Source organism: Paenirhodobacter sp. CAU 1674 (assembly GCF_029222945.1).
Lineage (GTDB): Bacteria > Pseudomonadota > Alphaproteobacteria > Rhodobacterales > Rhodobacteraceae > Rhodobacter.
Genome location: NZ_JARHUH010000005.1, coordinates 110032 through 163554, shown reverse-complemented (window position 1 = coordinate 163554; position 53523 = coordinate 110032). Strand labels below are relative to the sequence as shown.

At 65.2% G+C, this 53523-nt stretch carries 60 protein-coding genes, 2 tRNA genes, 1 other RNA gene and 1 riboswitch (2 of these 64 cut by a window edge); of the genes, 38 read left to right on the top strand and 25 right to left on the bottom strand.

Annotated elements, in window-relative coordinates:
• From P2G62_RS09025 to P2G62_RS08980, 10 genes are all read left to right on the top strand, one after another.
• Positions 1-368, top strand: partial view of a rhamnan synthesis F family protein gene (locus P2G62_RS09025; protein ID WP_275734558.1) — the 3' end only. It extends 730 nt beyond the left edge of the window; only the last 368 of its 1098 coding nucleotides appear in the window; its start codon lies off the left edge, out of view; its stop codon occupies positions 366-368.
• 121 nt (positions 369-489) lie between these two features.
• Positions 490-1251: an imidazole glycerol phosphate synthase subunit HisF gene (hisF, locus tag P2G62_RS09020; protein ID WP_275734557.1), complete on the top strand. Its 762-nt coding sequence runs from the start codon at positions 490-492 to the stop codon at positions 1249-1251.
• Positions 1248-1562, top strand: coding sequence for a phosphoribosyl-ATP diphosphatase (locus P2G62_RS09015; RefSeq protein WP_275734556.1), 315 nt, complete (start codon positions 1248-1250; stop codon positions 1560-1562). Before hisF ends, P2G62_RS09015 begins: the two co-directional genes overlap by 4 nt.
• A gap of 1 nt (position 1563) precedes the next feature.
• Positions 1564-1863: a DUF1330 domain-containing protein gene (locus P2G62_RS09010; protein WP_275734555.1), complete on the top strand. Its 300-nt coding sequence runs from the start codon at positions 1564-1566 to the stop codon at positions 1861-1863.
• Between the two features lie 58 nt (positions 1864-1921).
• Positions 1922-2365, top strand: a complete 444-nt coding sequence (locus P2G62_RS09005) for a TerB family tellurite resistance protein (protein WP_275734554.1) — start codon at positions 1922-1924, stop codon at positions 2363-2365.
• A gap of 136 nt (positions 2366-2501) precedes the next feature.
• The gene (locus P2G62_RS09000; protein WP_275734553.1) at positions 2502-3278 is read left to right on the top strand and encodes an amino acid ABC transporter ATP-binding protein; all 777 of its coding nucleotides are present in this window, start codon (positions 2502-2504) and stop codon (positions 3276-3278) included.
• A 44-nt stretch (positions 3279-3322) separates the two neighbouring features.
• A complete protein-coding gene (locus P2G62_RS08995; RefSeq protein WP_275734552.1) occupies positions 3323-4039 on the top strand; it encodes a transporter substrate-binding domain-containing protein in 717 nt (238 codons plus the stop codon).
• 36 nt (positions 4040-4075) lie between these two features.
• On the top strand, positions 4076-4969 hold the full coding sequence (locus tag P2G62_RS08990; protein ID WP_275734551.1) for an ABC transporter permease subunit: 894 nt from the start codon (positions 4076-4078) through the stop codon (positions 4967-4969).
• On the top strand, positions 4966-5793 hold the full coding sequence (locus P2G62_RS08985) for an ABC transporter permease subunit (protein ID WP_275734550.1): 828 nt from the start codon (positions 4966-4968) through the stop codon (positions 5791-5793). Before P2G62_RS08990 ends, P2G62_RS08985 begins: the two co-directional genes overlap by 4 nt.
• Before the next feature lie 3 nt (positions 5794-5796).
• Positions 5797-7128 (top strand): glutamine synthetase family protein, encoded by a 1332-nt coding sequence (locus P2G62_RS08980; protein ID WP_275734549.1) that lies wholly within the window; start codon positions 5797-5799, stop codon positions 7126-7128.
• Positions 7129-7168: 40 nt separating this feature from the next.
• On the opposite strand, the gene P2G62_RS08975 is transcribed toward P2G62_RS08980, so the two are convergent.
• Entirely contained in the window at positions 7169-7939 is a 771-nt protein-coding gene (locus P2G62_RS08975) for a ZIP family metal transporter (RefSeq protein WP_275734548.1), read from the bottom strand.
• 116 nt (positions 7940-8055) lie between these two features.
• On the opposite strand from P2G62_RS08975, the gene P2G62_RS08970 reads away from it, so the two are divergent.
• Entirely contained in the window at positions 8056-9219 is a 1164-nt protein-coding gene (locus P2G62_RS08970) for an alpha-hydroxy acid oxidase (RefSeq protein WP_275734547.1), read from the top strand.
• Positions 9220-9391: 172 nt separating this feature from the next.
• Positions 9392-10009, top strand: a complete 618-nt coding sequence (locus P2G62_RS08965; protein ID WP_275734546.1) for a 50S ribosomal protein L25/general stress protein Ctc — start codon at positions 9392-9394, stop codon at positions 10007-10009.
• A 73-nt stretch (positions 10010-10082) separates the two neighbouring features.
• On the opposite strand, the gene P2G62_RS08960 is transcribed toward P2G62_RS08965, so the two are convergent.
• Positions 10083-10922 (bottom strand): alpha/beta hydrolase, encoded by an 840-nt coding sequence (locus tag P2G62_RS08960; protein ID WP_275734545.1) that lies wholly within the window; start codon positions 10920-10922, stop codon positions 10083-10085.
• A 63-nt stretch (positions 10923-10985) separates the two neighbouring features.
• On the opposite strand from P2G62_RS08960, the gene P2G62_RS08955 reads away from it, so the two are divergent.
• Positions 10986-11579, top strand: a complete 594-nt coding sequence (locus tag P2G62_RS08955) for a hypothetical protein (RefSeq protein WP_275734544.1) — start codon at positions 10986-10988, stop codon at positions 11577-11579.
• A gap of 45 nt (positions 11580-11624) precedes the next feature.
• Here the strand turns inward: P2G62_RS08955 and P2G62_RS08950 are convergent, their stop codons facing one another.
• The 3 genes from P2G62_RS08950 to fabA are packed head-to-tail and all read right to left on the bottom strand — an operon-like array spanning position 11625 to position 14195.
• Entirely contained in the window at positions 11625-12413 is a 789-nt protein-coding gene (locus P2G62_RS08950) for an SDR family oxidoreductase (RefSeq protein ID WP_275734543.1), read from the bottom strand.
• Between the two features lie 18 nt (positions 12414-12431).
• Positions 12432-13661, bottom strand: coding sequence for a beta-ketoacyl-ACP synthase I (fabB, locus tag P2G62_RS08945; RefSeq protein ID WP_275734542.1), 1230 nt, complete (start codon positions 13659-13661; stop codon positions 12432-12434).
• A gap of 24 nt (positions 13662-13685) precedes the next feature.
• Positions 13686-14195 carry a bifunctional 3-hydroxydecanoyl-ACP dehydratase/trans-2-decenoyl-ACP isomerase gene (gene fabA / locus P2G62_RS08940; protein WP_275734541.1) on the bottom strand — a complete coding sequence of 170 codons (510 nt, stop codon included), beginning with the start codon at positions 14193-14195 and terminating at the stop codon, positions 13686-13688.
• Positions 14196-14379: 184 nt separating this feature from the next.
• On the opposite strand from fabA, the gene irrA reads away from it, so the two are divergent.
• The 11 genes from irrA (at position 14380) to P2G62_RS08885 (ending at position 22991) form a co-directional block, all read left to right on the top strand.
• Positions 14380-14796 (top strand): iron response transcriptional regulator IrrA, encoded by a 417-nt coding sequence (gene irrA, locus P2G62_RS08935; protein ID WP_275734540.1) that lies wholly within the window; start codon positions 14380-14382, stop codon positions 14794-14796.
• A gap of 243 nt (positions 14797-15039) precedes the next feature.
• Positions 15040-15933, top strand: coding sequence for a hypothetical protein (locus P2G62_RS08930; protein ID WP_275734539.1), 894 nt, complete (start codon positions 15040-15042; stop codon positions 15931-15933).
• 106 nt (positions 15934-16039) lie between these two features.
• A riboswitch (TPP riboswitch) is annotated at positions 16040-16144 on the top strand.
• 63 nt (positions 16145-16207) lie between these two features.
• Positions 16208-17011 carry a bifunctional hydroxymethylpyrimidine kinase/phosphomethylpyrimidine kinase gene (gene thiD / locus P2G62_RS08925; protein WP_275734538.1) on the top strand — a complete coding sequence of 268 codons (804 nt, stop codon included), beginning with the start codon at positions 16208-16210 and terminating at the stop codon, positions 17009-17011.
• Positions 17008-17991: an FAD-dependent oxidoreductase gene (locus tag P2G62_RS08920; protein ID WP_275734537.1), complete on the top strand. Its 984-nt coding sequence runs from the start codon at positions 17008-17010 to the stop codon at positions 17989-17991. The genes thiD and P2G62_RS08920 overlap by 4 nt, the downstream gene beginning before the upstream one ends.
• Positions 17988-18182, top strand: a complete 195-nt coding sequence (thiS, locus tag P2G62_RS08915; RefSeq protein ID WP_275734536.1) for a sulfur carrier protein ThiS — start codon at positions 17988-17990, stop codon at positions 18180-18182. The genes P2G62_RS08920 and thiS overlap by 4 nt, the downstream gene beginning before the upstream one ends.
• Positions 18183-18185: 3 nt before the next feature.
• Positions 18186-18950, top strand: a complete 765-nt coding sequence (locus P2G62_RS08910; RefSeq protein ID WP_275734535.1) for a thiazole synthase — start codon at positions 18186-18188, stop codon at positions 18948-18950.
• The gene (locus P2G62_RS08905; protein WP_275734534.1) at positions 18947-19543 is read left to right on the top strand and encodes a thiamine phosphate synthase; all 597 of its coding nucleotides are present in this window, start codon (positions 18947-18949) and stop codon (positions 19541-19543) included. The genes P2G62_RS08910 and P2G62_RS08905 overlap by 4 nt, the downstream gene beginning before the upstream one ends.
• Positions 19540-20532 carry a HesA/MoeB/ThiF family protein gene (locus P2G62_RS08900; RefSeq protein ID WP_275734533.1) on the top strand — a complete coding sequence of 331 codons (993 nt, stop codon included), beginning with the start codon at positions 19540-19542 and terminating at the stop codon, positions 20530-20532. The genes P2G62_RS08905 and P2G62_RS08900 overlap by 4 nt, the downstream gene beginning before the upstream one ends.
• Positions 20529-21503 carry an ABC transporter substrate-binding protein gene (locus P2G62_RS08895; protein ID WP_275734532.1) on the top strand — a complete coding sequence of 325 codons (975 nt, stop codon included), beginning with the start codon at positions 20529-20531 and terminating at the stop codon, positions 21501-21503. Before P2G62_RS08900 ends, P2G62_RS08895 begins: the two co-directional genes overlap by 4 nt.
• Before the next feature lie 43 nt (positions 21504-21546).
• The gene (locus P2G62_RS08890) at positions 21547-22251 is read left to right on the top strand and encodes an ATP-binding cassette domain-containing protein (RefSeq protein ID WP_275734531.1); all 705 of its coding nucleotides are present in this window, start codon (positions 21547-21549) and stop codon (positions 22249-22251) included.
• Positions 22248-22991, top strand: a complete 744-nt coding sequence (locus P2G62_RS08885; RefSeq protein ID WP_275734530.1) for an ABC transporter permease — start codon at positions 22248-22250, stop codon at positions 22989-22991. The genes P2G62_RS08890 and P2G62_RS08885 overlap by 4 nt, the downstream gene beginning before the upstream one ends.
• Before the next feature lie 35 nt (positions 22992-23026).
• Here the strand turns inward: P2G62_RS08885 and P2G62_RS08880 are convergent, their stop codons facing one another.
• The 3 genes from P2G62_RS08880 to P2G62_RS08870 form a co-directional block, all read right to left on the bottom strand.
• On the bottom strand, positions 23027-24406 hold the full coding sequence (locus tag P2G62_RS08880; RefSeq protein WP_275734529.1) for a HAMP domain-containing sensor histidine kinase: 1380 nt from the start codon (positions 24404-24406) through the stop codon (positions 23027-23029).
• A gap of 444 nt (positions 24407-24850) precedes the next feature.
• A complete protein-coding gene (gene katG, locus P2G62_RS08875) occupies positions 24851-27025 on the bottom strand; it encodes a catalase/peroxidase HPI (protein WP_275734528.1) in 2175 nt (724 codons plus the stop codon).
• A 389-nt stretch (positions 27026-27414) separates the two neighbouring features.
• The gene (locus P2G62_RS08870) at positions 27415-29679 is read right to left on the bottom strand and encodes an adenosylcobalamin-dependent ribonucleoside-diphosphate reductase (RefSeq protein ID WP_275734527.1); all 2265 of its coding nucleotides are present in this window, start codon (positions 29677-29679) and stop codon (positions 27415-27417) included.
• A 209-nt stretch (positions 29680-29888) separates the two neighbouring features.
• On the opposite strand from P2G62_RS08870, the gene P2G62_RS08865 reads away from it, so the two are divergent.
• A complete protein-coding gene (locus tag P2G62_RS08865; protein ID WP_275734526.1) occupies positions 29889-30302 on the top strand; it encodes a DUF1489 domain-containing protein in 414 nt (137 codons plus the stop codon).
• A gap of 112 nt (positions 30303-30414) precedes the next feature.
• Here P2G62_RS08865 and P2G62_RS08860 read toward each other — a convergent pair whose 3' ends face one another.
• The gene (locus P2G62_RS08860; protein WP_275734525.1) at positions 30415-31212 is read right to left on the bottom strand and encodes an SseB family protein; all 798 of its coding nucleotides are present in this window, start codon (positions 31210-31212) and stop codon (positions 30415-30417) included.
• Positions 31209-31808: a uracil-DNA glycosylase family protein gene (locus tag P2G62_RS08855; protein ID WP_275734524.1), complete on the bottom strand. Its 600-nt coding sequence runs from the start codon at positions 31806-31808 to the stop codon at positions 31209-31211. The genes P2G62_RS08860 and P2G62_RS08855 overlap by 4 nt, the downstream gene beginning before the upstream one ends.
• A gap of 150 nt (positions 31809-31958) precedes the next feature.
• Between P2G62_RS08855 and P2G62_RS08850 the strand changes: the two genes are divergently transcribed.
• Genes P2G62_RS08850 through kdsA form a run of 3 tightly spaced genes read left to right on the top strand, consistent with a single transcriptional unit; the run spans position 31959 to position 35179 of the window.
• Positions 31959-32612 carry an ATP-binding cassette domain-containing protein gene (locus P2G62_RS08850; RefSeq protein WP_275734523.1) on the top strand — a complete coding sequence of 218 codons (654 nt, stop codon included), beginning with the start codon at positions 31959-31961 and terminating at the stop codon, positions 32610-32612.
• Entirely contained in the window at positions 32596-34332 is a 1737-nt protein-coding gene (locus P2G62_RS08845) for a capsule biosynthesis protein (protein WP_275734522.1), read from the top strand. Before P2G62_RS08850 ends, P2G62_RS08845 begins: the two co-directional genes overlap by 17 nt.
• Positions 34333-34345: 13 nt before the next feature.
• Positions 34346-35179, top strand: a complete 834-nt coding sequence (gene kdsA, locus P2G62_RS08840; protein ID WP_275734521.1) for a 3-deoxy-8-phosphooctulonate synthase — start codon at positions 34346-34348, stop codon at positions 35177-35179.
• A gap of 200 nt (positions 35180-35379) precedes the next feature.
• Here the strand turns inward: kdsA and P2G62_RS08835 are convergent, their stop codons facing one another.
• Positions 35380-36567, bottom strand: coding sequence for an aminoacetone oxidase family FAD-binding enzyme (locus P2G62_RS08835; RefSeq protein ID WP_275734520.1), 1188 nt, complete (start codon positions 36565-36567; stop codon positions 35380-35382).
• A gap of 99 nt (positions 36568-36666) precedes the next feature.
• Between P2G62_RS08835 and P2G62_RS08830 the strand changes: the two genes are divergently transcribed.
• The 4 genes from P2G62_RS08830 to ilvD all read left to right on the top strand — a co-directional run bounded on the left by P2G62_RS08830 (position 36667) and on the right by ilvD (position 40707).
• A tRNA-Gln gene (locus tag P2G62_RS08830) sits at positions 36667-36741 on the top strand.
• A 490-nt stretch (positions 36742-37231) separates the two neighbouring features.
• Positions 37232-37930, top strand: coding sequence for a sugar transferase (locus P2G62_RS08825; protein WP_275734519.1), 699 nt, complete (start codon positions 37232-37234; stop codon positions 37928-37930).
• A gap of 317 nt (positions 37931-38247) precedes the next feature.
• Complete coding sequence (locus P2G62_RS08820) at positions 38248-38709, top strand: hypothetical protein (RefSeq protein WP_275734518.1); 462 nt, start codon at positions 38248-38250, stop codon at positions 38707-38709.
• Between the two features lie 159 nt (positions 38710-38868).
• Positions 38869-40707, top strand: coding sequence for a dihydroxy-acid dehydratase (gene ilvD, locus P2G62_RS08815; protein WP_275734517.1), 1839 nt, complete (start codon positions 38869-38871; stop codon positions 40705-40707).
• A gap of 99 nt (positions 40708-40806) precedes the next feature.
• Here the strand turns inward: ilvD and P2G62_RS08810 are convergent, their stop codons facing one another.
• The 4 genes from P2G62_RS08810 to P2G62_RS08795 all read right to left on the bottom strand — a co-directional run bounded on the left by P2G62_RS08810 (position 40807) and on the right by P2G62_RS08795 (position 43866).
• On the bottom strand, positions 40807-41202 hold the full coding sequence (locus tag P2G62_RS08810; RefSeq protein ID WP_275734516.1) for a VOC family protein: 396 nt from the start codon (positions 41200-41202) through the stop codon (positions 40807-40809).
• A gap of 121 nt (positions 41203-41323) precedes the next feature.
• Entirely contained in the window at positions 41324-41953 is a 630-nt protein-coding gene (locus P2G62_RS08805) for a 3-oxoacid CoA-transferase subunit B (RefSeq protein WP_275734515.1), read from the bottom strand.
• Complete coding sequence (locus tag P2G62_RS08800; RefSeq protein WP_275733600.1) at positions 41953-42648, bottom strand: CoA transferase subunit A; 696 nt, start codon at positions 42646-42648, stop codon at positions 41953-41955. Before P2G62_RS08800 ends, P2G62_RS08805 begins: the two co-directional genes overlap by 1 nt.
• 51 nt (positions 42649-42699) lie before the next feature.
• A complete protein-coding gene (locus tag P2G62_RS08795; RefSeq protein WP_275734514.1) occupies positions 42700-43866 on the bottom strand; it encodes a thiolase domain-containing protein in 1167 nt (388 codons plus the stop codon).
• Between the two features lie 127 nt (positions 43867-43993).
• On the opposite strand from P2G62_RS08795, the gene P2G62_RS08790 reads away from it, so the two are divergent.
• Positions 43994-44548 (top strand): LuxR C-terminal-related transcriptional regulator, encoded by a 555-nt coding sequence (locus P2G62_RS08790; RefSeq protein ID WP_275734513.1) that lies wholly within the window; start codon positions 43994-43996, stop codon positions 44546-44548.
• Positions 44549-44586: 38 nt separating this feature from the next.
• Here the strand turns inward: P2G62_RS08790 and P2G62_RS08785 are convergent, their stop codons facing one another.
• Positions 44587-45474 (bottom strand): LysR family transcriptional regulator, encoded by an 888-nt coding sequence (locus P2G62_RS08785; RefSeq protein ID WP_275734512.1) that lies wholly within the window; start codon positions 45472-45474, stop codon positions 44587-44589.
• A 113-nt stretch (positions 45475-45587) separates the two neighbouring features.
• Here P2G62_RS08785 and P2G62_RS08780 point away from each other — a divergent pair, with 113 nt between their 5' ends.
• Positions 45588-45983: a cupin domain-containing protein gene (locus tag P2G62_RS08780; RefSeq protein ID WP_275734511.1), complete on the top strand. Its 396-nt coding sequence runs from the start codon at positions 45588-45590 to the stop codon at positions 45981-45983.
• 115 nt (positions 45984-46098) lie between these two features.
• Complete coding sequence (locus P2G62_RS08775) at positions 46099-46839, top strand: SDR family oxidoreductase (protein WP_275734510.1); 741 nt, start codon at positions 46099-46101, stop codon at positions 46837-46839.
• A 69-nt stretch (positions 46840-46908) separates the two neighbouring features.
• Here the strand turns inward: P2G62_RS08775 and P2G62_RS08770 are convergent, their stop codons facing one another.
• Both P2G62_RS08770 and P2G62_RS08765 read right to left on the bottom strand, forming a co-directional pair.
• Positions 46909-48069, bottom strand: a complete 1161-nt coding sequence (locus P2G62_RS08770; protein ID WP_275734509.1) for an MFS transporter — start codon at positions 48067-48069, stop codon at positions 46909-46911.
• Between the two features lie 9 nt (positions 48070-48078).
• Positions 48079-48618: a GNAT family N-acetyltransferase gene (locus tag P2G62_RS08765; RefSeq protein ID WP_275734508.1), complete on the bottom strand. Its 540-nt coding sequence runs from the start codon at positions 48616-48618 to the stop codon at positions 48079-48081.
• Between the two features lie 89 nt (positions 48619-48707).
• On the opposite strand from P2G62_RS08765, the gene P2G62_RS08760 reads away from it, so the two are divergent.
• Positions 48708-49595 (top strand): LysR family transcriptional regulator, encoded by an 888-nt coding sequence (locus P2G62_RS08760; RefSeq protein ID WP_275734507.1) that lies wholly within the window; start codon positions 48708-48710, stop codon positions 49593-49595.
• A 184-nt stretch (positions 49596-49779) separates the two neighbouring features.
• Here P2G62_RS08760 and P2G62_RS08755 read toward each other — a convergent pair.
• Positions 49780-49856: transfer RNA gene (locus P2G62_RS08755), tRNA-His, on the bottom strand.
• Positions 49857-50022: 166 nt separating this feature from the next.
• Between P2G62_RS08755 and P2G62_RS08750 the strand changes: the two genes are divergently transcribed.
• Positions 50023-50244, top strand: coding sequence for a DUF6324 family protein (locus P2G62_RS08750; RefSeq protein ID WP_275734506.1), 222 nt, complete (start codon positions 50023-50025; stop codon positions 50242-50244).
• Here P2G62_RS08750 and P2G62_RS08745 read toward each other — a convergent pair.
• Entirely contained in the window at positions 50241-50717 is a 477-nt protein-coding gene (locus tag P2G62_RS08745; RefSeq protein ID WP_275734505.1) for an MmcB family DNA repair protein, read from the bottom strand. The genes P2G62_RS08750 and P2G62_RS08745 overlap by 4 nt on opposite strands.
• Positions 50718-50754: 37 nt before the next feature.
• Positions 50755-51135, bottom strand: a complete 381-nt coding sequence (locus P2G62_RS08740; RefSeq protein ID WP_275734504.1) for a diacylglycerol kinase — start codon at positions 51133-51135, stop codon at positions 50755-50757.
• Between the two features lie 130 nt (positions 51136-51265).
• On the opposite strand from P2G62_RS08740, the gene ssrS reads away from it, so the two are divergent.
• Positions 51266-51423, top strand: a non-coding RNA gene (gene ssrS / locus P2G62_RS08735) — 6S RNA.
• 71 nt (positions 51424-51494) lie between these two features.
• On the opposite strand, the gene P2G62_RS08730 is transcribed toward ssrS, so the two are convergent.
• The 4 genes from P2G62_RS08730 to ribB all read right to left on the bottom strand — a co-directional run.
• A complete protein-coding gene (locus P2G62_RS08730; RefSeq protein ID WP_275734503.1) occupies positions 51495-51833 on the bottom strand; it encodes a hypothetical protein in 339 nt (112 codons plus the stop codon).
• Between the two features lie 107 nt (positions 51834-51940).
• Complete coding sequence (gene nusB, locus P2G62_RS08725; protein WP_275734502.1) at positions 51941-52450, bottom strand: transcription antitermination factor NusB; 510 nt, start codon at positions 52448-52450, stop codon at positions 51941-51943.
• Positions 52447-52998, bottom strand: coding sequence for a 6,7-dimethyl-8-ribityllumazine synthase (locus P2G62_RS08720; protein WP_275734501.1), 552 nt, complete (start codon positions 52996-52998; stop codon positions 52447-52449). Before P2G62_RS08720 ends, nusB begins: the two co-directional genes overlap by 4 nt.
• 1 nt (position 52999) lies before the next feature.
• Positions 53000-53523, bottom strand: partial view of a 3,4-dihydroxy-2-butanone-4-phosphate synthase gene (ribB, locus tag P2G62_RS08715; RefSeq protein ID WP_275734500.1) — the 3' end only. It continues 610 nt past the right edge of the window; only the last 524 of its 1134 coding nucleotides appear in the window; the start codon falls outside the window, past its right edge; its stop codon occupies positions 53000-53002.

The window sequence follows — 53523 nt, the reverse complement described above, 5'->3', positions numbered from 1 at the left end:
CGCGCCACCTGTTCCTGACCGAAATGGCGGCCCTGCCCACCCCCGAACTGCGCAAGGTGTTGCTCTACGCCGCCTATGACTCCCCGCAGCATCAGGCCCGGGGCACCGCCCTGCTGGAGACCCCCGACCACCCGGACTGGCGCGCCGCCGCGCTGCGCCATATCCGCCGCGTCGTGACGACCGCCCCCTTCTACGCCAGCTTTCCCTATGGCAGCGAAACCACGCTGCGCCTGGGCTTCCTCAAACGGCCCTCGAAGCCGATCTATCGCGCCACGCTGCAGGCCTATCTGCGGGCCGTCGACGCGGGCGATCTGCCCGCCCCCGCGCCCGCGATCCGCGCCGAGATCGAGGCCGCACTGGGCACATGACCGCCCGGCCCTGTGCTTCTTTCTGGCTTCAATATCCCGGGGGCGCGGGGGCTGGCCCCCGCTCTGCGCTTTCCATCCCGCGCCCCGGGCGTTATGACTGCGCCAAAGGAGCCCGCTGCCCATGCTGAAAACCCGGATCATCCCCTGCCTCGACGTGGCCGATGGCCGCGTGGTGAAAGGCGTGAACTTCGTCAACCTGATCGACGCGGGCGACCCGGTCGAGGCCGCCAAGGCCTATGACGCGGCGGGCGCGGACGAGTTGTGTTTCCTCGACATCCACGCCACCCATGAAAACCGCGGCACGATGTTCGATCTGGTCACCCGCACCGCCGAGCAGTGCTTCATGCCGCTGACCGTGGGCGGCGGCGTGCGCAGCCACGAAGACGTGCGCAAGCTGCTGCTGGCCGGCGCCGACAAGGTCAGCTTCAACTCTGCCGCCGTGGCCAACCCCGATGTCGTGGCCGAGGCCGCCGACCGTTTCGGCAGCCAGTGCATCGTGGTGGCGATCGACGCGAAGACGGTCGAACCCGGCCGCTGGGAAATCTTCACCCATGGCGGGCGCAAATCGACCGGCATCGACGCGGTGGAATTTGCCCGCACCGTCGCCGCCAAGGGCGCGGGAGAGATCCTGCTGACCTCGATGGACCGCGACGGCACCCGCGCGGGGTTCAACCTGCCGCTGACCCGCGCGATTTCCGATGCGGTCAGCATCCCGGTCATCGCCTCGGGCGGGGTCGGCACGCTCGACCACCTGGTCGAGGGCGTCACCCTCGGCGGCGCCAGCGCGGTTCTGGCCGCCTCGATCTTCCATTTCGGCGAATTCACCATCGGCGAGGCCAAGGCCCATATGGCCGCCGCCGGCATCCCCGTGAGGCTGACATGAGCACGCTCGACACCCTCGCCGCCACCATCGCGGCGCGCAAATCCGCCGACCCGGACAGCAGCTGGACCGCGAAACTCTTTGCCAAGGGCCCGGAAAAATGCGCCGAGAAATTCGGCGAAGAGGCGATCGAGGCGATCATCGCGGCGGTGAAAAACGACCGCGAGAACCTGACCTACGAGGCCGCCGATGTGCTCTATCACCTGCTGGTGATGCTGGCCGCGCGCGATGTGGCGCTGGCCGATGTTCTGGCCGAACTCGACCGCCGCATGGGCACGTCGGGGATTGCGGAAAAAGCCGCGCGGGGGGCCTGAGATGAGCACGCCCAAAGGTTACTGGATCGGCCATGTGACCGTCGACGACCCGCAGGCCTATCAGGCCTATCGCGTGGCCAATGCGGCGGCCTTCGACAAATACGGCGGGCGCTTTCTGGTGCGCGGCGGCCCGCAAGAGGTGGTCGAGGGCGATCTGCGCCCGCGCGCCGTGGTGATCGAATTTCCCAGCATCGAAGCCGCCCACGCCTGCTATCTGAGCCCCGAATATCAGCACGCGATGAGCCTGCGCACCCCGGTCTCGATCGCCGATCTGTGCATCGTCGAAGGCTGGGCCGGCTGACCCCGCGCAGGGGCGCGCGCGCCCTTGTCCCCTCTGGCACTGACATTACATTGCGACCATGATCAAAGCGCTCCTTTCGCTGCTTGCAGCCCCGCAACCCGAACCGCTGACCGCCGATGACGCCGAACTGGCGCTGGCGGCGCTTCTGGTGCGGCTGGCGCGCGCCGATCATCATTTCGACGCAGCCGAAAAGGCGCGCATCGACCGTATCCTGGCCACACGCGGGGACCTGAGCCCCGCGCAGGCCGAAGCCCTGCGCCAGCGTGCCGAAGAGGTGGAGGCCGAGGCCCCCGACACGGTGCGCTTCACCCGCGCGCTGAAGGACCGGGTCCCGCATGAAAACCGGATCAGCGTGATCGAGGCGATGTGGGAGGTCGCCCTGGCCGACGGATCGCGCGAGGCCGAGGAAGAGGCGCTGATCCGGCTGGCGGCCAATCTGCTGGGCATCAACGACCGTGATTCGGCGCTGGCGCGGCAAAGGGTGCAGACACAGCGCGGCTGATTTTCCCGGCGCCCGCGTAAAATCACGCCGCCTGCCTGTCTTTTTGGCGCATCCCCCTGCGTCAGCCGTCACTCGCCCGTTGCATTCCCCCCGAAAATCGCGCCAACTTGACCAACCGGACAAAGAGAAGCCCAAAGTGACCGATCCCGCGCCCGTCATCGAAATTCGCAACCTGCACAAAAGCTATGGCCAGCTGGAGGTCCTCAAGGGCGTCTCCATCCGCGCCGAACGCGGGCAGGTGATCTCGCTCATCGGGTCGTCCGGGTCGGGCAAATCCACGCTCCTGCGCTGCTGCAACCTGCTGGAAGACAGTCAGCAAGGCGAAATTCTGTTCGAGGGAGAGGCCGTCAAATGGGCGGGCGAAGGCCTGCGGCGCCATCCAGCCGATCGTGCGCAGGTGACGCGGTTCCGCACCAACCTGTCGATGGTGTTCCAGCAATTCAATCTGTGGTCGCACATGACCATCCTGCAAAACGTGATGGAAGCGCCGGTCACCGTGCTGGGCCGCCCCGCGGCGCAGGTCGAGGCGCTGGCACGCAGCCTGCTGGACAAGGTGGGCATCGGCGACAAGGCCGACAACTGGCCCGCGCAACTGTCCGGCGGCCAGCAACAGCGCGCCGCCATCGCGCGCGCGCTGTGCATGCAGCCCGAGGCGCTGCTGTTCGACGAACCGACCTCGGCGCTTGACCCCGAATTGCAGCAAGAGGTGGTCAAGGTCATCAAGGATCTGGCGGGCGAGCATCGCACGATGATCCTGGTGACCCACGACATGCGGCTGGCGGCCGATGTGTCCGATCACGTCATCTTCCTGCATCAGGGCAAGATCGAGGAAGAAGGCCCGCCCGAGGCGCTGTTCGGCGCGCCGAAATCGGAACGGCTGCAACAATTCCTGTCGGCCACCGCGCCGGCCTGAATCCGAAAACCAAAAACACGATCTTCAACAGTGGAGTTGAGACTATGAAAAAGCTGATCCTGACCACCGCGGCGCTGGCGCTTTGCAGCGGTTTTGCCATGGCTGAAACGGTGCGCATGGGCACCGAAGGCGCCTACCCTCCCTACAACTTCATCAACGACAAGGGGGAAGTCGACGGGTTCGAGCGCGAGCTGGGCGACACGATGTGCGCCAAGGCCGGGCTGACCTGCGAATGGGTCACCAACGAATGGGACAGCATCATCCCGAACCTGCTGTCGGGCAACTACGACACGATCATCGCGGGCATGAGCATCACCGATGAGCGCAAAGAAACCATCGACTTCACCCAGAACTACATCCCCCCGGCGGCCTCGTCCTACATGGCGATGAAGGCTGACGCGGATCTTCAGGGCGTGGTCGCCGCGCAGGTCGGCACGATCCAGGCCGATTACGTCGCCAAGTCGGGCGCCACGCTGCTGGAATTCGCCACGCTCGACGATACCGTCGCGGCGGTGAAGAACGGCGAGGCCGACGCAGTGTTTGCCGACAAGGACGCGCTGGCGCCCTTCGTCACCGAAGGCGGTGAAATGGTCTGGGCGGGCGCGGATGTGCCGCTGGGCGGCGGCGTCGGCATGGGCCTGCGCAAATCCGACACCGAGCTGAAAGCCAAGTTCGACGCGGTGATCACCGAGATGAAGGCCGACGGCACGCTCAATACGATGATCACGAAATGGTTCGGCGACGAAGCCGCCACGTTCTGATGACAGGGGGCGGCCTTTCGGGGCCGCCCGACCCCCATGTTCGCAAGCTGCGCCGATCCTTCCCAACTCGAGGGCCTGAGCTGGCTCCTGTGCTACCTGACCTCGGGCAAGCACATGCTGTTCTACGGCTCGTTCTTCGTGGTTCTGGCCCTGATGCTGATTACCGCCCCCGTCGCACTGGCCTTCGGCTTTGCTGGCGCCCTGGCGGCGCGCAGCCCGGTCGCGCCGCTGCGCTGGCTGGGCAAGGGCTATACGGCGATGGTGCGCGGCGTGCCCGACATCGTGTTTTTCCTGTTCGTTCCGGTCGCGCTGGATCAGGGGTTCGAATACCTGCGCCATTTGTGGAAATGCCCGCCGACGGGTGAACCTGTCTGGGCCAATGGCGAATTCAACGTGTGCGCCGCGGCCAAGCTGCCGCTGTCCACGAGCCCGCAGATCTGGCACGAGGCTTACGGCTTCACCCTGGCCGTGGTGGCGTTTTCAATCGTCTTCGGCGCCTTTGCCGCCAATGTCCTGTTTGGCGCGATGAATGCCGTGCCGCGCGCGCAGCTGGAAACCGCCGAGGCCTACGGCATGACCCCGCGCCAGGTCAGCCGCCGCATCCTGATCCCGCAGATGTGGACCTACGCCCTGCCCGGGCTGTCGAACCTGTGGATGATCCTGATCAAGGCCACGCCGCTGCTGTTCCTGCTGGGGGTCGAGGACATCGTTTATTGGGCGCGCGAACTCGGCTCGACCAAATCGCAGATCTATGCCTATCCGCACCCAGACTGGCGCGTGTGGTATTTCCTGGGGCTGCTGTGTTTCTACCTGGCGATGACCCGCGTCTCAGAGGTCGTGCTGGGCCGTCTGACGACACGGCTGTCGCGCGGTCAGGCCACGATGGCGGGCGAGGCGCAGCGTAAACTGGCCGGGGAGGCAGGCGCATGAGCTGCACCGAAATCATCGCCGATTATGGCCTGCGCTCGCTGGGCATTGGCGAACGGCTGTTGCCGCGCAGCGACTTCACGCTGTGCCACCAGTTCACGCTGATCGGCTCTGGCCTGATCTGGAACATCTATTTCGGCGTTCTGGCGCTGGCCTTCGGCTTCTTTCTGGCGACCGGGCTGGCGCTGGCCAAGGCCGCCGAGGCGCCCTTGATCCGCAAACCTGCGGAATGGTTCATCTTCGTCTTCCGCGGCTCGCCGTTGTTCATCCAGTTCTTCCTGGCCTATGAGGCGCTGGTGATGTTGCCGCGCGCGGGCATCAACATCTTCGGGCTGACGGTGCAGACCAGCTGGGTGACCTCGGCCTGGGCGGGCGCACTGTTCGTGCTGTTCCTGAACACCGCCGCCTATTCGGCCGAAATCTTCTACGGCGCGCTGCGCTCGGTGCCCAAGGGCGATATCGAGGCCGCCGATGCCTACGGGCTGACCGGCTGGAACAAGTTCCGCCGCGTGCTGTGGCCCACCATGCTGCGGCTGGCCTGGCCCGCCTATACGAACGAGGCGATCTTCCTGTTCCACGCCACGACGCTGGTCTTCTTCTCGGGCTTTCCGGCCTATCAGCAACGCGGCGATGCGCTGTATTACGCGAAGTTTTTCGCCGACAAGACCTTCAACCCCTTCATCCCCTACCCGATCGCTGCCTTCTATTTCATCTGCGTCACGCTGGCGCTGATCGGTCTGTTCGGGGTGGTCAACCGCCGCCTGAACCGCCATCTGCCGCAGGCTCACCGCCCGCGCCTGAGGATCAGGCCGCAAATCATCAGGTGAGACATGGACTGGCTGAAAGAACACCCCGAGGTGCGCACCATTCGCGTGGCGGCGGCTGATCTGAACGGGGTGGCGCGCGGCAAACGCATTCCCGCGCGCTTCGCAAGCAAGGTCTTCACCGAAGGCACCCGGTTTCCGTTTTCGGTGATGAACCTCGACATCTGGGGCGAGGATATCGAAGACAGCCCGCTGGTGTTCGAGACCGGCGATTGCGACGGTTTGTTGATGCCCACCGAACGCGGTTTCCTGCCGATGCCCTGGCTGGAGGCGCCGACCGCGCTGTTGCCGATCTGGATGTTCCACATGGACGGTCGCCCCTATGCCGGCGATCCGCGCCAGGCGCTGGCCCGGGTGCTGGATCGTTACAAGGCGCGCGGTCTGACCCCGGTTGTCGCAACCGAGCTGGAGTTCTTCCTGATCGACGATTCCGGGTCGCGATTGCGGGTGCCGCCCTCGCCCCGTTCGGGCAAACGCCGCACCGGGGGCGAAACGCTGTCGCTGCGCGCCCTTGATGCGTTTGATGCCTTTTTCACCGCGCTCTATGACGCCTGCGAGGCAATGGACATCCCCGCCGATACCGCGATTTCCGAGGCCGGGCCCGGCCAGTTCGAAATCAACCTGATGCATCAGGCCGACCCGCTGAAGGCCGCCGATGACACCTGGCTGTTCAAGATGCTGGTCAAGGGGCTGGCGCGCCGTCACGGATTTGCCGCCAGCTTCATGGCGAAACCCTATGACATGTGGGCCGGCAACGGGATGCACACGCATTTTTCCGTGCTCGACGCGGCGGGCGAGAATATCTTCAACGACGGCACGCCGCAGGGGTCTGACGCGCTGCGTCAGGCGGTGGCGGGGTGTCTGGCCGCATTGCCCGGATCGACGCTGATCTTCGCGCCGCATGAAAACAGCTATGACCGGCTGGTGCCCAATGCGCATGCGCCAACCGGCATCGGTTGGGCCTATGAAAACCGCACGGCCGCGCTGCGGGTGCCCAGTTCGGGCAATGCCGCGCGCCGGATCGAACATCGCGTGGCGGGGGGCGATGTGAACCCCTATCTGATGATCGCCGCCATTCTGGGCGCCGCGCTGATCGGGATCGAGGATCGGATGATCCCGGATGAACCGCTCAAGGGCAACGCCTATGCGCAGAACCTTGACCAGTTGCCGCCGACCTGGCACCGCGCGATTGAAACCTTTTCGATGTGTCCGCTGGTGCGGCGGATCTTCGACGACGAGATTGTCGAGAATTTCCTGATGACCAAGCGGCAGGAAATTCACTACATGGCCGAGCTGTCCGATCAGGAACAATCGGAACTGTATCTGGATACCGTCTGATCGAGGCGGGCGGGGCCCCTGCCCCGTCAGCCCGCCCCGCTCAGCCCAGCGTCACGTCCAGGAACATCATCAGGATCAGGCCAAAGATCAGCCCCGCCGTCGCGCGGTTCTGATGCCCGTTGCGATGGGTTTCGGGCAGGATTTCATGGCTGATGATATAGAGCATCGCGCCCGCCGCGAAGGTCAGCCCCCAGGGCAGCAGCGCCGACGAAACCGACACCGCCGTCGCGCCAAGCAAGGCGCCCACGGGTTCCACAAGACCCGTTGCCATGGTCACCAGAAAGGCACGGCGACGGGTGTAGCCCTGCCCGACCAGCGCCACAGCCACGGCCAGCCCCTCGGGAATGTCCTGCAGGGAAATCCCGGTCATCACCGACAAGCCGTTTGCGCGGTCAGCCCCGAAGGCCACGCCGATCGACAGGCCCTCGGGGAAGTTGTGAATGGTGATCGCCAGCACGAACAGCCAGATCCGCGCCAGTGCCGCCGCATCGCCGCCTTCGCGCCCGGTCAGGAAATGCTCGTGCGGCAGCACCGCGTTCAGCCATGCGACGAAGCCCGCCCCAAGTGCGATCCCCACCGCCGCCACCATCGCCGCGATCCAGAGCGAACCGAACATCGCCTCGGCCACGTCGATCCCGGGCAGGATCAGCGAGAAATAGGACGCCGACAGCATCACACCCGCCGCGAACCCCAGCATCGTGTCGGCGGTGCGCTGCGTCATGGACCGCCCGATCAGCGCCGGGATCGCCCCTGCCGCCGTGGCCGCCGCCGCGACAAAACCGCCGCCCACTCCGTAAAGAATATCCTGCATCGCGCCTCCTGTCCGCGCACTCGACACAAGCCCGCAGCACTTGGCAAGCACAAAGCAAAGGTTGCGCAGTTTTGCATGAATTGGTAACAGAAACTAACCAAATCGGAGGGACTGCAATGCCCGTCATCACCTGCATCGACGATCTCAAGCGCCTGCACCGCAAACGCACGCCGAAAATGTTCTACGATTACGCCGAAAGCGGGTCGTATACCGAGCAGACCTTCCGCGAGAACACGACCGATTTCGCGCAGATCCGGCTCAATCAACGGGTCGCGGTGGACATGACCGGGCGCACGACCCGCTCGACCATGCTGGGGCAGGATGTGGCGATGCCGGTGGCGCTGGCGCCGGTGGGGCTGACCGGCATGCAGCGCGCCGATGGTGAGATCAAGGCGGCACGGGCGGCGGCGAAATTCGGCGTGCCCTTCACCCTGTCGACGATGTCGATCTGCTCGATCGAGGATGTGGCCGACAATACCGACGCGCCGTTCTGGTTTCAGATCTACACGCTGACGGACGATGATTTCAACGTGAAGGTGCTGCAACGCGCCCGCGCAGCGGGCTGTTCGGCGCTGGTCATCACGGTCGATCTGCAACTGCTGGGACAGCGCCACAAGGATCTGAAGAACGGCCTGACCGCGCCGCCGAAATTCACCGTGCCGGTGATGCTGGATCTGGCGACGAAATGGCGCTGGGGCATCGAGATGCTGCAGACCAAGCGCCGCTTCTTCGGCAATATCGTGGGCCATGTGGACAGCGTGGCCGACCCTGCCTCGCTGAACAGCTGGACCGCCGAGAAATTCGATCAGGCGCTGAACTGGGACCGGATCAAGAAGCTGATGGACATGTGGGGCGGCAAGGTGATCCTGAAGGGCATCCTGTCCCCCGAAGATGCCGAAATGGCCGCGCAGGTCGGCGCCGATGCGATCGTGGTGTCGAACCACGGCGGGCGGCAGCTGGATGGCGCGCTCAGCTCGATCCGCATGCTTCCCTCGATCGTGCAGGCCGTGGGCGACAGAACCGAGGTCTGGCTGGACAGCGGCATCCGCTCGGGGCAGGACGTGCTCAAGGCGCTGGCCCTGGGCGCCAAGGGCGTGATGATCGGCCGCGCCTTCGTCTACGGGCTGGGCGCGATGGGCGAGCCGGGCGTGACCCGCGCGCTGGAGATCATCCAGAAAGAGCTGGATACCTCGATGGCGCTGTGCGGCGAACGCCGGGTGCAGGACCTCAAACGCGAAAACCTGCTGGTGCCGAACGGGTTCTTCGACGCGTATAGCTGAACGCCCCCGGGGCCCGGGCCTGGCTTCTTTTTGGCAAAAATACTCAAATCCCCGCGCCCCCGCATCGCAGCGCCGGAACTGCTTGCCTTTTTCCCGATTCCCGCGTATGCGCGCACCTTCATGGGCCCACACCCTTGGAGGGGGCCCGCAACTTGACCAATTGGAGATAACAATGGCCAAAGAGATCGAAACTCTCGAAGCCACGGTGCGCACGGGGACGGGCAAGGGGGCCGCTCGCGCAGCACGCCGTGAGGGCATGGTGCCCGGTATCGTCTATGGCGACGGCAAAGAGCCGGTCGCGCTGAACTTCGACTACAACAAGCTGCTGACCCGCCTGCGCAAGGGCCGCTTCATGTCGACCCTGTTCAACCTGAAGGTTGAAGGCCAGGAAGACGTGCGCGTGATCTGCCGCGGCGTTCAGAAAGACGTTGTGAAGGATCTGCCGACGCATATCGACTTCATGCGCACCCACCGCGCCTCGCGCATCAACCTGTTCATCCACGTCACCTTCGAAAACCACGAAGCGGCGCCGGGCCTGAAACGCGGCGGCACGCTGACCGTGGTGCGCCCCGAGGTCGAACTGGAAGTTCTGGCTGGCGACATCCCGGACCACATCACCGTGGACCTGACCGGCAAGCAGATCGGCGATGTGATCCACATCAACGACATCACCCTGCCGGAAGGCGCGCGTCCGACCATCGACCGCAACTTCGTGATCGCCAACATCGCGGCGCCCTCGGGCCTGCGCTCGAGCGACAACGAAGAAGCCGAGGCCGCGGCCGAGGAATAATCTTCGCTGCTGTCGGAATGACGAAACGCCGGGCCCTCGGGTCCGGCGTTTTGCATTGGGGCCCTGCTGGCGGTTATGCGCGCGCCGCCTGATCGAGCCAGGCGGTGATCGCCGCCACCGATTCAGGTTCATCCAGAAACGGAACATGTGCGCGGTCGGGCACTTCGGCAAAGATCATGTCGGGCCGACGCGCGCGCATTTCCGCGGCCGAGGCGGCGCTCAGCAGATCCGAATTCGCCCCCCGGATCAGGGCCAGCGGCAGCCCGGCACAGGCGTCGAACAGCGGCCAGGCGGTCGGCACCGCATCACCCTTGAAGGCGCCCAGGAAGGCCTCGCGCAGCGCCGGATCGTAGTTGATCTTCACGCCTTCGTCGGTCTGGACGTAGTGGCGCACCGCCTCTTCGGCCCAACGGCTTTCGGGCACATTGGCGAAGCCCGGCATCACCATCGGCAGCCGATCGGCGACCCCCTCAAGCGTGCGCGCCACCGGGTTGCGCCCGACATAATCGAAGATCCGCTGCAGACCCTCGGCCTCCAGCACCGGCCCCACATCGTTCAGGCAGATCCCGGCCACCCGGTCATGCGCCACCGCAGCCAGATACATCGCAATCAGCCCGCCGCGCGAGGTGCCCAGAAACGCCGCCCGGGCGATCCCCAGATGATCCATCAGTGCCAGCACATCGGCGGCTTCCTGCGGAACCGTATAGGTCTCGGCGCCGGTCCAGGCGCTTTCGCCCCGCCCGCGGTAATCGGGGCGGATCACCCGAACGCCCTCGGGCATGTGATGCATCAGATAATCGAAGTCATGGCTGTTGCGCGTCAGCCCCGCCAGCGCGATCACAACAGGCCCCGCGCCCCGGTCGCGATAGGCCAGTTTCGCGCCATCGGCCGCGGTGAAATATTGTAGTTGCATCCGTCTCTCTCCCTCTGGCACGGCATCGCGGTTGCGATCATACTGGCTCGACAGGAGAACGCCATGCCCGAGACGCTCGAAAAACTGCAGGCCCGGCTGAACGAACTGGAAGACCAGATCGAACAGGAATGGGCCGCCCGTCGCGAGACAATGCGCTACCGGATCGAGCGTGGCCGGATCGTGTTCGAGGAAGGCGTGCGCGACGCCCATCGCGCCGCCCGCGTGCGTCTGTGGCTGTTTTTGCGCCGCACCCGCCTGATGGTCATTCTGACCGCGCCCGTGATCTATGCGGTGGTCATTCCCTTTGTCCTGCTGGACCTGTTCGTGACGATTTATCAAGCGATCTGTTTTCCGATCTATCACATCGAAAAGGTCCGCCGCCGCGACCATATCGTCATCGACCGCCACAATCTGGGCTATCTGAACGCGATCCAGAAGCTGAACTGCATCTATTGCGGCTATGGCAACGGGGTGATTTCCTATGTCCGCGAAGTCTCGGCCCGGACCGAGAAATACTGGTGCCCGATCAAACACGCGCGCCGGGTGAAGGGTGCGCATGCCTATTACGGCGAATTCTGCGATTTCGGCAATGCCGAGGAATATCAGGAAAAATGGGCGCGGCTGCGGCGCGAACTGCGCCCCCGGAAAGACGACTGAGGCGCAAGCGAAAAGGGCGCCCGAAGGCGCCCCGATCCGGTGATCTCAGATGTTTTCGGGCTGCGGCATGCCCAGGACGTGATAGCCGCAATCGACCGTCACGACCTCGCCCGTGGTGCAATTGCCGTAATCCGAACACAGCCAGACCGCGGTGCCGCCCACCGCCTCCAGCGTGGCGTTCTGGCGCAAGGGCGCGTTGGCCTCGGTGTGGCGATAGGTCTTGCGCGCACCGCCGATGGCCGCCCCTGCCAGCGTCTTCATCGGGCCGGGGCTGATCGCGTTCACGCGCACCTGCTGCGGGCCCAGATCGTTGGCCAGATAGCGCACGGCGCTTTCCAGCGCCGCCTTGGCCACGCCCATCACGTTGTAGAACGGCGTGACGCGGTTCGATCCGCCATAGGTCAGCGTAATCAGGCTGCCGCCGTCGGGCATCATTTCGGACGCGCGGCGCGCCACGTCGATGAAGCTGTAGCAGCTGATCGCCAGGCTGTTCTTGAAGTTATCGCGCGAGGTGTTGATGAACCGGCCCGTCAGCTCGTTCTTGTCGGAATAGGCGATGGCGTGGATCAGGAAATCCATCGTCCCCCATTTTTCCTTGAGCTGCGCGAAGGCCGCATCAAGGCTCGCGTCGTCGTTCACATCGACATCGACCAGGATATCCGAACCCACCGAGGCCGCCAGCGGGGCAACGCGCTTGCCAAACGCTTCCCCCTGATAGGAGAAGGCCAGTTCGGCCCCCTCCGCAGCCAGCGCCGAGGCGATCCCCCAGGCGATCGAGCGTTCGTTCGCCACACCCATGACAAGCCCGCGCTTGCCCTTCATCAGATCAGCCATGTGATTTCCCTGACCAACTCAGTCCAGATATTTGCTCATCAGCAGCGTCGCGTTGGTGCCGCCAAACCCGAAGCTGTTCGACAGAACCGAGTCGAATTCGACATTCTCACGCAGCTCGGTGCAGATTTCCTCGGGGCGGATCGCCGGGTCGAGTTGGGTGATATTGGCCGAAGCGGTGATGAATTTGCCTTCCATCATCAGCAGGCAGTAGATCGCCTCATGCACGCCCGTCGCGCCCAGGCTGTGCCCGGTCAGCGATTTCGTGGACGAGATCGGCGGCACGTTGCCCTCGCCGAAGACGCGGCGCACGGCCTCGACCTCGGTCACGTCGCCCGCCACCGTCGAGGTGCCATGCGCGTTGATATAGCTGACCTTGCGGCCTTCGCCCAGGGTCGAGACCGCCAGCCGCATCGAGCGTTCGCCGCCCTCGCCCGAGGGGGCCACCATGTCATAACCATCCGAGGTCGCGCCATAGCCGGTCAGTTCGGCATAGATTTTCGCGCCGCGCGCCTTGGCATGTTCCAGTTCTTCCAGAACCACCACGCCGCCGCCGCCCGCAATGACAAACCCGTCCCGCGTCGCATCGAAGGCGCGGCTCGCGGTGGTGGGGGTGTCGTTGTATTTCGACGACATCGCACCCATCGCGTCGAACAGGCACGACAGCGTCCAGTCGAGTTCCTCGCCACCGCCGGCGAAGATCACGTCCTGCTTGCCCATCTGGATCAGCTCGGCCGCGTTGCCGATGCAATGCGCGCTGGTCGAGCAGGCCGAGGTGATCGAATAGTTCACGCCCTTGATCTTGAACGGCGTCGCCAGGCAGGCCGAATTGGTCGACGACATGCAGCGCGTCACCATAAACGGGCCCATCCGCTTGGGGCTGCCCTTTTCCAGCGTGATCCGGTGCGCCTCGAAGAAGTTCGAGGTCGACGGACCGCCCGAGCCCATGATCAGCCCGGTGCGCGGGTTGGAAATGTCGCTTTCTTCCAGGCCGCTGTCGGCGATCGCCTGTTCCATCGCCAGGAAGTTATAGGCCGCACCCGGCCCCATGAAGCGCAGGTTGCGCTTGTCGATATGATCTTCCAGCACGATCTGCGGCATGCCGTGGATCTGGCTGCGGAAGCCCCGCTCTGCATATTCGGGGGCGGAAACGATCCCCGAACGGCCCGCACGCAGACTGTCCGAGACTTCTGCCGCATTGTTGCCGATGGGCGAGATGATGCCCAGGCCGGTGATGACGACGCGCCGCATGGGGGCCTCCTGTGTTGGGTTGAATCAGCTCTCGGAGAGAGCGACCTTCATATCCTTGACGATGTAAATCACCTCACCATCGGCTTCGACGATACCGTCGGCAACACCCATGGTCAGGCGGCGGGTCTGGATCGCCTTGGTGAAATCGACCTTGTAGGTCAGCATCTTGCGGTCGGGGCGCACCATGCCGGTCAGCTTGACCTCGCCCACGCCCAGCGCATAGCCGCGCCCCTGCCAGCCGCGCCAGCCCAGGTTGAACCCGGTCAGCTGCCACAACCCATCAAGCCCCAGACAGCCCGGCATGATCGGGTTGCCGGGGAAATGGCATTCAAAGAACCACAGGTCCGGGGTGATGTCGAATTCGGCCACGACATGGCCCTTGCCATGCAGGCCCCCATCGCCCGAGATTTCGGTGATGCGGTCCATCATCAGCATCGGCGGCGCCGGCAACTGGGCATTGCCCGGCCCGAACAGCTCGCCGCGTGCGCATTTCAAAAGATCGTCCCGGTCGAAGCTCGTCGGAAAGCCCGTCATCGGCCTGTGTCCCCCCCAGTGGTCTGTCCTCCCCCTCTAACACCCGCACCCGCGCGCGTGCAAGGCCCGCAGCCCCCTGCGACCCCGCGAAACACCCGACGCCGCCTTTCAAGGCTCTGATCCGGGAAAGCCATTGAAATAAGGCACTGGCCGCGCATATAATGTCACAGGGAGACGCAAAGCGATGACTGAACTTGAGATGGAACGTGGCCAGAAATGGCTCGCCGATGGGGGTTTGCGCCCGACGCGCCAACGCCTTTCTTTGGCATCCCTTCTGATCGGCGACGGCATGAACCGCCATGTGACGGCCGAGGGGCTTTATGCCGCGGCGCATGACGCGGGCGAACGCGTGTCGCTGGCCACCGTATACAACACGCTGCGCGCGTTCTGCGATGCCGGCCTGATGCACGAAATCACCGTCGACGCGACGCGATCCTATTTCGACACCCGGATGGACGATCACCCGCATTTCTTCTGGGAGGGCGAGAACCGGATTTCCGACGCCCCCGCCGAGGAACTGGAACTGGCCCGAATTCCCAAGGCGCCCCCCGGCGCCGAGGTGACCCGCGTCGACGTGGTGATCCGCGTCCGCAAGGTCTGATCGGCGCGGGCTTCCCGCCCAAATCATTCCTGCGAAATCGCACATGTCTGGCCGGGCCCCAGCCCGGCCTTTGCATATCCACCCCACCGCGCCGTGGCCCGATCGCCGCAATTCGATCACGGCGGCGTGTGGGGCAAGAGCAACAGCGCGCGCAGAAATTCCCGCCCCCCTGCACTTCCCCTCGGAAAACGCCGTTTTTCCGGCTAGAGTGGGATCAAATTTGTTACAAGAAAGAGATCCACCATGAACACGAAGCACTTTCTCTTCGCTCTCGCAGCGCTCGGCGTCCCGGCCATGGCTTCGGCACAATCTCTGCCCGAAGGCGTCACCGGCAAGGGCTATATCGAATACGAATACCTGACCTCGGATGGCGAAGACGCGTCGGGCATCATCGGCGACTTCGACATCAGCGTTGCCCCGGGTGCAAGCGGCTTTGGCTTCGATTTCGGCCTGTTCGGCCTTGATTTCGAAGACACCTCGGAAGCCGCGCTCTATGGCGCGCTGACCTACACCACCGGCAACCACAAGTTCAGCTTCGGTGTTCCGCGCTCGGCCCTCAAGGACCATACCCGCGTTCCCGACATCGGCGGTTCGCGGTTCTTCTCGCTCGAAGCGGGCATCCTGACCGACGGTCTGGTGGACGTTGCCTACCTGCAGTCGGACGAAACCCCGATCGGCCTGCGCTATGATGGCGATTTCGGCGCCGTGAAGGCCAGCGCCTCCTATCACCGCTTCTCGGACGAAGAGGACGTGGACGTCTTCGGCTTTGGCGCGACCTATACCCAAGGCATGTGGTTCGCTTCGGGCAGCGTGGAGCATTTTGACGGCGAGTCGGCTAACGGCACGCTGGTGCACGCCGAAGGCGGCGTCGAGACCGATCTCTATTCGGTCGGCCTTGGGCTCAGCAATGGCGACGATTCCTATTTCGATGACACCGCCGTCATGCTGTGGGGTTCCTACAAGGTCATGCCGCAGCTTGAAGTCACCGCGACCGTTCTGGACGTCGCTTCGACCACGCTTTACGGCGTCAGCGCCGATTACAATTTCTGGAGCGGCGCCTATGCGCAGCTGGGCTATTTCGATGGCGACAACGTCGACGATGGGGTGTGGGACATCTCGCTCGGCTGGAAGTTCTGAGCCCTTCGAAACTGACGCGACAGGCCGCCTTCGGGCGGCCTTTTGCATTCCGGCGCCCCGTTCTTGCCCCCTTGCCGATCCCCCCGCCGGCCCCTAAGGTAGCCGCACTTACTCGTTGGGGTGCCCCGGGCGACCGGGGCTGAGAGGCGGCAGCCAACCCATCGAACCTGATCCGGTTAATACCGGCGGAGGGAACGGGTAGCGCAGTGAAGCATGGCAGCCTTCTGCCGTGCCCAAGCCCCCGAATCCGTCTGTCGGTCGATATGGGGGCGACGTGACAGCAATTGCATTGACCATCGCGGGGTCTGACAGCGGCGGTGGCGCCGGGATTCAGGCAGATCTCAAGACATTTTCCGCGCAGGGCAGCTATGGCGCCAGCGTCCTGACCGCGATCACCGCGCAGAACACCCGCGCCGTCACCGCCGTTCTAGCCCTGCCGCCCGCCATCGTGCGCGCCCAGATCGAGGCGGTATTCGACGATCTGGCGGTGGACGCGGTCAAGATCGGGATGCAGGGCGATCCGCAAGTGATCCGCGTGGTGGCCGAAGGGCTGGGCGGGCGCGATCTGCCGGTGGTCCTTGATCCGGTGATGGTGGCGAAATCGGGCGACCGGCTGCTGGCGGCCGAGGCGATTGCCGCGCTGCGGGACGAATTGCTGCCGCTGGCAACCGTGCTGACCCCCAACATCCCCGAGGCGGCCGAACTGCTGGATCAGCCCGCCGCCACCGACATCGCCAGCCGCGAAGTGCAGGGCCAGTTGCTGCGCGCTCTGGGGCCAAGTTGGGTGCTGATGAAGGGCGGCCATGCGCCGGGGACTACCTGCACCGATCTGTTGCTGGGCCCTGCGCGGCTGGATCTGACCGCGCCGCGCCGCGCCACCCGCAACACGCATGGCACGGGGTGCACGCTGTCGGCCGCGATCGCCGCCGGGCTGGCGCAGGGCCAAAGCGTGCCCGAGGCCGTGACCCGCGCGCATCGCTACCTGCAAGGCGCCATTGCCGCCGCCGACCGCCTGCAGGTCGGGTCCGGCCACGGGCCCGTGCATCATTTCCATCAGTTTTGGGGGGACACGGCATGAAACCCTTCCGCATTCTGGGCGCGGGCGTCATGGGCCTGGCCATCGCGACCGAACTGGCCACACGCGGCCACCCCGTCGAACTGGTCGACCCCGAACCCACGCCCGGCCCGCATGGCTGTTCCTGGTGGGCGGGCGGCATGCTCGCCCCCTATTGCGAACGCGAATCCGCCGAAGAACCGGTCGAGCGGCTGGGCCTTGGCGCAATCGACTGGTGGGATCGCCACACCGGCACGGTCCGGCGCAATGGCACGCTGGTACTGGCACTCGCGCGCGATCAGGGCGAACTGGCCCGCTTCGCCCGCCGCAGCCGGGGCCACCGGCCGCTGGATGCCGCGGGCATCGCCGCGTTGGAGCCGGACCTGGCCGGCCGTTTCAGTGCCGGGCTGTTTTTCGAGGACGAGGCGCACCTGTCCCCCCGCGCCGCCCTGACCGCCCTGCGCGACGGGTTGCGGGCCCGGGATGTGGCCTTCCACCGCGCGCCCCCGTCCCCGGCCCCCGCCGTGCAGATCGACGCGCGCGGCCTTGCGGCCCGCGATGCGCTGACCGACCTGCGCGGCGTGCGCGGCGAAATGCTGGTGCTGCGCTGCCCCGATGTCACGCTCTCGCGTCCTGTGCGGCTGCTGCATCCGCGCATCCCGCTGTATATCGTGCCGCGCGGCGACGGCATCTTCATGCTGGGCGCCACGATGATCGAAAGCGACCGGCGCGGCATTGTCACGGCACGCTCGGTGCTGGAATTGCTGTCGGCCGCCTATGCGCTGCACCCGGCTTTTGGCGAGGCCGAGGTGCTGGAAACCGGCGCCGATGCGCGCCCGGCCTTTCCCGACAACCTGCCCCGGCTGCGGCGGCGCGGCGCGACGCTGTATGCCAACGGGCTTTATCGGCACGGTTTCCTGCTGGCGCCCGCGGTGGCCGCGATGGCCGCCGATCATCTGGAAACCGGCATCACCCCTGCTTTCATGGACGAGGTCAGCGCATGAACATCACCCTCAACGGCGCGGCGCGACAGACCGCCGCCGCCACCCTTGCCGACCTGCTGACCGAGCAGGGCTTCGGCCAGAAGGTCGCCACCGCCCGCAACGGCGATTTCGTCCCCGTTCCCCTGCGCGCAACGACCCCGGTAATTGAAGGCGACCGGATCGAAGTTGTCGCCCCGATGCAGGGAGGCTGAGCGATGCCGGTATTCTACGGGGTCGAGGTGTCCAGCGCGCTGATGCTGGGCACGGCGCAATATCCGTCGCCCGCGATCATGGCGCAGGCGTTCCGCGCCTCGGGGGCGGGTATCGCCACGGTCAGCCTGCGCCGCGAACAGGGCGGCGGGCAGGCCTTCTGGGATCTGATCGCGGGTCTTGGCCCGCGCGTCCTGCCAAACACCGCGGGCTGCCATACGGTGAAAGAGGCGGTGACCACCGCCCATATGGCACGAGAGCTGTTCGGCACGCCCTGGATCAAGCTGGAAGTGATCGGCCACACCGACACGCTGCAGCCCGATGTCGTGGCCCTGATCGAGGCCGCGCGCATCCTGACCGCCGAGGGGTTCGAGGTCTTTCCCTATTGCACCGAGGATCTGACCATCTGTGGACGGCTTCTGGACGCGGGCTGTCAGGTGCTGATGCCCTGGGGCGCGCCGATCGGTTCGGGCCGGGGGCTGAACAATCCCTTCGGGCTGCGCAGCCTGCGCGCGCAGTTTCCCGATGTGCCGCTGGTGGTGGATGCCGGGATCGGCCTGCCCAGCCATGCCGCGCAGGCGATGGAACTGGGCTTCGACGCCGTGCTTCTGAACACCGCCGTCGCCAGGGCCGGCGATCCGGCAGCCATGGCGCGGGCAATGGCGCGCGCAATCGACGCCGGGCGCGAGGCCTATCTCGCCGACCCGATGGAACCGCGCGACATGGCCGCCCCCTCGACCCCGCTGATCGGAAAGGCGTTTCTGACATGAGCTTGCCGCGTTTCTACCCGATCTTCGACAGCGCCGACTGGATCGCGCGGATGTTGGCCCTGGGGGTAAAACTGGTGCAGCTGCGGATCAAGGACCGCCCCCTGCCCGAACTGCGCGCCGAGATCCGCCGCGCGCGCGATCTGTGCCGCGCCGCCGGGGCCATTCTGGTGGTGAACGACCACTGGCAACTGGCGATCGAGGAAGGCTGCGACTGGCTGCATCTGGGGCAAGAGGATCTGGATACCGCCGATCTGGGCGCGATCCGCGCGGCGGGGCTGAAGCTTGGCCTGTCCACCCATGACGAGGCAGAGTTGACCCGCGCGCTGGCGCTACACCCCGATTACATCGCGCTTGGCCCGGTCTGGCCCACGATCCTCAAGCAGATGAAATGGCATCAGCAGGGGGTCGAAAAACTGACCGAATGGAAGGCGCGGATCGGGGGCGTCCCCCTGATCGCCATCGGCGGGCTGCGGGTCGACCGCGCGCAACAGGCCTTTGCCGCGGGCGCCGATGTGGTCTCGGCCGTGACCGACATCACCCTTGCCCCCGACCCCGAAGCGCGGGTGCGCGACTGGCTGCGGGTGACCGCATGAGCCGCTATGCGCGCCAAACGATCCTGCCCGAGGTCGGCGCCAGCGGGCAGGCGCGGATCGCTGCGGCGCATGTGCTGGTGGTGGGGGCCGGGGGCTTGGGCGTGCCGGTGGTGCAATATCTGGCGGGTGCGGGGATCGGGCGGCTGACCGTGGTCGACCCCGACCGGGTCGAGCTGTCGAACCTGCACCGCCAGCCGATCTATGGCCCCTGCGCGGGCCAGCCCAAGGCAACGGCTGCCGCCGCCTTCGTGCGCGCGCTCAATCCCGATGTGCAGGTCGTGCCCCACGTCGAATGGCTGACCCCGGCCACCGCGCCCGATCTGGTCGCCGCGGCCGATCTGGTGCTGGATTGCGCCGACAGTTTCGCGGTCAGCTATACCCTGTCGGACACCTGCCTAAGCCTGCGCAAACCACTGATTTCGGCCTCTGTGCTGGGGCTTGCGGGCTATGTCGGCGGGTTCTGCGGCGGCGCGCCCAGCCTGCGCGCGGTATTCCCCGACCTGCCCGACACCCAGGCCACCTGCGCCAGCGCGGGCGTGCTGGGGCCGGTGGTGGGGATGTTCGGCCTGCTGCAGGCGCAGATGGCGCTGGCGTTGCTGATCGGTCTTGCGCCCGCGCCGCTGGGGCAGCTTGTGCGCTATAACATGGCCGGCGCGCGCACGGCCAGCTTCCGCTTCGACAGCGCGCCCGAACCCGAAGGCACGCCGCACCGATTTATCGCGAAATCCGACCTGTGCGCGACGGATCTGGTGATCGAGCTGCGCGACAGGGGCGAAGCCCCCGTCCCCGTCACCCCCGCCGCCCTGCGCCTGCCGATCGAGCAGATCGGCCCGCACAACCCCCGCCCCACGGCCGGCCACCGGGCGGTGTTTGTCTGCCAATCCGGGCTGCGCGCCTGGCGCGCGGCGGACCGGCTGCGCCCCCATTGGCCGGGCGACATCGCCCTTCTGGCCGACACCCCCTTTATTTCTGCAGGAGACATCCGATGACATTCCCCCGCCTCGCCGCGACCCTTGCCGCCGCGCTGACCCTTGCCCTGCCCGCGCAGGCGCAGGCGCAAGACAAGCTGACGCTGATGCTTGACTGGTATGTGAACCCCGATCACGCGCCGATCATTCTGGCGCAGGAACAGGGCTTCTTTGCCGACGAGGGGCTGGATGTCGAGATCATCGCCCCCGCCGATCCGGCCGAGCCGCCCAAACTGGTGGCCGCCGGGCGCGCCGATCTGGCGATCAGCTATCAGCCGCAACTGCATCTGCAGGTGCATGAAGGCCTGCCGCTGCGGCGGGTGGGCACGCTGGTGGCCACGCCGCTCAACTGTCTGATGGTCGATGCCAAGGGCCCGGTGCAAAACCTGTCCGATCTGAAGGGCCGCAAGATCGGCTATTCGGTGTCCGGCATCGAAGGCGCGATGATGGAGGCGATGCTGCGCAGTGCCGGGCTGACGATGGCCGATGTCGAGATGGTCAATGTGAACTGGTCGCTCACCCCCGCGCTGATGACCGGGCAGGTGGATGCGGTGATCGGCGCGTTTCGCAATTTCGAACTGACGCAGATGCGGCTGGCGGGGGGCGACTGGCGCTGTTTCTTCCCCGAAGAGGCCGGCCTGCCCGCCTATGACGAGCTGATCTTCGTGGCCAATGCCGACAGCCTTGCCGATCCGGCAAACCCCGCGCGCGACCGCATCCGCCGCTTTCTGGCTGCGGTCGAGCGTGGCACGCAGTATCTGGTGAACCACCCCGACGCGGCCTTCCGCAGCTTTGCCGCCACCGCGCCCGATTTGGGCGACGCGCTGAACACCCAGGCCTGGGCCGACACGCTGCCGCGCTTTGCCCACAGTCCTGCGGCACTGGACCATGGCCGCTATGCGCGGTTCGAGGCGTTCCTGCACGAGGCCGGGCTGATCGACACGGTTCTGCCGGTGTCGCAACTGGCGCTGGACCCGGGGGCGGCGGAATGAGTGGCGCCGACTGCGGCCGCTGCTTCGGCCTCTGGCGGGCATGATGCGGCCCGTGGTGCTGTCGGGGCAGGTGCGCATCGGCGGGCAGGCGCTGTTCCCGCCGATCCGGCTGACGCTGCGGGCGGGAACATGGACCGCGCTGCTGGGGCCGTCGGGGGTGGGCAAGTCCACCGTGCTGCGGCTGATCGCGGGCCTGCCGATCGGCGGGCAGTTCGAAGGCCGGATCGACAACCGCCTCCCCGTCGCGCTGATGGCGCAAGACCCCGGCCTTCTGCCCTGGTTGACAGTGCGCCAGAACGCGGCGCTTGGCGCGCGGCTGCGCGGCGAGGCGGCGGACACCGCGCGGCTGGAGGCCATCCTCGGGCGCACCGGGCTGACCGATCACGCCGCGAAATATCCCGCCGCCTTGTCGGGGGGACAGCGGCAGCGGGTCGCGCTGGCCCGAACCCTGATGGAGGATCGCGCGCTGGTGCTGCTGGACGAACCGTTCTCGGCCCTTGATGCGCGGATGCGGCTGGCGATGCAGGATCTGGCTGCGGATCTGTTACGGGGGCGCAGCGTGCTGATGGTCACCCATGACCCAGCCGAGGCCGCACGGCTGTCCGACCAGATCCACCTGCTGACCGAAAGCGGGCTGTCCGACGCCCGCGCCCCCGACAGCCCCGCCCCGCGCCCACCGGACGACCCTGCGGTTCTGGCCTGTCAGGGCGCGCTCTTGTCGCGCCTGATCGCCGGGGCCGGGGCATGAGCACGCGAAGGATCGTGACGCCCCTGATCCTTGCCGCAGGCGGGCTGCTGCTGTGGCAAGGGTTGATCGTGGCGACCGGGCTGCCGCCCTTCCTGCTGCCCGGGCCGGGTGCGGTGGCCGCGGCACTTTGGTCCAATCAGGCGCTGCTGGCGCAGGCGGCGCTGCGCACCTGCACCGAGATCACCGCGGGCTTCGGACTGGGTGCGGCGGGCGGGGCGGTGCTGGCGGTGCTGATGGCAGGATATGCCCCCTGCGCGCGGGCCTTGCGTCCGGTGCTGCTGATTTCGCAAGTGATCCCGATCTTCGCGCTGGCCCCGATCCTGACGCTCTGGCTCGGGTTCGGCATGGCCCCGAAGATCGTGGTGACCGCGCTGATCTGCTTTTTCCCGGTGGCGGCGGCGTTCTTCGACGGGCTGACGCGGACCGCGCCTGCCTGTCGCGATCTGGCCCGCACCATGGGGGCGAACGGCTGGCGCGAAATGTGGCATATCCGCATTCCGATGGCCCTGCCGATGCTGGGCAGCGGGCTGCGGCTGGCCGCCGTCTATGCGCCGGTTGGGGCGGTCATCGGGGAATGGGTCGGCGGCTCTGACGGGCTGGGGGCGGTTATGATCCATGCCAACGGCCGGATGCGCACCGATCTGAGCTTTGCCACCATCGCGGTGGTGACGCTGATCGCGCTGGCCTTTCACGCCCAGATCAGCGCCCTGACCCGCCGCCTGTTCGCCCGCTTCGAATGATCGCAACCACGGTGTCCTTGACGGCGCAGGCAGGGTTAAGGCGCCGGGGCCTTTTTCAGGCGCACATGAAAGGTCGACCCCACGCCGACTTCGCTTTCATAGCCGATCTGGCCGCCATGCGCCTCGACGATCCGTTTGGCGATGCTCAGCCCCAGGCCCGTTCCCTGGTAATTCCGGGCGCTTGAGGAATCCAGCTGCCTGAACTCTTCGAAGATCTGATCCCCGGTGTCCGCCGGAATACCCAGCCCTTCATCGACGACCGAAATTTCAACCTGATCGTCATGGTCATGGACAGAAACCGTGACCACGCCCCCGGGGTTCGAGAACTTCGCCGCATTCGACAGAAGATTGGTGACGACCTGATCCATCCGCTTTTCGTCGCATTCAAACCAGAGCTTGTCAGGCGCCGCATTCACATGGAGCACAACTTCCTTGCTGTCGGCATAGGGAGCAAAACGCTCTGCGACTTCCTGAATGAACTTGCCGGCATCCACCCTTTCCAGCCGCAGGCTCAGCTTCCCGGCCTCGGCGCTTTGCAACAGCAGCAGGTCTTCGACCAGACTTTGCAGGCGCCGCGTGTTGCGGGCCGCGATCTGCAACGCCACGGACATCTTTTCCGGCACCGCGCCCAAGGCCCCGGCGTTGATCATCTCGAGCGCCCCCTTGATCGAGGTGATGGGCGTGCGCAACTCGTGACTGACGGTCGAAAGAAACTCTGTCTTGGCCTTGTAGGCCGCTTTCGTCTGCTCGTGCTTCATCTCAAGATCCATGAGGTTCTGCAACGAGTTGGAATAGCTGATCAGGAAGTTCCGCGCGAGTTCCAGAAGAAACCCGAGCACGAACAACACCGTGAACAGATGCAGCCACACCTCCGAGGACAGCGGCGCGCGCGTGCGCCATACATCGCTCAGCGGAATAAATATGATGGCGACAACGTAGATCGACAGCCGGATTCCCAGCACGCGCAGGAACTGGTTGTTGTTCATCGCCGCGAATATGGCTGCGGAAACCAGCATGAACATCGGCATGAAATGCCCCGACTCGCTGGATTGCAGCAGGGCTACGAAGGTGGCGCAGAATGAAACCGTCGCCGCGCTGAGGATCGTCCCCGTGTAAACGCGGCGCATCGCCCGCCTGATGTCCGTTTGCCGCCATGTCTGACGCCTGACGATGTCCCGAAACACCAAGCCGTCGTAGGTTTCACAAAGGGCCAGCAGCAAGTAGAACCCCACCGCCATCCGCCAGCTGTAATACGCCCCGGCCAGGAAGATTGCCGTCGTGTAGATCACCACCCGCTGAACAAACAGCTGCTGTCCGACATGCGCATAATCCAGAAGCCGGCGCCTGTTTTTCTCCAGGTCGTCGGCAAGCTCGATCTCGCGAGCGTATTCTGCTTTGAGTGCGCTGTCTTCCATCCAGGCGATTCTCGATCCGGCCTTCACATCCTCAGGTTGTTGCGCGTTACCATCTAAACACCTTAATGCACATAGTCACCGAAAGTATGACAAAATTGTATTCATCTGCGCATGTCGTTTGAAACGCAACGAAATTCTGGGTTTCGCGGAATCTGGGGCTGGGCGGCGGCCGGTTTTTCGGCGGTTTCTCGGCTGACATCCCCCTCAAGGGCGGGCCGATGGCCTTGGCCGATCACTACCCGCCATGCGCGATCACGGGCCCCGGGCAAGGCCAGGGATCTCCGGTTGCATGCCCTTGCGTCACTTGCAACGGCGGCAGGGCAGGTTCGTAATAGCCTTGCAAGCGGGGCTGTCGAACCGAGCCCCAGGGTTCACGCGGCATGCAGTCAAAATGCAAAAAGGCGCCACGGTTTCCCGGAGCGCCCCTTGTCCCTGGCCTGACGATCAGACCTGCAGATCGTAGCGATCGGCGTTCATCACCTTGGTCCAGGCAGCCACGAAGTCCTGCACGAAACGCTCGGCATTGTCGTCTTGCGCATAGACCTCGGCATAGGAACGCAGGATCGAGTTCGAACCGAACACCAGATCCGCGCGCGTCGCCGTCCATTTCGTGTCACCCGACTTGCGGTCGACGATGGCATAGCTGTTCCGCCCGGTGGGCTTCCAGCTGTAGGCCATGTCGGTCAGGTTGACGAAGAAATCCGTGGTCAGCGCGCCGACGCGATCGGTGAACACGCCATGCTGGCTGCCGCCGAAGTTGGCGCCCAGAACCCGCATGCCGCCGACAAGGCAGGTCATCTCGCAGGCGGTCAGACCCATCAGCTGCGCGCGGTCCAGCATCAGTTCCTCGGCCGAAACGACATAGTCCTTCTTCTGCCAGTTGCGGAACCCGTCCGCGACCGGCTCCAGCCACTTGAAGCTGTCGGCATCGGTCATGGCGTCGGTGGCATCGCCACGCCCCGGGAAGAACGGCACCTCGATGTCGAAACCGGCGGCTTTCGCGGCCATTTCCACACCCAGGTTGCCGGCCAGCACGATCACATCCGCGACCGAGGCCCCGGTTTGCGCGGCAATCGGTTCCAGCGCAGACAGAACACGGGCCAGACGGGCGGGTTCGTTGCCTCCCCAATCCTTCTGCGGGGCCAGGCGGATACGCGCACCATTGGCGCCACCGCGATAGTCCGACTGCCGGAAGGTCCGCGCCGAATCCCAGGCGGTGGCGATCATGTCGGCACCCGACAGGCCGCTGGCCGCGATCCGGGCCTTCACGTCGGCCACGTCATAGGCGGTGTTGCCAGCCGGAACCGGGTCTTGCCAAAGCAGGATTTCCGACGGCGCCTCCGGCCCGATGTAGCGGGTGTTGGGCCCCATGTCGCGGTGCGTCAGCTTGAACCAGGCCCGGGCAAACGCATCGTCGAACGCCGCCGGATCGGCCATGAACTTTTCGCAGATGGCGCGATAGGTCGGGTCCATCTTCATCGCCATATCGGCGTCGGTCATGATCGGGTTGTAGCGGATCGACGGATCTTCCACGTCCACCGGCTTGTCTTCTTCGGCGATATTCACCGGCTCCCACTGCCAGGCACCGGCGGGGGATTTCTTCAACTCCCAGTCATAGGTGAACAGCAGATGGAAATAGCCCATGTCCCACTTGGTCGGATGCGTGGTCCAGGCCCCCTCGATGCCCGAGGTCACGGTGTTGCGCCCGATGCCACGGCCCTTGTGGTTGATCCAGCCCAGGCCCTGTTCGGTCACATCCGCGCCTTCCGGGTCCGCCCCCAGATTTTCGGCCCGGCCATTGCCGTGGCATTTGCCAACCGTGTGGCCGCCCGCGGTCAGCGCAACGGTTTCCTCGTCGTTCATCGCCATGCGGGCAAAGGTTTCGCGCACCTGCAACGCAGTGGCCAGCGGGTCGGGCTTGCCGTTCACCCCTTCGGGGTTCACATAGATCAGACCCATCTGCACGGCCGCCAGCGGGTTTTCCATCGTATCGGGCTTGCCCACATCCGCATAGCGGTTCTCGGACGGCGCCAGCCATTCCTTTTCGGAGCCCCAGTAAACATCCTTTTCGGGATGCCAGATGTCGGTGCGGCCCAGGGCAAAGCCAAAGGTCTTCAGCCCCATGTTTTCATAGGCTACGGTGCCCGCCAGGATGATCAGGTCCGCCCACGAGATCTTGTTGCCGTATTTCTTCTTGATCGGCCACAGCAGGCGGCGGGCCTTGTCGAGGTTGGCGTTGTCCGGCCAGGAGTTCAGCGGCGCAAAGCGCTGGTTGCCGGTGCCGCCACCGCCGCGGCCATCGGCCACGCGATAAGACCCCGCCGCATGCCAGGCCATGCGGATCATCAGCCCGCCGTAATGGCCCCAGTCCGCCGGCCACCATTCCTGGCTGTCGGTCATCAGCGCATGCACATCCGCCTTCAGCGCGGCATAGTCCAGCGACTTGACCTGTTCGCGATAATTGAAACCTTTCAGCGGGTTGGTCTTGGTATCGTGCTGGTGCAGGATGTCGAGGTTCAGCGCGTTCGGCCACCATTCCATCACATTGCCGCCCATGCTGGTCAAACCGCCATGCATGACCGGGCACTTGCCCTCGTTCTTGACGTCGTTCCCGTCCATCTGATCCTCCATTTTGCTGCGTTCATCGTGGCCGTGGCTCCCCCGAGCATATCATGCCAGGAGCGGAAGCTGGTTCCTGAAACCGTTTTAACAGAGCAGTTTCATCAATCCAAATTGCATTTATTCTTGTAATTCATAAGATTTGATTATGCGTTGTCCGCGACCGAACAGTGATGATCTGCCCCGGACAACACCATCATCGGCTTCGCCGGGCCTCACGCCCGGACCGCAGATCGGAGCCCCGAAACCCAGCACGAACGCAAGGCATTGATCCAAAAAGAAACCACCGACTGCCGCGCAGCCGGTGGTCATCTGGTCCGTGTCGGAATGGTCAAATCACCCGGGAAATGGACTATTTGTTATGGGGCAAACAGACCCTCGTCCCGGCCTCAGCCGCATTTGCTGTGGCCGCAGTCGGCGCAGGTCATGCAGCCTTCGACCTTGCGCATCGCGTAGCTGCCGCAGGCCGGGCAGGCTTGGCCGCGGGGGGCCTCGCCGATCACCATGGCCTCGGCCTTGGGATCGGATTTCAGGCCCATCCCCTCGCCCTCGATGAATCCGATGGCGACCATGTGGCGTTCGATCACGCCGCCGATCGCGGCCAGGATCGAGGGGATGTATTGCCCCTGCAACCAGGCCCCGCCGCGCGGATCGAACACGGCTTTCAGCTCTTCGACGACGAAGCTGACATCGCCCCCGCGCCGGAACACGGCCGAGATCATCCGGGTCAGGGCCACGGTCCAGGCGAAATGCTCCATGTTCTTCGAATTGATGAACACTTCGAACGGGCGGCGATGCCCCGCCTGCACGATGTCATTCACGGTGATATAGATCGCGTGTTCCGACCCCGGCCATTTGATCTTGTAGGTCGAGCCTTCCAGCGCCGCGGGCCGGTCCAGCGGCTCGGTCAGGTAAACCACTTCGGCGCCCTGATCGGTTTCGGGGGTCTTTTCGGATTTCTCGCTGACCGACAGGACCGATCCGGTCACATCGTTCGGCCGATAGGTGGTGCAGCCTTTGCACCCCTGATCCCAGGCCGCCATGTAGACATCCTTGAAATCGTCAAAGCTGATGTCCTCGGGGCAGTTGATCGTCTTGGAGATGCTGCTGTCGATCCATTTCTGCGCCGCCGCCTGCATCTTCACATGCGCCATCGGCGCCAGGGTCTGCGCGTTGACGAAATAGTCGGGCAAGGGCGCGTCGCCCTTCAGGTCACGCCACATCTGCACGGCGTAATCGACGACCTCTTCCTCGGTCCGGCTGCCGTCCTTTTGCAGAACCTTGCGGGTGTAGGCATAGGCGAAGACCGGCTCGATCCCGGAACTGACATTGCCCGCGTAAAGGCTGATCGTGCCGGTGGGCGCGATCGAGGTCAGCAGCGCGTTGCGGATGCCGTGGGTGCGGATCGCCTCGCGCACATCGTCATCCATCTGCATCATGTTGCCCGAGGCCAGGTATTTTTCCGCGTCAAACAGCGGGAAGGCGCCTTTTTCGCGGGCCAGATCAACCGAGGCCAGATAAGAGGCCCGCGCGATCGCCTTCATCCAGGCTTCGGTCTGCGCCGCCGCCGCGTCGCTGCCGTATTTCAGCCCCAGCATCAGCAGCGCATCGGCCAGCCCGGTGACACCCAGCCCGATCCGGCGCTTGTTGGCGGCCTCTTCGGCCTGTTGCGGCAGCGGAAAGCGGCTGGCGTCGACGACGTTATCCATCATGCGGATCGCCAGACGCACCAGATCGTCCAGCGCGGCGGGGTCCAGTTCGGCCTGCGCGGTGAACGGGTTGGTGACCAGCCGCGCCAGATTGACCGAGCCCAGCAGACAGGCGCCATAGGGCGGCAGCGGCTGCTCGCCACAAGGATTGGTCGCCGCGATCGTCTCGCAATAGCTCAGGTTGTTCATCTTGTTGATGCGGTCGATGAAGATCACGCCCGGCTCGGCGTAATCATAGGTCGCGCGCATGATCTTGTTCCACAGATCGCGGGCGTTGAGCGTGTGATAGACGCGGCCCTCGAAGGTCAGCTCCCACGGGCCGTCGGCCTTCACCGCCTCCATGAAGGCGTCGGTCACCAGCACCGACAGGTTGAACATCCGCAGCCGGGCCGAATCCTGCTTGGCGGTGATGAACTGCTCGATATCGGGGTGATCGCAGCGCATCGTGGCCATCATCGCGCCGCGACGCGAGCCCGCCGACATGATCGTGCGGCACATCGCATCCCACACATCCATGAACGACAAGGGCCCCGAGGCATCGGCGGCAACCCCCTGCACCGCCGCACCGCGCGGACGGATGGTCGAGAAGTCATAGCCGATCCCGCCGCCTTGCTGCATCGTCAGCGCGGCCTCTTTCAGCATGTCGAAAATGCCGCCCATCGAATCGGGGATTGTGCCCATCACGAAGCAGTTGAACAGCGTGACGGCACGCCCGGTGCCCGCCCCTGCCGTGATCCGCCCGGCGGGCAGATACTTGAAATCTTCCAGCGCGCCATAGAAGCGGTCTTCCCACAGGGCCGGGTCCGCCTCGACTGCCGCCAGGGCACGGGCGATGCGCCGCCAGCTGTCTTCGACCGTCAGATCCACAGGGGTGCCCTCGGCATCCTTGAGGCGATACTTCATATCCCAGATCTGTTCGGCGATGGGGGCGGCAAAACGGGTCATCCGGTTGTCCTTCGGGTCTTCTGAGCGGCACCGCACAATGCGCGGCGCCCGGCGGTGGGCTGAAAATGCAACGCCCCCGGACCATGTGGTGCGCCGGGGGCGGGGGTCCACACTACATGATGGGGCAGAGTGAGACCAGAGTGAAAAGCCCCTTCCCTTGCCGCAGCCGGTCCATCGGCCTAAGTCTGGACCAGAAGCGGGGGCTGCGAATGATTCACCTGATCAAACTTTGCGTCGGCGCCGAGAAGGTCGAGGATCTGATCGACTGGCAGGCGGCGCGCTACGGCACCGGACCGGCCTGCCACGTCACCCGGATGTGGCCCAAACGCGGCGATGAAATCCTGGATGGCGGCTCGCTTTACTGGGTCTTCAAAGGGGTCGTCCTGGCCCGGCAAAGGGTGATCGGGCTCGAGGAACGGCCGGGCGAAGACGGCATCACCCGCTGCGCAATCCTGCTCGACCGGGACGTTGTCCGCACCGAAGCCCTGCCCCGCCGGCCGTTCCAGGGCTGGCGCTATCTGACGCCCGCAGACGCCCCGCAAGACCTTGCCGCCGGTCGCGAGCGGGAAGAACCGCTGCCGCGCGATCTGATGGCGGCCCTGGCGGAAATCGGCCTGCGCTGATCCGGCCACCGACGCCCTCCCACCCGCGACAGGTTCGGCAAGACGAAAGGGCGTGGCTTTCATCTTGGCTCAAATATCCCACGGGGGTCCGGGGGTGTGAAACCCCCGGCGCCTAGCGCAGGATCGGCGGCTTGCTCGGGTCCATTCCGGGCATCGTGGGCTTCAGCTCCTGCACATCTTCCACCTCGGGTTCGGGCAGATGCAGCACCAGCGCCTTGTCCAGCAGCACCGCCGCCGCGTGATCGCCCTCGTCAAAGAAGGTCACGTCCAGCTCGCCCGCATCCAGCCCGGAAAAGGCCAGCGCTTCGGCCATGGCCTTGGCGATGCCCGGTCGCGCGGCTTCGGGCGCGCCCAGAAAGGCCAGCACATGACCGCGCCGCCCGTCGTCATAGGTCACGCCGCCCAGCAGCGCGTGACTGGCCAACCCGGCAAGCTGCGCGAATTTCGCGTCGAAGGCGGGCAGCAGCAGCCCCAGAATCGCGGGCGGCAGCGCGGGCGCGTCAAAGGCCACCGGGCGCGCGTCGGTCTGTTCGGGGGTATGGGTCAGCGCATGGGTCAGCCATTCCAGCGCCTCGGGCGGCAGCAACAGCGCCGAGTCAGCCACGCCCAGATTGATCCCCAGCCCGACGCCCTCGCCCACCAGATGCTGCGCGATCACCCGGCCCGGCAGCGCCGCATAGGGCGCGGGTTCGCCGGTGAATTCGGCCAGCCGTTCCTCCAGATCGAAGGCCAGCACGAAATCGCCATCCTCGGTTTCGAACACCTGAGGCGTGATGTCGTCGCCCTCGGGTTCCTCTTCCAGCAGCAGGAACAACTCCGCATCGGCCAGCCGGTCATAGACCGCCAGACGCAGGGCCTCGTTGTCCGGGTCGGCGGCGGATGCGGCGTGGGCGCGATCATAGGGCGTCATAATACCTCCTTCACCCGGGCGCGCAGCGCCGGGATCACCTCGGCCTCGAACCACGGATTGCGTTTCAGCCATCCCGTATTGCGCCAGGACGGATGGGGCAAGGGGAAGACGGCCGGCGCGTGGTTTTGCCACGCGAAAACCGTGTCAGAGACCGCGCGCGTGCCCAGATGCCAGCGCTGCGCCGCGCCGCCGACCAGCAGTGTCAGCTGCGGTGTGCCGATCGCCGCCAGCACCCGCGCGCGCCAGGTCGCGGCACACAGGGGTGGTGGTGGCAGGTCGGACCCCTTGGCGTCGTAGCCCGGAAAGCAGAACGCCATCGGCACGATCGCGATACGGCTGCGGTCATAGAAGGTCTCGGCATCCACCCCCATCCAGCTCCGCAGCCGGTCGCCCGACGGGTCGGTAAAGGGCCGCCCCGAGGCATGCACCCGCGCGCCCGGCGCCTGCCCGACGATCAGCACGCGCGCGCCGGGCCGGAACCAGACCACCGGGCGCGGCATATGCGCGCTGGCGGTGGCGGCAAATCGCCCGGCACACAGCCTGCAGGCCCGGATCTCGTCGATCAGCGCGTCGTCACTCTTCGTTTCGTGAGGCAAAACAAACCCCGGCTGCCTATACCTTTGTTTCGTTAGGACATAATATTGCCCGAAATCGCCAGTAGAAGCGGTTTAAGGGATTTTTCGGACCAGATCCGATCACGATGTAACGAACGCCACAGCGTATCAGGCGGCACAACCGGGGGGGCCATGCTCGAGTTCGAGAATGTCAGCAAGTCTTTCTGGACGGGCAAGCAGCGCAAGGTGATCCTGGACCGCGCCAACTTCCGCGTCGAGCTGGGCAACAGCCTTGGCATTCTGGCGCCCAACGGCACCGGCAAGACGACGCTGATCAACATGATGGCGGGCCTTGAAAAACCCGATGAGGGCGAGATCCGCAAATCCTGCCGGGTGTCGTTTCCGCTGGGCTTCATGGGCGGCGTGGTCAACAAGCACAGCGCCCGGGAAAACGCACGCTTCATCGCGCGGCTCTACGGGCTCGACCCCGATTATGTCGAGGCCTTCTGCCGCTGGCTCTGTGGCATTGCCGAATATTTCGACATGCCGGTGGGCACCTACAGCCAGGGGATGCGCTCGCGCTTTACCTTCTCGCTGCTTCTGGCGCTGGAATTCGACATCTATCTGATCGACGAGGGGATGCCCTCGACCACCGATGTGGAGTTCAACCGCAAGGCCGGCTCGATCCTGCGCGACCGGCTCAAGGATGCGACGGTGATCGTCGTGTCGCACCAGGCGACGACGCTGGAAAAATTCTGTCGCTCGGCGGCTGTGTTGCGCGACGGGCAATTGTATATGTTTGACACCCTGGAAGAAGCGAAGCGGATGTATGACTACCAATCCTAAGGCCACGAAGTTTCGCGTCCGCCGCGCCACGCCCGCCCTGTCGGACACGGGCCCCGCCCCGACGCCGGTAGAAACAACCCCGCCGCAGGGGGCCGCAGCCCGTCTGCGCGCCGAAACCGCCGCGGCGCAGGCCAGCCCCGATCCGGCGCAGATTTTCGAACCCCAGGACGACGGATTCGGCGAGGGACGGTTTTCCTCGGCCGCCAAGGTCGGCGGCACGACGGTGCTGGGCCCCTCGGAAATGACCACCGAAGAGGAAATCGCCCAGATTCGCGCCGAGGGGCTGACCGGGCGGCAATTGCGGCTTGCCCGCCGCACCGCGCAGAAACACGGGATCGAGGCGACATCGGATTTCGAAGCCGTGCGCCTGCTGCGCCGCAAGGAGATCGACCCGTTCGACCGCACGGATGTGCTGGGCATCGGCCAAAGCGCCGCCGCCGCGCCGGGGGAAGCAGGCACCACGCAGGCGCTGGCGCGGCTGGATGGCAAGGGGGCCGACACCCGCGTGCAGCTGCCCCAGACGGTGAAGGCCGCCCCGCCGCCCGCGACCGAGGTGATGGGCGAAGCCCAGCGGGCGCGCGAAATCATCCGCATCCAGCGCGACATCACCAAACGGCGGCGGCGCAAGCTGGCCCTGCTGGGGGCGCGACTGGCGTTTTTCGTCTTCCTGCCGACGCTGCTGGCGGGCTGGTATTACTTCGTCGTCGCGACCCCGCTTTACGCCACCAAAACCGAATTCGTGATCCAGAAATCCGAAGGTATGGCCGGGGCCAGCGGGCTGGGCAGCCTGTTCTCGGGCACGCAGCTGGCGACCAACCAGGATTCGGTGACGGTGCAAAGCTATCTGCAATCGCGCGATGCGATGCTGCGCCTTGATGCCGATCAGGGCTTCAAGAAACATTTCTCGCAAGACTTCATCGACCCGATCCAGCGCCTAGATGCCGATGCCACGAACGAAGCCGCCTACAAAACCTATCGGCGCAATGTGAAGATCGGTTACGACCCCTCGGAAGGCGTGGTCAAGATGGAGGTGATCGCCGCCGACCCGGAAGTCTCCAAGCAATTTTCGGAATCGCTGATCTCCTATGCCGAGGAACAGGTCGACAAGCTGACCTCGCGACTGCGCGAAGACCAGATGAAGGGCGCGCGTGACAGTTACGAGGATGCCGAGGCCAAGGTCTTTGCCGCGCAGTCCAAGGTGCTGACGCTGCAGGAACAGGTGGGCATCCTGGACCCGGTCACCGAAAGCAGCCTGGTGATGAGCCAGGTCTCGGGCTTCGAGACGCAGTTGCAGCAAAAGCGGCTGGAGCTGGGGCAATTGCTCGACAACCCCAGCCCGAACCAGGCACGCGTCGATGGCGTGCGCGGCGATATCGCCCGGCTTGAAACGCTGATCGCCGATCTGCGCAAGCAACTGACCGAACGCAGCGGGTCGTCGGAATCGCTCGCCTCGATCACCGGCCAGCTGCGCATCGCCGAGGCCGAGCTGGCCACCCGGCAAATGCTGCTGTCGGCGGCCGCCCAACAGATGGAAACCGCCCGGATCGAGGCCAACAAACAGGTCCGCTACCTGTCCACCGGCGTGCGCCCCGTGGCCCCGGATGAACCCACCTATCCGCGCGCCTTCGAGAACACGCTGCTGGCCTTCCTGATCTTTTCGGGTATTTATCTGATGCTCTCGCTCACTGCCTCGATCCTGCGCGAACAGGTCTCGAGCTGACCCGGAGGACCGGATGAAAGACGTGAAAATCGGCGGGCTGACCGTCGGCAACGACCGCCCGCTGACCGTGATCGCAGGGCCCTGCCAACTGGAAAGCGAGGCCCACGCGCTGATGATCGCCGAGGCGATGGCCAAGGTCTGCGCAGAGGCCGGCGCGCAGTTCATCTTCAAGGGCAGCTACGACAAGGCCAACCGCACCAGCCTGAAGGGCAAGCGCGGGCTGGGCATCGACGCCGGGCTGAAGATCCTCGACACGGTGCGCGCGCGCCTGGGCTGCCCGGTGCTGACCGACATCCACGACCCCGAACAGGCCCGCATCGCGGGGGCTGTGGTCGATGTGATCCAGATCCCCGCCTTCCTGTGCCGCCAGACCGATCTGCTGCTGGCCGCAGGCGAAACCGGCTGCGTGGTCAATATCAAGAAGGGGCAGTTCCTGGCGCCTTGGGACATGCCCAATGTCGCCGACAAGGTCGCCTCGACCGGCAATGAAAAGATCCTGCTGACCGAACGCGGCACCTCTTTCGGCTATAACACGCTGGTCGCGGACATGCGCGGCCTGCCGACGATGATGAAAACCGGCTACCCCGTCATCATGGACGCGACCCATTCGGTGCAACAACCCGGGGGCCTGGGCGGCGCCAGCGGCGGGCAGCGCGAGATGGCCCCGGTGATGGCGCGCGCCGCCGTCAGCCTCGGCATCGCGGGGGTGTTCATCGAAACGCATCAGGCGCCGGATAGCGCGCCGTCGGACGGGCCGAACATGATCGCGCTCGATCAGATGCCGCATTTGATTGCCACGCTGATGGCCTTTGACCGGATCGCCAAGGCAGACCCGATCCGCCTGTGACAACGGCAGGGGGGCGCGGCCCCCCTCTGGCCTGCGGCCATTCACCCCGCGGGATATTTCGACCAGAAAGAAAACGCAGATCGCCTTTCTTTCTGGCCAAAATATCCCGGGGGAGGCTCCGTCAGGAGCCGGGGGCAGCGCCCCCTGCCCGGCCATTATGTGTCGCCCTCCGGCGACGGGGGGCAGCGCCCCCTGCCCGCTCAGGCCACCTGCGCCGCGGCCCAGGCCGAAGACCAGGCCCATTGGAAATTGTAGCCGCCAAGCCAGCCGGTCACATCCACCACCTCGCCGATGAAATACAGCCCCGGCACCGCGCGCGCCTGCAGTGTCTTGGCATCCAGATCGGCCGTGGAGACCCCGCCCAGCGTCACCTCGGCGGTGCGATAGCCTTCCGATCCGACCGGGCGGATCTCCCAGCAGTGGACCTGCGCGGCAAGCCGGTCGAGCGCGGCATTGCCCTGATCGGCCAGCCGCCCCGCAAGCCCCGCCTCCTGCGTGGCAAACAGCGCCAGTTTGTCCGGCAGCAGCCGCGCCAATGCATTGTGCAGCGCGACCTTGCCGTTTTCGCCGCGCATCCGCGCCAGTTCGGCCGCGATGTCCCGCCCCGGCGCCAGATCGACGCGGATCGCATCGCCCTCGCGCCAATAGCTTGAAATCTGCAGGATCGCCGGCCCCGACAGGCCGCGATGCGTGAACAGCAGCGCCTCGTCGAAACTGGTGCGGTCGTGGCTGACCCGCGCCGCCACCGCCACCCCGGCCATCGGCGCGGTCCGCGCCAGATCCTGCGCCGCGAAGGTCAGCGGCACCAGCGCCGCGCGCGTCCCGGTCACGCGCAGCCCGAACTGTTCGGCAAGACCATAGCCCATTCCGGTCGCCCCCATTTTCGGAATCGACTTGCCGCCGGTCGCCACGATCACGCTTTGCGCCCCAAGCGCGCCGGTCGAGGTCTGCACGACAAAGCCGTCGCCCGACCGCTCCACCGCCCCGATCGCGCACCCCAGCCGCAGCTCGGCCCCCGGGCGCATCGCATCCAGCAGCATGTCGACAACCTGCCCCGCCTTGCCGTCGCAAAACAGCTGGCCCAGATGTTTCTCGTGCCAGGCGATTCCCGCCCGGTCCATCCGCGCGATGAAGTCCTCGGGCGTGAACCGGCTGAGCGCCGAAAGGGCAAAGCGCGGATTTTCCGACAGGAATCGGCTGGCGGCGTTTTGCCGGGTCAGATCGCGGTTGGTGAAGTTGCATCGCCCCCCGCCCGAGATGCGAATCTTCTCGCCCGGTCGCGCAGCATGATCGAGCACGACCACCCGCCGCCCGCGCCGTACCAGCTCTCCGGCGGCGAACAACCCGGCTGCCCCGGCCCCAAGGATAATTACATCGGTCTTTTCCATGGCTCCGGGCTTAGCCGCATGGCGTGACAGGCTGCAAACAAATTTGTCACTTTTTCCTCTTGCAGCCACCCGCCGGCTTGGCTAAACACCGCCGCAAGTTGGGGCGTGGCCAAGTGGTAAGGCGTCGGTTTTTGGTACCGTGTACCGTAGGTTCGAATCCTACCGCCCCAGCCAATCTTCTTGTTTCGAGTTGATGCATGCGGGCCGAGCAGTCTTGCAGGCCGCTCCGATCCGCTGCCTTCACGGCAGGCTTCCGCCCAGTCTGGTTTGCGTTCAGGGCCCCATCGGCTCGGGTCGCAAATGCCCCCGACAACAGGATTCGCCCGCCCTGCCCGCTGGCCCGGCCCGGCGCCCGCCCCACGCAGAGCAACCCCCGAAAATGGCGCGATTTTGCCCATTTGAGCCCCGGACCGGAGGGATCTCGCCCAATAAACCGGCGTTTCCGTCGGTTTTGCGCCATGTAAGCCTTGCGCATTCATGCTGCTTCGCGGAAAAATGTTATCGAACCGTTAATATCGAGCTGTAGGTTTTCGATGTAAGTATTGGCGTCTTGATCACAGTGCGACGGCGAGGAAGCGCCAGCTCAATTGCACGGCCCTTCCACTTTCAGGTCGCGCGGTTGGTATGAAGATTTTTTCAGGGTTCAAATTCAGCAGGAGGCACAATGGCTTTTCAGGGTATCGAGGTCTCGCGGACGCCGGCGATGCAATCAGAGGTTGTGCGAGCCTCCAGAAGCACTGAATTCGGCCGGGTCTATGCTGTCTTTGGCAAGCGTATTCTGGACATTATCCTGGCCCTGCTGCTGATGCCGGTCCTTCTGCCCGTTCTGGCCGTGATCTGGGTCGTGATCCAGCGCGACGGCGGGTCGGCCGTCTTCGCCCAGCCCCGCATCGGCCTGAACGGGCGCAGCTTCACCTGCTTCAAATTCCGCACCATGGTGGTCAACGCCGAACGCGTGCTGGAAGAGATGTGCGAAAAGGACCCCGCAATCGCCGCCGAATGGCACACCTACCAGAAGCTGCGCCACGACCCGCGGATCTCGAAGATCGGGAAAGTCCTGCGCGCCACCAGCCTGGACGAGCTGCCGCAGATCTTCAACGTGCTGCGCGGCGACATGAGCCTGGTCGGCCCGCGCCCCTTCCTGCCCGCGCAAAAGGCAATCTACGATGCGGCCGGCGGCAAGGCCTATTACCACATGCGCCCCGGCATCACCGGCCCCTGGCAGGTGTTCGGCCGCGGTGCCACCACCTTCGAGGACCGCGTGACCTTCGACGAGACCTATTACAGCAAGCTCAACTTCCTGTCCGACCTGAGCCTGATCCTGCGCACCGCACGCGTCGTCCTGTGCCGGACCGGGCACTGAAACGCCTGACCCGCGCGGGCAAGCGCACGGGTCAGCGGAAGCGCGCCGCTGCCCACCAGCGGGCTGGCCGCCCCGGCCCGTCATTCCCCAACAAACCAACACGCATCTGTGTCGTGCGCGCCCTTGCTGACAAGGGCCGCCGCTGCTAGAGAACGCGCTTGGCGGCCTGCGGCCGGTGCCCCCTTTCCGGCGCCGGTTCAACCAGCTGCCGGATGCCCTTATCAGATCGACCGACCCCAACCTCCCCCGCGCCAAGGCCCCTGCAAGACGATCCGCCGTCTGCCTGCACCGCCCCGGCGCGCCAGAACCGAAAGACCATGCTCGTGACCCTGCGCGCCCGCCTCGTCCTTTGCCTTCTGCCCGCCCTCGCCGCCTGCGGCACCGACACGGGAATCCGGCTCTATCCGATCAAGGGCCCGATCGCCGAAACCTCGCCTTCGCTTCTGATCGCGGTCAGAACCGACAACAGCAGCGAAACCTCGGGCACGATCAGCTTCCGCCTGCCGAAACCCGACAAGGCCAAATGCACCGGCACCTGGTCGTCGGTCACCCCCAAGGTCATCACCAAGGAACGCGGCCTGTCGCTGACCCTGCGCGAAACCGGCGGCAAGGTGAAACGCTCGACCGAGGATGTCGGCGGCATCAACTCGGGCGAGATCTACGCAGTGTGTAACGATGGCACCCGGGTCGAGGGGCATTTCGTCTCGGGCTCTGGCACGCAAAGCGGCACCGGCACGGCCACCGACACGCGCGGCAACACCTACAAGCTGCTGTTCTGACCCCCGCGTCCGGGTCCGGCGCCTGCGCAGGACCGACAAAAACACACCTGCGCCCTCGGAAACAGGGCGCAGGCGATTGGCAAGCGGGTCGCCCCTGCTGTAAGACAACGCCAGACTGGCCGCGCCTGACGCGGCCCCCTGCGCCGGAGGAGCCGACCCATGCCGCATTACCGTTCCCGCAAATCCACCCATGGCCGCAACATGGCAGGCGCCCGCGGGCTGTGGCGCGCAACCGGCATGACGGATGGCGATTTCGGCAAGCCGATCATTGCGGTCGTCAACTCTTTCACGCAATTCGTTCCGGGCCACGTCCACCTGAAGGATCTGGGCCAGATGGTCGCGCGCGAGATCGAGGCCGCGGGCGGTGTCGCCAAGGAATTCAACACCATCGCCATCGACGACGGCATCGCGATGGGCCATGACGGGATGCTCTATTCGCTGCCCTCGCGCGAGTTGATCGCGGATTCGGTGGAATACATGGTCAACGGCCATTGCGCCGATGCGATGGTCTGCATCTCGAACTGCGACAAGATCACCCCCGGCATGATGATGGCGGCGATGCGGCTGAACATCCCGGTGATTTTCGTCTCGGGCGGCCCGATGGAGGCCGGCAAGGTCACCATCGACGATCTGGAACATTCGCTCGATCTGGTCGACGCGATGGTCGTCGCCGCAGATGACAACTATACCGACGAACAGGTCGACGCGATCGAGAAGGCCGCCTGCCCGACCTGCGGGTCGTGTTCGGGGATGTTCACGGCGAACTCGATGAACTGCCTGGCCGAGGCTCTGGGTCTGGCACTGCCGGGCAACGGCTCGATGCTGGCGACCCATGCCGACCGCAAGGAGCTGTTCCTGGAAGCCGGGCGCAAGATCGTCGAGATCACCAAACGCCATTACGAGGGCAACGAGCCGGGCCTGCTGCCGCGCGACATCGCGACGGTGCAGGCGTTCGAGAACGCGATGAGCCTTGATATCGCGATGGGCGGGTCCACGAACACCGTGCTGCACCTGCTGGCCATCGCCTATGAGGGCGGCGTGAACTTCACCATGGATGACATGGACCGGCTGTCGCGCAAGGTGCCCTGCCTGTCCAAGGTCGCCCCCGCCAAGCAGGACGTGCATATGGAAGACGTCCACCGCGCCGGGGGCATCATGGCGATCCTGGGCGAATTGCACCGCGGCGGGCTGCTGCATGGCGATGCCAAGACCGTGCATTCCGCCACCATCGCCGAGGCCATCGCGAAATGGGACGTGATGACCGCCAACGACCCGAAGATCGAGGAATTCTATCGCGCGGCCCCCGGGGGGGTGCGCACCACGCAGGCCTTCTCGACCCAGAACCGCTACAAGGAGCTGGACCGCGACCGTGAAGGCGGCGTGATCCGCGACGTGGCGCATGCCTTCTCGAAAGACGGCGGCCTTGCGGTGCTGTTCGGCAATATCGCCGAGCATGGCTGCATCGTGAAAACCGCGGGCGTGGATGAATCGATCCTGAAATTCACCGGCACCGCGAAAGTGTTCGAAAGCCAGGATGACGCCGTGTCGGGTATCCTGACCGGCAAGGTCACCGAGGGCGAGGTTGTCATCATCCGTTACGAGGGACCGCAGGGCGGCCCCGGCATGCAGGAAATGCTCTATCCCACCAGCTACCTGAAATCCAAAGGTCTGGGCAAGAAATGCGCACTGCTGACCGACGGGCGGTTCTCGGGCGGGACTTCGGGTCTGTCGATCGGCCATGTCAGCCCCGAAGCGGCCGAGGGCGGGCTGATCGGGCTGGTCGAAACCGGCGACACGATCGAAATCGACATCCCGAACCGCACGATCAACCTGGCCGTGGATGCCGCCACGCTGGAGGCGCGCCGCGCCGCCAAGGGCCCGCTGCCCTGGGCGCCCGCAGCCCCGCGCCCGCGCGCCGTGTCCACCGCGCTCAAGGCCTATGCGATGCTGGCCTCGTCCGCAGCTAAGGGCGGCGTGCGGATCATCCCGGGCAAGTAATCACGGATTGGACAGACACAAAAAGGCCCCCGGTTTCGGGGGCCTTTTTTTATCCGGCACGCGTCCTGACCGCTCTGACAAGGCGGCGACTGCCGCCCTTCACAGATACCGCCCGCCGCGCTCCAGCGCCTCGATCTGATAGCCGTCGGGGTCGGCGATGAAGAAGAACCGCGCAATCACCTGACCCGCGGGGGCAAAATCGACGATCTTGCGCGGGGCAAGCCCGGCTGCCTCCATCCGGGCATGTTCGGCGGCGACATCCGCAACCGACACCGCCAGATGGCCATAGCCATCGCCCAGATCATAGGGCGCAGTGCGGCCCTTGTTCACGGTCAGCTCCAGCTCGAAATCGCTTTCGTCATTGGACAGGTAGATCAGCGTGAACTCGGGGAAGTCCAGCCGTTCGGCCACCCGCAGACCGAAGGCGGTTTCATAGAACGCCAGTGATCGCGCCTCATCCAGAACCCGGATCATCGAATGAATTGCCTTGGCCATCGTGCCCTCCTGCCTTCTGCGGTTGGCGCGGAGCCTAGGCGCGCATGCAGGCGGGGGCAAGATCTTCGGCCGGGTGCTGAGGGCCTCTGCCCCGCCCGGGTATGGGCGGGGCGCGGGGGTGTCAGTCGACGATGGTGGCGTCGGTCGCGGCGCGCAGTTCCTCTTCGGTCACGCCATCGGCCAGTTCCACGATGTGCAGGCCCTTGTGGCCCACGTCCAGCACGCCCAGGTTGGTGATGATCCGGTCGACCACCGCCTTGCCGGTCAGCGGCAGGGTGCATTCCTTCAGCACCTTCGATTCGCCGTGCTTGTTGGTGTGGTCCATCACCACCACCACGCGTTTCACGCCCGCGACCAGATCCATCGCGCCGCCCATGCCCTTCACCAGCTTGCCCGGGATCATCCAGTTCGCCAGATCGCCCTTCTCGGAAACCTCCATCGCGCCCAGGATCGCCATCGCGATCTTGCCGCCGCGGATCATCGCGAAGCTTTGCGCGCTGTCGAAATAGGCCGAATGCGGCAATTCCGAAATCGTCTGCTTGCCCGCGTTGATCAGGTCGGGGTCGACCTTGTCCTCGGTCGGGAAGGGGCCGATCCCCAGCATCCCGTTTTCGGACTGCAGCGTCACGGTCATGCCTTCGGGGATGTAGTTTGCGACCAGCGTCGGGATGCCGATGCCAAGGTTCACATACATCCCGTCCTTGAGTTCCTTTGCCGCCCGCGCGGCCAGTTGATTGCGATCCCAGGGCATCAGGCGCTCCTCACCGTGCGTTGTTCGATCCGTTTCTCGTGCTGGCCCGCGATGATGCGGTGCACATAAATCCCCGGCAGGTGGATGTGATCGGGGTCGAGGCTGCCCACCGGCACGATTTCCTCGACCTCGGCCACGCAGACCCGCCCGCAGGTGGCCGCCGGCACGTTGAAATTGCGCGCCGTCTTGCGGAAGACCAGGTTGCCCGAGGTGTCGGCCTTCCAGGCCTTCACGATCGCCAGATCCATGACGAGGCCGGTTTCGAGGATATAGGTTTCGCCGCCGAAGTCCTTGTGCTCCTTGCCGTCCGCGATCACCGTGCCGACGCCGGTCTTGGTGTAGAAGCCCGGAATCCCCGCGCCGCCCGCGCGCATCCGTTCGGCCAGCGTGCCCTGCGGGTTGAATTCCAGCTCCAGTTCGCCCGACAGATACTGGCGCATGAATTCCGCGTTCTCGCCGACATAGGACGAGATCATCTTCTTGATCTGCCGCGTGTCCAGCAATTTGCCCAGACCGAACCCGTCAACCCCGCAGTTGTTCGAGGCGATCGTGATGTCCTTCACGCCGCTGGCCACCAGCGCGTCGATCAGCAGTTCAGGAATGCCGCACAGCCCGAACCCGCCCGCCGCCATCGTCATGCCGTCGAACAAAAGCCCATCCAGAGCCTCCGACGCCGTGCCGTAAACCTTCTTCATAACCCTCACTCCCATAGTCATATCGCAAATGTGTGGCCAAGAGGGCGGCGATCAGGCGCGCCCCGTCTCCAGCACGGTGGCATAGTTCGCCACCGCCGCGCCACCCATGTTGAGGACCACACCGATCCGCGGATCGTCGATCTGGATACCGCCGGCGGTGCCGGTCAGTTGCCGATAGCCGAGCGCATGCATCGACACGCCGGTCGCCCCGACCGGATGGCCCTTGGCCTTGAGCCCGCCCGACAGGTTGACCGGGCAGCGCCCGCCGCGATGGACCGACCCATCCTGCAGCAGCGCCGCGCCCTGCCCCGCCGCGCACAGACCCAGTGCCTCGTACATCAACAGTTCGGCGATGGTGAAACAGTCGTGCACCTCGGCAAAGCCCACGTCATCCACGGTGATGCCGGCCTGCGCATAGGCCTGCGCCACGGCGCGTTTGGGGCCCTCGAAAGCCAGCAGATCGTGGCGCGACATCGGCAGGAAATCCGATACTTGCGCGGCCGCGCGAATATGCGCGCTGCGGGCATGCGCGCCCGGATCATTGCTCAGCACCACCGCGGCGGCCCCGTCCGAGATCAGCGAGCAATCCGACAGCCGCAGCGGCGGTGCGATCAGCGGGTTCTTGTCGGACACCGCGTTGCATTGATCGAAGCTCAGATCGCGGCGCATCTGCGCCAGCGGGTTGGCCAGCGCGTTGGTGTGGTTCTTGGCGGCGATCCGCGCCATCGCCTCCATCGGGTCGCTGTAGCGTTCGGCATAGGCCCGGGCGGCCAGCGCAAAGACCTGCGGGAAGCTGAGCCCCGCCTCGGCCGGATCACCCTGATAGCCCGCGCGGCCCAGCGATGCGGTGACCTCGGGCGTGGTGCGGTGGGTCATCTTTTCGACACCCACGACCAGCACGCGCCTGGCCTGCCCCGCACGAATGGCATTCATCCCGGCATAAAGCGCAGCTGACCCCGAGGCACAGGCGTTTTCAACCCGCGTCGCGGGTTTGAAGCGCAGGCCGTCATCGGCCTGATGCACCAAAGACGAGGCGAACCCGTCATTCGACATCCCCGCGTTGAAGTGCCCCAGATAGACCGCGTCGATATCGGCGCCGCCCAGCCCCGCCTCGGTCAGCGCCTCGCGCGTGGCCTCGACGATCAGGTCTTCCAGGCTGCGCGCATCGAACCGCCCAAAGGCGGTATGCCCGCTGCCCACGATGTGAATGCCGGTCATGGTGTTCTCCTCTTTGTGCCAGAATGCCCGCAGCGGGCGGGCCACGATATTGGGAAAACTACGTATGCGTAGTCCTACGTAGTCCGATACGTATAGGCAGCGCATTTCCTTGCGTTATACTTGCGCCATGAGCACCGCCCCGACCCTGACCGAGCTTGGTTTCCTCGACTCGCCCATTGCGCAGGTCATCCTGGCGCACCGCCAGATCCTGCATGCCAATCGCGCGGCACAGGCGCTGTTCGGGCACCCGGCTGCAGCCCTGGAAGGGCAGTCGATGCGGCTGCTTTATCCCAGCCATGCCGATTTCAGCCTGATCGGTGCGCGGGCGATCAAGGCGTTGGCCAACCATCCGAATTACGAAGATCAGCGGTTCATGCAACTTGCCGATGGCACGATCTGCTGGATGCGGGCGCGCGGTGTCACGCTGAGCCCCGCCGATCCGTTCGCCCTGACGATCTGGGCCTTCGAGCGCGCGGCGGAACGGGTCGAACGCTCGGTCGAGCTGACCCCGCGCGAGCAGGACATCGCCCGCCATGTGGTGAACGGGCGCACCTGCAAGGAAATCGGGCTGAGCCTGGGGATCTCGCATCGCACGGTCGAGGTGCATCGCGCCCGCCTGATGAAGAAGCTCGGCGCGCGCAATACCGCGGAACTCGTGTCGAAGATCATCGTCGTGGGCTGAGCCTGCCTGAACCGCCACGACAGGCCCCGAGGGGCGGATCAGTGCCTTAGCGCGTTCACGACCGCCTTGAAGGCGGGCAGGTTCTGGTGACGGCTTGGATAATAGATGTGATAGCCCGCGAAGCGCGGCGACCAGTCGTCAAGCAACAAAACCAGCTTGCCGCTTGCCAGCTGCGCCGCGACCATATCCTCGGGGACATAGGCGATGCCCACCCCATCGAGTGCGGCCCCGACCATTGTCGCATCATCATTGAGCGTGAGCCGCCCCTCGACACGCACCCGCAACTCTTTGCCATCCTTTTCGAATTCCCAGGCATAAAGCCCGCCCGCCGTCACCAGCCGCCGGTTGATGCACTCATGCCCGAGCAGATCCTGCGGATGCTCGGGCCGCCCATGCACCGCCAGATAGGCCGGCGCCGCCACCGCAACGAGCCGCCAGTCGGGGCCGACACGCAGCGCGATCATGTCATGTTCGACGCTCTCGCCCAGCCGTATCCCCGCATCGAAACCGTCCTCGACAATGTTGCGAAACCCGCCATCGACGTTCAGTTCCAGCCTGATGTCGGGGTAATCGCGCAGCACCGGCCGCAGCTTGGGCCAGATCAGCTGTGTCAGCGCATGATGCGAAAGCGTGATCCGGACCGAGCCCGCAGGCTTGTCGCGCAGTTCCATCAGGGCCGCGATTTCCTCCTCGATCTCGCTTACCCGAGGCGCCAGCGACCGTCGCAACCGCTCGCCCGCCTCGGTTGTCGCGACCGAACGGGTCGTGCGTGCCAGCAGCCGTATGCCCATGCGCGTTTCCAGCCGCTTGATCCGGTGGCTCAGCGTCGATTGCACCACCCCGAGCTTCGCCGCCGCCCGGGTGAAGCTGCCCTCTTCCGCAACGGCCAGAAACCACATCAGGTCATTGAAATCGGTTTGTGACATGGCGGCCCCATTCATGGCTTTGGTCGATAAGTTCAAGCAATCTTTTGCCTATAATCAATAAGTCCCGGAAAGCCATATAACAACCATGGCAAACCGACGAACGGAGGCAGATCATGGAAATCATCCGTGCAGGCACGAATCCTTCGGTCAGGGGGCCGGACGCGTGGTTCACCGGCACCGTGCGGATCGACCCGTTGTTTCAGGCCGAAGCCCCGGGACGCGCGGCTGGCGCGGCCGTCACCTTCGAACCCGGCGCCCGCACCGCCTGGCACACCCACCCGGCGGGGCAGACCCTGATCGTAACGGCGGGACGCGGCCGGGTGCAGCGCGCAGGTGGCCCGGTCGAGGACATCCGGCCCGGAGACGTGGTCTGGTTTCCCGCCGGCGAGAAACACTGGCATGGGGCCGCCCCCGATGTCGCGATGAGCCATATCGCCGTTCAGGAGGCGATCGACGGTGTCGCCGTCACCTGGATGGAGCCGGTCTGCGAGGCCGATTACCTCGGCTGAGCAGGGATCAACGCCCCGGCGCGGGCCGATGGCGGGGGGGCATCGCGCCACTGCGGACCGCCCCCCGGTCTGACGCTGATCGACTGAAACCCCTCACCCCACAAAGGAAACCGACATGAAAGACAAGGTCATCATCATTACCGGCGCATCATCGGGCATCGGTGCGGCCACCGCGAAGCTGCTTGCTGCAAAAGGGGCCAAGGTCGTTCTTGGCGCGCGGCGCGAAGACAAGCTCCAGGCCCTCGCCGACGAGATCCGCGCCGCGGGCGGCGAGGCGATCTGGCAGGTGCTCGACGTCACCAAACAGGCCGATAACGACGCCATTGTGAAGCTCGCCAAAGACACGTTCGGGCGCGTCGACGTGATCTTCCTCAATGCCGGCATCATGCCCAGCTCGCCGCTGTCGGCGCTGAAAACCGACGAGTGGCACGAGATGGTCGATATCAACATCAAAGGCGTGTTGAATGGTGTGGCCGCCGTGCTGCCGGAGTTCACCGCGCAGAAATCGGGCCATGTGATCGCAACATCCTCGGTTGCGGGGCTCAAGGCCTATCCGGCCGCAGCGGTCTATGGCGGCACCAAATGGTTCGTGCGCAGCTTCATCGAGGTTCTGCGCATGGAATCTGCGATGGAAGGCACGAATATCCGCACCGCGACGATCTATCCGGCCGCGATCAACACCGAACTGCTGCATACGATCAGCGACAAGGGCACCGCCGAGGGCATGGCTGCACTCTATGCCCAGGTCGGCATCACACCCGACCGGATCGCCAATGTCGTTGCCTTCGCCATCGAACAACCGGCCGATACCAATGTGAGCGAACTGACGGTCGGGCCGACCGTTCAGGCGTGGTAAGACTGCAGGCGGCGGGGCAAAGCCCCGCCGCGATTGCACAAGGACGGCCTTGTCCCGCGCGGCGCAGGGCTACAGATGTGTTTTGCGCAGGTGATACAGCCCCCAGGCGCACCCGGTCGCGATCATGGCAAGCAGCGCACTCAACCCCATCGCCGCTTGCGTGCCATAGCTGTCGATGAGGGCGGCATATGTGATCGGGGCGGCAGCGGCACCAAAGAAGGAAGGGCCGATCAGGCGCCCGGCAATCACCGCATAGTCACGGACCGGGAACAGCGCCAGCGGCAGGCTGCCTCGCGTGATGGTCAACAGACCGTTGCCCGCGCCATAGGCCAGCACGAAGACCACTGCGGACACCCCTGCCCCCGCGATACCGAACCCCGCCAGCATCCCCAGCGTCAGCAGCCCGGACGCAAGAAGAGCCAGCCGCCTGGGATCGAGCCAGCGACCGAAGACGATTTCGGCAAGACGTGCCGTGGACTGCGCGATGCCGGGCAGGGCCGCGAACGAAACGGCAGCCTCGACCGAAAGGCCGCGCTCGGAAAGCAGCCCGATCAGATGCGCGGAAAGGCCGGAGCTGAGAAAGGCCGTGGCGGCGACCATCGCGGCGAACAGCAGTGCCGCAAACCGTTGCTCCGGCGCGATCCGGGCCGGCCCGGGCGGCGGGCCGGTGCGGGCCTCCGCGGCCCCGGGCGCGGCAAGCATCCGGTAAAGCGGGATCATCGTCAGGGCGATGCCGGCATAGACCATCATGCCGTTTCGCCACCCGATCGTTTCCTGCAGCAGATGCCCGAAGGGCCAGAAGACCGTCGAGGCCAAACCGCCCAGCAAGGTGATCTGCGACAGCGCCAGGCGCGCGGCACTGCCGCCGACCTGGACCAGCGCGGCAAAGGCCGCCTCATACAGACACATCCGCATGCTGAGGCCCAGAACCAGCCAGCTTGCAAGGTAGAGGGGGGCTGCGTGGGACTGGCTGAGCCCAAGACACCCGAGCGCCAGCAGGACCGAGCCCAGCGACATCACCGCGCGGCCACCGTGGCGGTCGATCTGGCGGCCCAGCCAGTCCGAACTCAGCCCCATCGTCACAAGCGCAAGCGAGAAGCCGCCATAGGTCAGCTCGGGTGAAAACCCGAGATCGGCGCCGATGGCGGGCCCGAAAACGCCAAGCGCATAATAGGAAAGGCCCCAGTTCACCATCTGGGTCAGGCCGATCGCGGCGACCGTGCGCCGCATGAGCACCGCCTAGCCCTCGAAATCCGTGCTGTCCCCCGGCCCGAGCGCGCGCTGCATGAGCACGGTATCGAGCCAGCGCCCATGCTTCCATCCCACCGAGCGGAGCGTGCCGACATGATCGAAACCCAGGCTCCGATGCAGGCCGATCGAGGCGGCATTCGCGGAATCCCCGATCACTGCGATCATCTGGCGAAAACCGCGTTCCGTGCAGCGCGCGATCAGGTCTTGCAGCAATGCACGCCCGACGCCCGCGTGCAGGCAGTCCTTGCGCACATAGACCGAATTCTCGACATTGCCGCGATAGGCGGGCCGGGCGCGATGGGCGCCGCCATAGGCATATCCGGCCACTGCGCCATCCAGCACCGCAACCAGGTAGGGATAGCCGCCGCCGGTGATGTTCTGCCAGCGCGCCTGCATTTCAGCGATGCTCGGGGGCTCCAGCTCAAAACTCGCCGTCCCGGTCAGAACCGCATCGGCATAGATGGCCTGAATGGCGGGAATGTCGTCCGGGCCGCAGGCCCGCAGGGTCAGGTTCTGGCCAGAAATCATGATGCGCTCCTCAATCGTCTTTGGGCAAATTCGCATTTTCGGAACGGAAAGAAAATGATATGCGATTTATACAAAGCATAAGGTAAACTTTGAAAAATATCCTGGCCCTTCAACATCTCGACATCCTGATTGATGTCGTCGAGCTTGGCACGTTTTCCGCCGCGGCCGAGAAGGCGCAGCTTTCGCAGCCCGCCGTCAGCCAGCAGATCCGGCAGCTTGAACGCTATTTCGGCGCACGTCTGCTGGAGCGATGCGGGCGCAAGGTCCGGCCAACCGATGTCGGGCGCCTGGTGGTTCAAGGCGCATACCGGATCCGCGACGAACTGGAGGCCGTCCAGGAAGCGGTGCAGCCCTTTCGCACTGGCAGTGCCGGGCGGGTCCGCATCGGGACCGGGGCCACCGCCTGCATATATTTGCTGCCCCCGATCCTGGGGGAACTGTCCCGCCGGACCCCCGAGCTGGAATGCACTGTCCACACCGGAAACAGCCCGGACATCCAGCGTCTGCTGGAAGAAAATGCGCTCGACCTGGGGCTTGTGACCCTGCCCGCAGCCGGACGCTCGCTGGAGACCACCCCGCTGTTCACAGAAGACCTGATGGCCATTTCACCCGAGACCGAAGCGCCGGAAGGGCCCGTCACCGCGGAAATGCTCTCGGCCAGACCGCTTGTCCTTTATGAAGACGCAGGGCACACGCGCCAGTTGATAGACCGCTGGTTTCAGGAGTCCGGTCTGACAGCCAAGCCTGTGATGGAGCTTGGCAGTGTCGAGGCGATCAAAGAGATGGTCGCCGCCGGGCTGGGCTGGTCGATTCTGCCCGCCTCGTCGGTGACCAGGGCAAGAAGCCGCGGACTGGCGGTCGTGCCCCTGGTGCCGCGCCTGACCCGCAGCCTTGGCCTCATGATCCGGCGCGACAAGCGGCTTACAGCCGGGCTGCGACAGGTTATTGGCGCCCTGGAAAAAGGACTGCGCGGCTGAGCCCGTGCAAATCCGAACTGTCCGCCGCCAGATGATCAGGAACGCGTGAGCTTTTCGGACTGGAAGCCCCGGACTGGCCCGAACCGGGTTCGTGCGTTTTCGGCTTCGCAGCACGCCAGTCATCCAGATGCGCACCGAATCGTGGCGCAACCGGCTGGCTAAATACGATCAAGGGATTGATGAGTGGTACAGCTTCCCCGGCTCGAACGGGGGACCCCCAGATCCACAATCTGGTGCTCTAACCAACTGAGCTAAAGCTGCACTGCGCGCGATTTAGCCCCTGTGCCACGCGATTGCAAGGCCCCGATTGCATCGGATGTGGCATTTTCCGCCCCCCTGCCCCATGGCGCGCCCCGCATTTTCGTTGCACCCTTGCTGTAACGGGGATACCCAGCAAATCCGAACCCAGCCGCACACCGGAGGCCCCATGAGTATCGACAAGCAAAGCGACATCGCCGCTAACCTGCAAATCGGCCCCACGTCTCTGGGCATGGTGCGAATCTATGTCGAGGGGGACGGGCTGGAACTGCCGCTCGATTTCGAGCCCGAAGAGGCCGAGGAAATCGCTGAAGAGTTGATGGCCGCAGCCGAAGCCGCGCGCGAAATGGGCGCAGGCGGCAAACCCGGCAAGGGGAAGGGCAAGCGCTAAGCCCGCAGCCCCGCGCCCGTCCGCCCCGGATCGCGCAGCCCCTGCAGCCGCTGCGCCGCCACGCGCGCGAAATCCAGTGTCACCGCCTTGCGCCGCGCGGGCGCCAGCGGGGCATATGGCGCCTCGCGCAGGATTTCGGCCCCGTAGCCATCCGCCACGATCAGCCCGGTATCGGCAGGCAACAGTTCCGTCGGGAACGCGCCATCGACCGCCCAGAAATAGCGGTCACACCATTCCAGATAGCCCTGCCATTTCCGATCCGATGTGAAATCGGCGCGGCTGGACTTGCATTCGACGATCCAGATCTCGCCCTTGCGGCCCAAGGCCATCAGATCGGCACGCAACCGGGGCCGCAGCGGCATTTCCGCGACCGAGGCAAGCCCCAACTGATCGAAGGCCCGCGCCACGCCCCGGGCCAGTGCCTGACCGGGGGACAACGTGCTGAGGGGCGGAATCGTCGGTGGAAACGTCATGTCAAAAAACATGAACGAAACACGAACAAATGTCCAGTCAGGTGATGATGACCCACGCCAGCAACAGGCCGTGGGCCAGCAGCAGGAACATCACCGCCAACGAGCCGAGGTTCTTGGCGTCACGCCCCATCTCGGACCATTCGGGCGAGACGCGGTTCACGATGTCCTCGACCGCGGTATTCAGCGCCTCGACCGCGGCCAGGATCAGAAACAGCCCGATGAACAGGAAAATCTCGAATGGCCGGGCACCGGCGGCGATATAGACCGGCAGCAGCAACGCAAAGGCCAGCACCTCATGGCGGAAGGCCGCCTCTTGCCAAAGCCGCGTCAGACCGCCCAGTGAATAGCCCCCGGCGGCGAACACATGCCCGACGCCGGTCTGACGCGGCGGCAGGGTGTGCGGGTCGGTGTCAGGCATCGGCAACTCCTTGAGACGGGATCGGTGTGTGGCGCGATCAAGCCCTGCACCGGCGATATCGTCAACCCCGCGCCCATCGCCCCGGCGCCCCCTTGCCGAACGGCCCTCGCCCGCCTATCTGTGGGCTTGGCGGTTACTGCTCGGTTCGTGCGAGGCCCTTTTCCAGTGGCCGATAAGCATTTCCGAGGGGGCTGGCTCTGCCGGGATCGTGGTCTCGGTATCTGGCTCCCACCTGATTTAGTCAGGCTCTCGGGAAATTCACGCCTTCACGGCTGCTGCGGTTTCCGCCACCCTTCCCCGCAGACAAAAGAAAAGCCCCCCGAAACCGGAGGGCTGCGATCTTGCAGATCAGACAGCGCTCAATGCGGCAGTTTGCGCCGCTGGGTCGTGGCTTCGGCCGGGACCGGCACCGCGATCATCTGGGCCGCGTGATCGGTCGGAATCCCGTCACGCTTGCCACCGCCCGAACCATCCTCGGGTTCGGCCATCCGCATGATGGTGATCGCGAAATTCACCCCCGAGAACACGACGGTGTTGAACACGACCAACAGCGCCACGGCGATGAAGCCCACATCCGACGTCGAGATCAGATGCCACAGGTTCGCCACGTTGAACCACAGCAACAGCCCCACGAACACGACCGACAGGCCCAGCCCGATAAAGACATTGCGGATATAAAGGCGCACCAGTTCCGGCATGACGACTCTCCTTCTGATGCATTCAATGTAGCGCATGTTTGAGCGTTGCAAACAACCATCGCGCCGAAAAACACCGTGACGCAACATTATGTCGCGGATTTTACCGCTCAGAACGCCTCGGGGCGCAGCTCGCGCGCCATATGATCCAGCACCGCATTCACGAATTTCGGCTCTTTGCCGTCCGGGAAGAAGGCCCGTGCGACATCGACGAATTCGGTGATGACAACTTTCGGCGGGGTCGCCGGGTTGGAAAGTTCTGCCCCGGCCACACGGAACAGCGCACGCAGCACCGGGTCGATCCGGTCGATCGGCCATTTCGCAACCAGGGCGCGGTCGGTGGCCTGGTCGATCTTGGCCTGCCAGGTCACGGCATCTTCGCACAGACGGCGAAACAGGTTCAGATCGCCCTCTGCCATTTCGTCTTCGTCATAGGTCGCGCCGAAACGGAAGCTTTCAAATTCCCGCATCACGCGATCCACGCCCTGACCCGAGGCCTCCATCTGGAACAGCGCCTGCACGGCATAAAGCCGCGACGCCGATTTCATCTGGCGTTTTTCCTCAAGCGTCAGCTTGCGCGGCTTGTCATCGGGGGTCGGGGGCGTGGTGTCGTCGGTCATGCGCGGCTCGGTCCTTCGGGTTGCCCGGCGATGCGGAACGACTCACCTTGCGGTTTGAAGCCGATCCCGGTTTTCCGGCCCGCCCATTTGCGCGACAATGCGACAAGATGCAAGGCCGCAGCAGCAGCGCCGCCGCCCTTGTTCTGCCCCGCCGGATCGGCGCGCACCTCGGCCTGGGGCCGGTTTTCCACCGTCAGGATGCCGTTGCCGATGCACACACCTTCCAGCCCCATCAGCGTCAGCGCGCGCGAGCTGTCGTTGCAGACCGTGTCGTAATGCGTGGTTTCGCCGCGAATGACACAGCCGAGCGCCACGAACCCGTCGTAATCGGCCATCCGCGCCGCCATCGCGATCGCGGTCGGCACCTCCAGCGCGCCGGGCACCTCGACCAGATCGGCCACCGCGCCGGCCTCGGCCGCCACCGCCCGCGCACCCGCCACCAGATTGTCGGCAATGTCCTTGTAATAGGGCGCCACGACGATCAGCAGGCGCACCGGCTTGTCGAATTTCGGCAGATCGAGCGTGTAATGCGTTTCATGTCCGGCCATCTCAATACTCCCGCACCGCGTCGATTTCGAGCCCGTAGCCTTCGAGCCCGACGACCTTGGGCCGCGCCGAATTGGTCAGCAGCACCAGTTTCGACAGGCCCAGGGCCGACAGGATCTGCGCGCCCAGCCCATACTGGCGCAGCGTTTGCGGGCTGGCCTCGCCCGGCTGCACCATCTTCATCGCGGTTTCGCGCAACAGCACGACAACGCCGCGGCCTTCGGCGGCGATCGCCTCCATCGCGCGGCCCAGATCGCCCACCCGCTCGGCATTCAGGCCCAGCACATCGGTCATCGGGTCCAACGCATGCATCCGCACCAGCACCGGCTCGGGCGTGGAAATGTCGCCCTTGGTCAGCACGACATGCTCGGCGCCCTGGGTTTCGTCGGTATAGATCCGCATCGACCAGTCCCCCCCGTAGACCGAGGTCACGGCGCTTTGCGCGCTTTCGCGCACCAGATTGTCATAGCGGCGGCGATAGGCGATCAGGTCGCTGATCGTGCCGATCTTCAACCCGTGCTTTTGCG

What these genes read in the sequence shown, in the direction of transcription:
- P2G62_RS08765 (WP_275734508.1), bottom strand. Translation starts at nt 48,618, where the DNA reads ATGATTTCTGGCCAGAACCTGACCCTGCGGGCCTGCGGCCCGGACGAC.
- P2G62_RS08990 (WP_275734551.1), top strand. Translation starts at nt 4,076, where the DNA reads ATGTTCGCAAGCTGCGCCGATCCTTCCCAACTCGAGGGCCTGAGCTGG.
- P2G62_RS08950 (WP_275734543.1), bottom strand. Translation starts at nt 12,413, where the DNA reads ATGGCTGATCTGATGAAGGGCAAGCGCGGGCTTGTCATGGGTGTGGCG.
- hisF (WP_275734557.1), top strand. Translation starts at nt 490, where the DNA reads ATGCTGAAAACCCGGATCATCCCCTGCCTCGACGTGGCCGATGGCCGC.
- kdsA (WP_275734521.1), top strand. Translation starts at nt 34,346, where the DNA reads ATGAAAGACGTGAAAATCGGCGGGCTGACCGTCGGCAACGACCGCCCG.
- P2G62_RS08770 (WP_275734509.1), bottom strand. Translation starts at nt 48,069, where the DNA reads ATGCGGCGCACGGTCGCCGCGATCGGCCTGACCCAGATGGTGAACTGG.
- fabB (WP_275734542.1), bottom strand. Translation starts at nt 13,661, where the DNA reads ATGCGGCGCGTCGTCATCACCGGCCTGGGCATCATCTCGCCCATCGGC.
- P2G62_RS08845 (WP_275734522.1), top strand. Translation starts at nt 32,596, where the DNA reads ATGACTACCAATCCTAAGGCCACGAAGTTTCGCGTCCGCCGCGCCACG.
- P2G62_RS08745 (WP_275734505.1), bottom strand. Translation starts at nt 50,717, where the DNA reads ATGACGTTTCCACCGACGATTCCGCCCCTCAGCACGTTGTCCCCCGGT.
- P2G62_RS08905 (WP_275734534.1), top strand. Translation starts at nt 18,947, where the DNA reads ATGAGCTTGCCGCGTTTCTACCCGATCTTCGACAGCGCCGACTGGATC.
- P2G62_RS09005 (WP_275734554.1), top strand. Translation starts at nt 1,922, where the DNA reads ATGATCAAAGCGCTCCTTTCGCTGCTTGCAGCCCCGCAACCCGAACCG.
- P2G62_RS08880 (WP_275734529.1), bottom strand. Translation starts at nt 24,406, where the DNA reads ATGGAAGACAGCGCACTCAAAGCAGAATACGCTCGCGAGATCGAGCTT.
- P2G62_RS08955 (WP_275734544.1), top strand. Translation starts at nt 10,986, where the DNA reads ATGCCCGAGACGCTCGAAAAACTGCAGGCCCGGCTGAACGAACTGGAA.
- nusB (WP_275734502.1), bottom strand. Translation starts at nt 52,450, where the DNA reads ATGACCGACGACACCACGCCCCCGACCCCCGATGACAAGCCGCGCAAG.
- P2G62_RS08890 (WP_275734531.1), top strand. Translation starts at nt 21,547, where the DNA reads ATGCGGCCCGTGGTGCTGTCGGGGCAGGTGCGCATCGGCGGGCAGGCG.
- P2G62_RS08825 (WP_275734519.1), top strand. Translation starts at nt 37,232, where the DNA reads ATGGCTTTTCAGGGTATCGAGGTCTCGCGGACGCCGGCGATGCAATCA.
- P2G62_RS09015 (WP_275734556.1), top strand. Translation starts at nt 1,248, where the DNA reads ATGAGCACGCTCGACACCCTCGCCGCCACCATCGCGGCGCGCAAATCC.
- P2G62_RS08785 (WP_275734512.1), bottom strand. Translation starts at nt 45,474, where the DNA reads ATGTCACAAACCGATTTCAATGACCTGATGTGGTTTCTGGCCGTTGCG.
- P2G62_RS08885 (WP_275734530.1), top strand. Translation starts at nt 22,248, where the DNA reads ATGAGCACGCGAAGGATCGTGACGCCCCTGATCCTTGCCGCAGGCGGG.
- P2G62_RS08920 (WP_275734537.1), top strand. Translation starts at nt 17,008, where the DNA reads ATGAAACCCTTCCGCATTCTGGGCGCGGGCGTCATGGGCCTGGCCATC.
- P2G62_RS08740 (WP_275734504.1), bottom strand. Translation starts at nt 51,135, where the DNA reads ATGCCTGACACCGACCCGCACACCCTGCCGCCGCGTCAGACCGGCGTC.
- P2G62_RS08895 (WP_275734532.1), top strand. Translation starts at nt 20,529, where the DNA reads ATGACATTCCCCCGCCTCGCCGCGACCCTTGCCGCCGCGCTGACCCTT.
- P2G62_RS08730 (WP_275734503.1), bottom strand. Translation starts at nt 51,833, where the DNA reads ATGCCGGAACTGGTGCGCCTTTATATCCGCAATGTCTTTATCGGGCTG.
- P2G62_RS08975 (WP_275734548.1), bottom strand. Translation starts at nt 7,939, where the DNA reads ATGCAGGATATTCTTTACGGAGTGGGCGGCGGTTTTGTCGCGGCGGCG.
- P2G62_RS08965 (WP_275734546.1), top strand. Translation starts at nt 9,392, where the DNA reads ATGGCCAAAGAGATCGAAACTCTCGAAGCCACGGTGCGCACGGGGACG.
- P2G62_RS08860 (WP_275734525.1), bottom strand. Translation starts at nt 31,212, where the DNA reads ATGACGCCCTATGATCGCGCCCACGCCGCATCCGCCGCCGACCCGGAC.
- P2G62_RS08995 (WP_275734552.1), top strand. Translation starts at nt 3,323, where the DNA reads ATGAAAAAGCTGATCCTGACCACCGCGGCGCTGGCGCTTTGCAGCGGT.
- P2G62_RS09010 (WP_275734555.1), top strand. Translation starts at nt 1,564, where the DNA reads ATGAGCACGCCCAAAGGTTACTGGATCGGCCATGTGACCGTCGACGAC.
- P2G62_RS08970 (WP_275734547.1), top strand. Translation starts at nt 8,056, where the DNA reads ATGCCCGTCATCACCTGCATCGACGATCTCAAGCGCCTGCACCGCAAA.
- P2G62_RS08820 (WP_275734518.1), top strand. Translation starts at nt 38,248, where the DNA reads ATGCTCGTGACCCTGCGCGCCCGCCTCGTCCTTTGCCTTCTGCCCGCC.
- P2G62_RS08780 (WP_275734511.1), top strand. Translation starts at nt 45,588, where the DNA reads ATGGAAATCATCCGTGCAGGCACGAATCCTTCGGTCAGGGGGCCGGAC.
- katG (WP_275734528.1), bottom strand. Translation starts at nt 27,025, where the DNA reads ATGGACGGGAACGACGTCAAGAACGAGGGCAAGTGCCCGGTCATGCAT.
- ilvD (WP_275734517.1), top strand. Translation starts at nt 38,869, where the DNA reads ATGCCGCATTACCGTTCCCGCAAATCCACCCATGGCCGCAACATGGCA.
- P2G62_RS08900 (WP_275734533.1), top strand. Translation starts at nt 19,540, where the DNA reads ATGAGCCGCTATGCGCGCCAAACGATCCTGCCCGAGGTCGGCGCCAGC.
- thiS (WP_275734536.1), top strand. Translation starts at nt 17,988, where the DNA reads ATGAACATCACCCTCAACGGCGCGGCGCGACAGACCGCCGCCGCCACC.
- P2G62_RS08835 (WP_275734520.1), bottom strand. Translation starts at nt 36,567, where the DNA reads ATGGAAAAGACCGATGTAATTATCCTTGGGGCCGGGGCAGCCGGGTTG.
- P2G62_RS08985 (WP_275734550.1), top strand. Translation starts at nt 4,966, where the DNA reads ATGAGCTGCACCGAAATCATCGCCGATTATGGCCTGCGCTCGCTGGGC.
- P2G62_RS08790 (WP_275734513.1), top strand. Translation starts at nt 43,994, where the DNA reads ATGAGCACCGCCCCGACCCTGACCGAGCTTGGTTTCCTCGACTCGCCC.
- P2G62_RS08865 (WP_275734526.1), top strand. Translation starts at nt 29,889, where the DNA reads ATGATTCACCTGATCAAACTTTGCGTCGGCGCCGAGAAGGTCGAGGAT.
- P2G62_RS08850 (WP_275734523.1), top strand. Translation starts at nt 31,959, where the DNA reads ATGCTCGAGTTCGAGAATGTCAGCAAGTCTTTCTGGACGGGCAAGCAG.
- P2G62_RS08960 (WP_275734545.1), bottom strand. Translation starts at nt 10,922, where the DNA reads ATGCAACTACAATATTTCACCGCGGCCGATGGCGCGAAACTGGCCTAT.
- P2G62_RS08930 (WP_275734539.1), top strand. Translation starts at nt 15,040, where the DNA reads ATGAACACGAAGCACTTTCTCTTCGCTCTCGCAGCGCTCGGCGTCCCG.
- P2G62_RS08870 (WP_275734527.1), bottom strand. Translation starts at nt 29,679, where the DNA reads ATGACCCGTTTTGCCGCCCCCATCGCCGAACAGATCTGGGATATGAAG.
- P2G62_RS08775 (WP_275734510.1), top strand. Translation starts at nt 46,099, where the DNA reads ATGAAAGACAAGGTCATCATCATTACCGGCGCATCATCGGGCATCGGT.
- P2G62_RS08980 (WP_275734549.1), top strand. Translation starts at nt 5,797, where the DNA reads ATGGACTGGCTGAAAGAACACCCCGAGGTGCGCACCATTCGCGTGGCG.
- irrA (WP_275734540.1), top strand. Translation starts at nt 14,380, where the DNA reads ATGACTGAACTTGAGATGGAACGTGGCCAGAAATGGCTCGCCGATGGG.
- P2G62_RS08720 (WP_275734501.1), bottom strand. Translation starts at nt 52,998, where the DNA reads ATGGCCGGACATGAAACGCATTACACGCTCGATCTGCCGAAATTCGAC.
- P2G62_RS08795 (WP_275734514.1), bottom strand. Translation starts at nt 43,866, where the DNA reads ATGACCGGCATTCACATCGTGGGCAGCGGGCATACCGCCTTTGGGCGG.
- P2G62_RS08750 (WP_275734506.1), top strand. Translation starts at nt 50,023, where the DNA reads ATGAGTATCGACAAGCAAAGCGACATCGCCGCTAACCTGCAAATCGGC.
- P2G62_RS08800 (WP_275733600.1), bottom strand. Translation starts at nt 42,648, where the DNA reads ATGAAGAAGGTTTACGGCACGGCGTCGGAGGCTCTGGATGGGCTTTTG.
- P2G62_RS08810 (WP_275734516.1), bottom strand. Translation starts at nt 41,202, where the DNA reads ATGGCCAAGGCAATTCATTCGATGATCCGGGTTCTGGATGAGGCGCGA.
- P2G62_RS08805 (WP_275734515.1), bottom strand. Translation starts at nt 41,953, where the DNA reads ATGCCCTGGGATCGCAATCAACTGGCCGCGCGGGCGGCAAAGGAACTC.
- fabA (WP_275734541.1), bottom strand. Translation starts at nt 14,195, where the DNA reads ATGACGGGCTTTCCGACGAGCTTCGACCGGGACGATCTTTTGAAATGC.
- P2G62_RS08910 (WP_275734535.1), top strand. Translation starts at nt 18,186, where the DNA reads ATGCCGGTATTCTACGGGGTCGAGGTGTCCAGCGCGCTGATGCTGGGC.